Genomic DNA, 46,380 nt, shown 5'->3' on the forward strand with positions numbered 1-46,380 from the left:
TCTCCTTGGCCTTGGGGGCCTCGGCGGCGGCCTGCGGCGGCTCGGGGCGGACCGGCGCGGGCTCCGGCTCCGGCTCCGGCACCGGGGCGGGGGCGGGCCGCTCCGGCTCGGCCGGGACGGCGACGGCGTCCGCGTCCGCGACGGGCGTGCGGACCACGACGGGCGGGATCGGCCGCGAACCCGGAATGTTGATGCGGATCCGGGTCGTCAGGGTGGTCTCGGTCTTCGGCTCCTCCGGCGGCGCGGGCGCGGCGGAGGGGTCCTCCGGCGCGTCCTGCGTCGGGTGGAGCGACGGATACTGGCGGGATCCGTAAGGCTGGGTTCCCGACGGGTAGGCGGCCCCGCCGCGCCCCTGGGCGCCGGAGGACGAACTGTCGGTCTCTCGACCAGTTTCACGACTCAAAGCAGGATCTCCCGGTTGGCTCCGCCGCCCGCTCTTGCTGATGCTCGTTCTGTCCCGGGCGGTTCGGCGGCGCGCACCACCATACTGTCCGGCGCCGCAGGTTATCCGCTCGGTGCGAAGTCCGGCTGCTCACGGGTGGTGCGGGCCACCTGCTACGGGGTGTTCTGCGGCAGCCTGCTGACGGTGGCGCAGATCACAGCGGCCCCCATGCCCCCGAAGAGGAAGAGCAGCTCACCGAGGCCGCCGCCGAACAGCCCGTCGCCCTCGGGGCGGCCGAGGCTGAGCAGGATGACGGCGAGGAGCCAGCCGCCGCCCGCGGCGGCGAGGCCGACCTGGTTGCCGGTGGCGCGCATGCCGCCGTAGAAGAGGGCGGCGGTGGCGAGGAGGGCGAGGAGCAGCCCGAGGGGGAACCAGGCGGCCTGGACGAGGGCGCCCGCGGTGCCGACGACGGCGCCGAGGACGAGGAGGCCGGCGTAGGCGGCGTAGCGGGCGGCGGGGGCGGTCATCGGCCGGTCCCCTCGGTGTCCGTCGCGAGGCCCGCGAAGAGGTCGGTCTCGCGCTCGCCGGCCGGGGCGCCGGAGGTGCCGCGGACGAGTTCGTAGTACTCGGTGGTGAAGAGGGGCTGGCCGAGGTCGTTGGAGAGGGCGAACCAGGGGCCGTCGACGGCGACCTGGGTGGCGTGGGCGGCCATGGCGGCGCTCTTGCGGGCCGCGTACGAGGTCTCCTCGGCGAGGTCCCCGCCGTCGATCTCGGCGGTGACGCGCTCCTCGTCGACGACGCCGGGCACGTCCTCGATGACGGCGTCCTTCGGGAAGGCGGAGCCCTCGGCGGCCAGGCGGGCGAAGCCGGCCTCGGCGACGGGGCGGGGCACCCGGTTCCAGTAGATCTTGTCGATCGTGTGGGCGGGGCCGAGGTCGGGGCGGTGGCCGGGGTCGGCGGCGAGGTCGGCGGCGCGCATGGCGACGCGGTGGGCCTGGATGTGGTCCGGGTGGCCGTAGCCGCCGTCCGGGTCGTAGGTGACGAGGACCTGCGGGCGGGTCTCGCGGATCACCTCGACGAGGCCGGCGGCGGCGGTGTCCACGTCGGTGTTCCAGAAGGCGTTCGCGCGCTCGTTCTGGGCGACGCCCATCATGCCGGAGTCGCGGAAGCGGCCCTCGCCGCCGAGGAAGCGGTGGTCCGTGACGCCGAGGGCGGCCATCGCGGCGGCGAGTTCGCCGACGCGGTGCGGGCCGAGGCGGTCCTCGCGGTCGGGGGCCAGGTGGGCGAGTCCGGGCGGGATGACCTCGCCCTCCTCGCCCAGGGTGCAGGTGACCAGGGTGACAAGGGCGCCTTCGGCCGCGTACCTGGCCATGGTGGCGCCGTTGTTGATCGACTCGTCGTCGGGGTGCGCGTGCACGAGGAGCAGACGACGGGCGGGGAGATCGGTCATGGCCCCACCCTACGAGGCGGGGCCGCCCTCGACCGCCCGGGTCAGAACTTGAGCCCGGCGATCATGCTCGCCACGTTGGTGGTGAGGGTGGTGATGGAGTCGGAGAGCGAGGAGCTCGCGAGGTAGAACCCCAGGAGCGCGCAGATCACCGCGTGACCGGCTTTGAGTCCGGATTTCCGGATCAGCAGGAAGACGACGATCGCCAGCAGCACCACCACCGAGATCGAGAGCGAGAGTGCCACGGCGGTTCACCTCCACCTTCGGTCGGATGGTTCGGTCACGAGGTCGAACGGTTGGTCGAGCTATGGGTCCGGCAGTGCGGTCCTCGGGCATGTGCCCGACGACCCCTCCCGGGTGCATACCCACGGAGGGGCACCCACCAAGCGCTACGGATCATAACTATCCGTGGCCTCGCATTGATCGGCGTACGGGCGCACGAAGGGGGCGTACAACGCTACTTTCGGCCGTATGACCAAGTCTCAGCAGCACGCTTCCGCCCCATCCGTGGGGCTTTCCTTCCCGCGCCTGCACGCCCGGACCCAGCGGTTCGGCCTGGGGGTGCCGCGCGGCTTCACGGTCTCCCCGGACGGGGAGCGGGTCGTCTTCGTCCGCTCCGGCTCGGGCACGGACCGGACGCACAAGCTGTGGGTGCTCGACCTGCCGGCGGACGGCGGGGAGGCGGCGGAGCGGGTCGTCGCGGAGCCGTCCGCGCTGCTCGCGGGGGCCGAGGAGGAGCTGTCCGCCGAGGAGCGGGCCCGGCGCGAGCGCAGCCGGGAGGGGTCGGCGGGGATCGTCGGCTACGCGGTGGACGCGGCGGCCGAGATCGCGGCGTTCGCCCTGTCCGGGCGGTTGTTCACGGCGGAACTGCGGTCCGGGACGGCGCGGGAGCTGCCGGTGCCGGGCCCGGTGCTCGACCCGCGCCCCTCGCCGGACGGGCGCCGGGTGGCGTACGTGTCGGGCGGCGCGCTCCGGGTGATCGGAACGGACGGCTCCGGAGACATGGAACTGGCGGTTCCGGAGGACGCGGGCACCACCTACGGATTGGCCGAATTCATCGCATCGGAGGAGATGGGACGGGACCGCGGATTCTGGTGGTCACCGGACTCGGACGGACTCCTGGTGGCCCGGGCGGACGACCGCGCGGTGCGCCGGTGGTACATCGCGGACCCGGCGCACCCGGACCGGGAGCCGCAGAAGGTGGGCTACCCGGCGGCGGGGACGCCCAACGCGGAGGTGCGGCTCTTCCGCTACGGCCTCGACGGGTCCCGCACGGAGGTGGTCTGGGACCGGGAGCGCTTCCCCTACCTCGCGCGCGTGCACTGGTCGTCGGCGGGCGCGCCGCTCCTGCTGGTGCAGGCACGCGACCAGCGGAGCCAGCGGGTGCTCGCGGTGGACCCGGCGGCCGGCACCACGGCGACCGTGCGGGAGGACACGGACCCGGCCTGGCTGGAGCTGCTGCCGGGGGTGCCGTGCTGGTCGCCGGACGGACGGCTGGTGCGGGTCGGCGACGAGAGCGGGGCGCGGGCGCTGTCCGTCGGCGAGGACCGGCTGACCGACGCGGCGCTGCACGTGCGGGCGGTGCTCGACGTGGGCCCGGACGACGTGCTGGTGTCGGCGTCGGCGGGCGCGGCGGCCGCGGCCCCGGAGACCGGCGAGACCCATGTGTACCGGGTGTCGGCGACGGGTGCGGAGCGGGTCTCGGAGGGCGTGGGCTGGCACGGGGCGGTGCGCTCCGGCGCGGTGACCGTGCTGGTGTCCTCGCGCCCGGACGCGCCGGGCGCGGTGGCGCGGGTGCTGCGCGACGGGAAGCCGGTGGCGGTGGTCGGCTCGTCCGGGGCCGAACCGCCGCTGCGGGCCCGGCCGGTCCTCACCGAGGCCGGTGAGCGGCGGATCCCCTGCGCGGTGCTGCTGCCGTCCTGGTACGAGGAGGGGCAGGGGCCGCTGCCGGTGCTGATGGATCCGTACGGCGGCCCGCACGGGCCCCGGGCGGTGGCCGCGCACAACGCGCACCTGACCTCGCAGTGGTTCGCCGAGCAGGGCTTCGCGGTCGTGGTGGCGGACGGGCGGGGCACCCCGTGGCGCTCGCCGGCCTGGGAGAAGGCGGTGCTGCGGGACTTCTCGGTGACGCTGGAGGACCAGGTGGCGGCGGTGCGGGCGCTGGCGGAGCGGTTCCCGCTGGACCTGGAGCGGGTGGCGGTGCGGGGCTGGTCGTTCGGCGGCTATCTGGCGGGGCTCGCGGTGCTGCGGCGGCCCGACGTCTTCCACGCGGCGGTGGTGGGCGCGCCGGTGACGGACTGGCGGCTCTACGACACCCACTACACCGAGCGGTACCTGGGCACCCCGGAGGCGGATCCGGAGGTGTACGCGGCGCAGTCGCTGCTCACCGACGACGGGCTCGCGGAGCCCGGGGAGCCGGCCCGGCCGATGATGATCGTGCACGGCCTGGCGGACGACAACGTGGTGGTGGCGCACGCGCTGCGGCTGTCGTCGGCGCTGCTGGCGGCGGGCCGGCCGCACGAGGTGCTGCCGCTGTCGGGGGTGACCCACATGACCCCGCAGGAGCAGGTGGCGGAGAACCTGCTGCTGCTCCAGGTCGACTTCCTCAAGCGGTCGCTGGGCGGCTTCCCGGGTCACCAGCCGGGCGGGCGCGGGTAGGGCGGCGGCCGGGTCGCCGCCCGGAGGCGCGGGACGGGCGCGGCCTCGGGGGCGCCGCGCCGGGCGAGCCGCGCGAGGCCGGCGGCCACGGCGAGCACGCCGTAGAGCGCGGTGGCGAGGCCGGGGAGGTCGAGTTCGGGGGCCATGACGTACCGCACGTCGTAGTGGAGGTGGAGGCGGGCCACCCGGGCCGCCTCGGCGAGGCCGACGGCGAGGAGGAAGCCGCCGGCGAGGAGGCCGAGGGGGCGGGTGTGGCGGGCGCCGACGAAGGCGGAGACGGCGGCGGTCAGGTAGAGGGCGACGAGGACGAGCGCGAGCCAGCCGGGCGGCACGCCGAGCGCGGCGCCGAGGACGGACCGGCCGCCGGTGAAGCGGTCGACGGCGAAGCGGGGGTCGAGCCGGACGGCCCGGCCGACCTCCCAGGCGACCAGGGCGAGGGCGGCGCAGGCGAGCAGGAGGCCGGGGGCGGCGGCCGGTCCGGGGCGCGTCGGGGCGGGCACCGGCTCGTCCGGGCCCGCCGGGGGCCGGCGGCCGGCCAGGGCGGTGACGAGGAGCCCGGTGCCGAGGGCGAGTTCGGCGAGGGCGGTGACGAGCGGACCGGTGCCGTGGGTCCAGAGGCCGGGGAGGCGTACGGCGAGGGTGACGGCGCCGGTGGCGGCGAGCGCGGCGGCGGCGTGCCGGGAGCGGAGGGCCGCGAGGGCGGTGCCGGCGGCGGCCACGCAGAGGACCGGGTCGAGCAGGGTGGTGGCGGCCCGGGCGCGGGAGAGCCGGAAACGGTCGCCCGCCCAGTACCAGAACAGGTCCTCGGGCGAGCCGAGCGCGGCGAGGTCGCGGAGGATCCAGACGAAGGGGACGAGGGCGAGCGCGCCGGCGAGCGCGGCGCCGGTGAGACGTGCCGGTCGTGTCACAGTCACGAGGCCGATACTCACGGTCAGGGACGGCCGGAACAAGCGGTTTCGCGCAACGGCCGGGGCCGAGGTGACGGAGTAGCGGCCGGCGGGGGCTCGGGGAGCCCCCGCCGGTCGACGGCACCCGCACGGCGCACGATCAGCAGGATCCGGTATCCGTATATCGGAGCCGCTTCCCGGGGGTTGCCGGTGCGTTACAGCGTCTTCGGGCCGCCCGGCTCCTCGGGAGGGGCGGCGTCCGGTCCCGGCTCGTCGGGAGGGGCGGCGTCCGGTCCCGGCTCCTCCGGGGGCCCCTCCGCCGCTTCCCGGGCCGCCTCCACCGGGGCCGGGCCGTCCGCCAGGGGGTCCGGGTGGGCGAGCGACTCCTCCGGCGGGACGACCTGCTTCTCCTCGGCGAAGTGACAGGCGGAGTCGTGCCTGGCCGGGGTGTCGGCGAGGCGGTAGACGGCCGGCACGGCGAGCAGCGGCACCTCCAGCTCGCACCGCTCGCGTGCCTTCCAGCAGCGGGTGCGGAAGCGGCAGCCGGAGGGCACGTTGGCCGGGGAGGGCACGTCGCCGGTGAGGATGATCCGCTCGCGGTGGGCGCGGGCCTCGGGGTCCGGGACGGGCACGGCGGAGAGCAGCGCCTGGGTGTAGGGGTGGGTGGGGTGGTCGTAGATCTGGACGTCGGTGCCGATCTCCACGATCCGGCCGAGGTACATGACGCCGACGCGGTCCGAGATGTGCCGCACGATCGACAGGTCGTGGGCGATGAAGACGTACGACAGGGAGAACTCGGACTGGAGGCGGTCGAGCAGGTTGACGACCTGCGCCTGGACGGAGACGTCGAGGGCGGAGACCGGCTCGTCGGCGACGATGACCTCCGGCTGGAGCGCGAGGCCGCGGGCGATGCCGATGCGCTGGCGCTGGCCGCCGGAGAACTGGTGCGGATAGCGGTTGATGTACTCGGGGTTGAGGCCGACGACGTCGAGGAGGTCCTGCACCTTGCGGCGCCGGTCCCCCTTCGGCGCGACCTCGGGGTGGATCTCGTACGGCTCCCCGATGATGTCGCCGACCGTCATCCGGGGGTTGAGCGAGGTGTACGGGTCCTGGAAGACCATCTGGATGTTGCGGCGGACGGCCTTGAGGGCGCGCGGGGACAGTTTGGTGAGGTCCTCGCCCTTGTACCTGATCGTGCCGGAGGTCGGCTTCTCCAGGTTGACCAGCATCTTCGCGACGGTCGACTTGCCGCAGCCGGACTCGCCGACGATGCCGAGGGTCTCGCCGGCGACCAGGTCGAAGTCGACGCCGTCGACGGCCTTGACCGCGCCGACCTGCTTCCTGAAGAGGATGCCCTGGGTCAGCGGGTAGTGCTTGTGCAGGTCCCGGACCTCGAGAATCGCCTCAGCCATGGAGGCACTCCTTCCAGAAGTGGCAGGCGCTGGAGCGCGGGGCGGGCGACTCGGTGACCTCGTACAGCGGGGGCACGTCGGTGCGGCAGACGTCCTGGGCCATCGGGCAGCGCGGGTTGAAGGCGCAGCCCGGCGGGATGGCGAGCAGGTTGGGCGGCAGTCCCTTGATCGCGTACAGCTCCTGGCCCTTCTGGTCCAGGCGCGGGATGGAGTCGAGCAGGCCGCGGGTGTAGGGGTGGGCGGGCGCCTTGTAGATCTCGTGGACGGGGGCCTTCTCCACGATCCGGCCGGCGTACATGACGGCGATGTTGTCGGCGACGTCGGCGACCACGCCGAGGTCGTGGGTGATGAGGATGAGGCCCATGTTGTACTCGCGCTGGAGCTCGGCGAGCAGGTCCATGACCTGGGCCTGGACGGTGACGTCCAGGGCGGTGGTGGGCTCGTCGGCGATGATCAGCTCGGGTTCCAGGGCGAGCGCCATGGCGATCATGATCCGCTGGCGCATGCCGCCGGAGAACTGGTGGGGGTACTGGCCGACGCGTTCCTTGGCGGCCGGGATGCGGACCCGGTCCATCAGCTCGACCGCCTGGGCGCGGGCGTCCTTCTTGCTCATCCCCTTGTGGACGACGAACATCTCGCCGAGCTGTTCGCCGACGCTGAGGACGGGGTTGAGCGAGGAGAGCGCGTCCTGGAAGATCATCGCCATCTTGGCGCCGCGGACCTTCCTGCGCTCCTCCTCCTTGAGCTTCAGCAGGTCCTGGCCCTGGAAGAGGATCTCTCCGCCGCTGATCTTCCCGGGGGGCATGTCGAGGATGCCCATGATGGCCTGGGCGGTGACGGACTTGCCGGAGCCGGACTCGCCGAGGACGGCGAGGGTCTCCCCCGAGTCGACCGAGTAGTTCACGCCGTTGACCGCCTTGGCCACCCCGTCCCGGGTGTGGAACTCCACGTGCAAGTCGCGCACTTCGAGCAGCATGGGTCCCTACCTCAGCTTCGGGTCGAGGGCGTCGCGGACGGCGTCGCCGAGCATGATGAAGGCGAGCACGGTGATCGCGAGCGCGCCGGAGGGCCAGAGCAGCATGTGCGGGGCGTTGCGGACGTACGGCGAGGCCGAGGAGATGTCGATGCCCCAGGAGACGGTGGGCGGCTTCAGGCCGACGCCGAGGAAGGAGAGCGTCGCCTCCAGGGCGATGTAGGTGCCCAGCGCGATGGTGGCGACGACGATGACCGGCGCGACGGCGTTGGGCGTGATGTGCCGGAGCAGCATCCGGGAGTTGGAGGCGCCGAGCGCGCGGGCGGCCTGCACGTAGTCGTTCTGTTTCGCGGTGATCACCGAGCCTCGGGCGATGCGCGAGATCTGCGGCCAGCCGAGCAGCACCATGAAGCCGATGACGGGCCAGACGGTGTTGTTGCTGACGACGGAGAGGAGGACGAGGCCGCCGAGGATGACGGGGATGGCGAAGAAGATGTCGGTGATGCGGGAGAGGAGGCCGTCCCAGGCGCCGCCGAAGAAGCCGGCGAGGCCGCCGAGGACGGAGCCGAGGAGCGTCACGCCGAGGGTGGCGAAGACGCCGACCTGGATGGAGGCCCTGGCGCCGTAGACGGTACGGGTGTAGACGTCGCAGCCCTGTCCGTTGAAGCCGAAGGGATGGCCCGGCTGGGAGCCCTCCTGCGCCTTGGAGAGGTCGCAGTCGAGGGGGTCGCCGGAGGCGATCAGGGACGGCCAGATGGCGATGATCACCAGGAAGACGATGATCAGCCCGGAGATGATGAAGATCGGGTTGCGGCGCAGGTCGTGCCAGGCGTCGGACCACAGGGACCGGGCCTTGCTCTCGGGGCCGGTGCCCTTCGGGCCGCCCGGTGTCTTCTCCAGGGTCTCGCCCTCCTCCATGGCAAGGTCGGTCGCTCCCCCGGCACCGGTCGCGGCGATGGCGCGGCCTTCTTCGACGGGCTCAAGCGGCTCAGGCATAGCGAATCCTCGGGTCAAGGACGGCGTACAGGAGGTCCACCAGGAGGTTGGCCAGCAGGAAGATCAGGACGAGGATCGTCACGAAGCCGACCACGGTCTGGGTGTTCTGCCGGACGATGCCCTGGTAGAGCTGGTAGCCCACGCCGTGGATGTTGAAGATCCGTTCGGTCACGATGGCGCCGCCCATGAGCGCGCCGATGTCGGCGCCGATGAAGGTCACCACCGGGATGAGGCTGTTGCGCAGCAGGTGGCGGCTGATCACCCGGCGGCGCGGGAGTCCCTTGGCGACGGCGGTGCGGACGTAGTCGGCGCGCTTGTTCTCGGCGATCGAGGTGCGGGTGAGCCGGGTGACGTACGCGAGGGAGACGGAGGCGAGGACGAGGCCGGGGACGATGAGCTCGTCGAAGTTGGCCTCGGGCGAGACGGCCGGGTTGATCCAGCCCCACTTCACGCCGAGCAGCAGCTGGGCGAGGAGGGCGGTGACGAAGGTGGGGACGGAGAGGACGACCAGGGTCAGCAGCAGGACGGTGGTGTCGACGGGGCGGCCGCGCTTGAGGCCGGTGAGGACGCCGAGGCTGATGCCGATGACGATCTCGAAGAGGATGGCGACGATGGTGAGCCGGATGGTGACCGGGAAGGCGTTGGCCATCAGTTCGGTGACGGGCTGGCCGTTGAAGGCGGTGCCGAAGTCGCCGGTGAAGACGTTGCCCATGTAGGTCAGGTATTGCTGCCAGACCGGTTTGTCGAGGCCGAACTCCTTCCTCAGCTGGGCGGCGGTCGCCGGGTCGCAGGCGCGGTCGCCGCACAGTCCGGCGATGGGATCGCCCATCACGTTCACCATCAGGAAGATCAACAGCGTGGCGCCGAAGAAGACCGGGATCATCTGCAGCAGCCGCCGGATCACGTATCGACCCATGGGAGGCTCCGGGGGTTGGCTCCGGGAAAGAGCGGGGGAAGGCATACGGCCCGGCGCGGGGGAGGTCCGCGGGCCGGGCCGTACGACGCCGATCTGCTACGGCCTGCTAGGTCACTTGACCGTGATCTGGTTGTAGACCGGGACGCTGAAGGGGTTCAGGGTGACGTTGCCGACCCGCTCGGAGTAGCCGGCGCTGCCGTTCTGGTACCAGAGCGGGATGGCGCCCATGTCGTCGCGGAGGACCTCCTCCGCCTGCTGGAAGAGTCCGACGGCCTTCGGGATGTCGGACTCGGCGTTGGCCTGGTCCACCAGCTTGTCGAACTCCTCGCTGCTGTACTTGCCGTCGTTGGACGAGGCGTTGGTGTAGTACAGCGGCTGGAGGAAGTTCTGGATCAGCGGGTAGTCCATCTGCCAGCCGGCCCGGAACGGTCCGTCGAACTTCTGGGTGGTGACCTGGTTGCGGAAGTCGGCGAAGGTGCCGATGGGGTTGCCGACGCAGGCCGTGTTGTTGCCGAGGGCCCGGTTGATGGAGTTGCAGACGGCGTCCACCCACTCCTTGTGGGAGCCGGTGTCGGCGTTGTACGAGATCTTCATCGTGCCGCCGGGGATGCCGCCGCCCTCGGCGACGAGCTTCTTCGCCTCCGCGGCGTCGTACTTGCAGAAGTCGCCGCAGATGTCCTTGAAGCCGCCCTCCTCGCCGAGGACCGGGGAGGTCCAGTCGACGGCCGGGGTGCGGGTCTTCTGGAAGATCGTCTGGGTGATCTGGTCGCGGTCGATCGCCATCGACAGGCCCTGGCGGAGCTTCTCCTGGCCGGGCTTGTTCCACGCGGGGTCGTAGAAGGGGAAGGAGAGGGTCTGGATGATGCCGGCCGGGGTGTTGATGTAGCGGTCGCCGAGGTCGGCGGAGACGTTCTTGAGCTGGGCGGCCGGGACGTCGTCGACGAGGTCGAGGTTGCCGGCGATCAGGTCGGTGTACGCGGTGTTGTTGTCCGTGTAGACCTTGAGGGTGATGCCGCCGTTCTGGGCCTTGTCGTCGCCGGGGTAGTCGTCCCAGCGCTTGAGCTCCATCTGGGAGCCCTTGGAGTACGAGTCGATGACGTACGGACCGTTGCCGACGGGCTTCGCCAGCCAGCCGGCGTGGTCGTCGAAGAACGCCTTCGGCAGCGGGGCGTAGGCCGCGTAGCCGAGGGTGTCGGGGAAGGTCGAGAACTTCTGGGTGAGCTTCACCGTGAAGGTCTGCGGACCGGTGACCTTGAGGCCGGACAGGGTGTCGGCGGTGGCCTCGCCCTTCTCGGGGTGGACCTTGTCGTAGCCCTCGATGTAGCCGAAGAAATAGGCGTTCTTCTGGTTGTTCTTCAGGGCGGCGCCGTAGTTCCAGGCGTCGACGAAGGACTGGGCGGTCACCTTCTCGCCGTTGGAGAAGGTCCAGCCGTCCTTGACGGTGACGGTGAAGTTGATCGAGTCGGTGGTCTCGATCTTCTCGGCGAGCATGTCCTTGGCCTCGCCGGTCTTCGGGTCGTACTCCTTGAGACCGCGGAAGATCATCGACAGGACCTTGCCGCCCTGCACCTCGTTGGTGTTCGCCGGTTCCAGCGGGTTCTGCGGATCGCCCCAGGAAGAGCTCACGATGCCGTCGGCCCCCCCGCCGCCGCCGCTGTCGTCACCGCCGCCGCAGGCGGTCGCCGCGAGGGCGACGGCGGTGGCCAGTGCGGCCCACTTGGCGTGCGTGGCTCCGCGCATGGAGTGCCTCCCGATTGTCCTAAGCGTGACTTAGGGCCCAATATCACCCGATATTGACGGGGGTGCACTTTTACGGCGTCCAAGGGAGTACGGGAGGGGTCCCGGCGGCACGGAAAGGGCCCCTCGCACCCGGCGGGGGTGCGAGGGGCCCTGGTCCGTCAAGCCGTCACGGTCGGTCAGCTCGCGTGGACGACGTCCCGCTCCTCGGCGAAGTGGCACGCCGACTCGTGGGCCGCCAGGGTGTCCTGGCCGCGGAAGCGCTCCGGGATCGCCAGGACCGGCATCTCCGTGGAGCACTTCTCCTGGGCCTTCCAGCACCGGGTCCGGAAGCGGCAGCCCGACGGCGGGTTCGCCGGCGAGGGCACGTCGCCCGTGAGGATGATCCGGTCGCGGTTGGCCCGCGCCTGCGGGTCCGGCACCGGCACCGCGGAGAGCAGCGCCTGGGTGTACGGGTGCGTGGGGTGGTCGTAGATCTCCGAGTCCGTACCGATCTCGGCGAGCTTGCCGAGGTACATGACGCCCACGCGGTCCGAGATGTGCCGGACGATCGACAGGTCGTGCGCGATGAAGATGTAGGACAGGTTGAACTCGTCCTGGAGCTTCTCCATCAGGTTGATCACCTGCGCCTGGACGGAGACGTCCAGGGCCGAGACCGGCTCGTCGCAGATGATGATCTCCGGGTTGAGCGCGAGGCCGCGGGCGATGCCGATGCGCTGGCGCTGGCCGCCGGAGAACTGGTGCGGGTACCGGTTGATGTACTCCGGGTTCAGACCGACGACGTCGAGGAGCTCCTGCACCTTGCGGCGCCGCTCGCCCTTCGGGGCCACCTCGGGGTGGATGTCGAAGGTCTCGCCGATGATGTCGCCGACCGTCATGCGCGGGTTCAGCGAGGTGTACGGGTCCTGGAACACCATCTGGATGTTCCGGCGGACGGCCTTCAGCGCGCGGCCGGACAGCTTGGTGATGTCCTGGCCCTTGTAGAAGACCTCGCCCGCGGTGGCCCGCTCCAGGTTCATCAGGAGCTTGGCGACCGTGGACTTGCCACAGCCGGACTCGCCCACGATGCCGAGGGTCTCGCCCTGGTAGAGGTCGAAGGAGACCCCGTCCACGGCCTTGACCGCGCCGACCTGCTTCTTGAAGAGGATGCCCTGCGTCAGCGGGAAGTGCTTCTGCAGGTTGCGCACCTGGAGGATCGGCTCGCCGCGCTGGACGGGGACGTCGAGAGCGGCGGCCACGGCCTCGTCGTTCTTGCTGAGGTCAGCCATGGATCGTCTCCTTCCAGAAGTGGCAGGCGCTCTTGCGGCCCGGCAGATCCGCGCCGTCCTGCTCGGTGACCGGCACCAGGGCCGGGATCTCCGTACGGCAGAGGTCGGTGGCCTTGGGGCAGCGCGGGTTGAAGGCGCAGCCCGACGGAACCTTGAGCAGGTTCGGCGGGAGACCCTTGATCGCGTACAGCTCCTGGCCCTTCTGGTCCAGGCGCGGGATCGAGTCGAGCAGACCCCGGGTGTACGGGTGGGCCGGGCGGGCGTACAGCTCGTGCACGGGCGCCTGCTCGACGATCCGGCCGGCGTACATGACGGCGATCTTGTCCGCGACGTCGGCGACGACGCCGAGGTCGTGGGTGATCAGGATCAGGCCCATGTTGTACTCGCGCTGGAGCTCCGCGAGGAGGTCCATGACCTGGGCCTGGACCGTCACGTCGAGGGCCGTGGTCGGCTCGTCGGCGATGATCAGGTCGGGCTCCAGGGCGAGCGCCATGGCGATCATGATGCGCTGGCGCATGCCGCCGGAGAACTGGTGGGGGTAGTCGGAGACCCGCGCCTTGGCGGCGGGGATCTTGACCTTGTCCATCAGCTCGATGGCCTTGCGCTGGGCGTCCTTCTTGGACATGCCCTGGTGGACGCGGAACATCTCGCCGAGCTGGTAGCCGACGGTCAGGACCGGGTTCAGCGAGGAGAGCGCGTCCTGGAAGATCATCGCGATCTTGCGGCCGCGGATCTTCCGGCGGTCCTCGTCCGCCATCTTGAGCATGTCCTCGCCGCGGAACAGGATCTCGCCCTGCGGGATCTTGCCGGGCGGCATGTCGAGGATGCCCATGATGGCCTGGGCGGTGACGGACTTGCCGGAGCCGGACTCGCCGAGGACGGCGAGGGTCTCGCCGGCGTCGACCGAGTAGTTGACGCCGTTGACCGCCTTGGCCACACCGTCACGGGTGTGGAACTCGACGTGCAGGTCCTTGACTTCGAGGAGCGGTCCGTTGTGCTCGCCGCTCGCGCGCGGCGCCGGGACGCTCGCGGTCTTGTCGATAGTGCTCACGATGTACGCCCTCCTCAGCGCAGCTTGGGGTCGAGGGCGTTGCGAACGGCTTCGCCGAGCATGATGAACGCCAGGACGGTGAGGCTCAGCATGATCGACGGGTACAGCAGGATGTGCTGCGACGTACGGATCGCCTGAACACCGGCGGAGATGTCGAGGCCCCACGAGACGGTCGGGGCGGCGAAGCCCAGACCGAGGTAGGACAGGGTCGCCTCGGCGGAGATGTAACCGCCGAGCGCGATGGTGGCGACGACGATCACGGGAGCCATGGCGTTCGGCAGGATGTGCCGGAACAGGATCCGCGTGGTGCCGGCGCCGAGCGCCTTGGCCGCGTGCACGTAGTCGGCCTGCTTGACCGTGATCACGGCGCCGCGCATGACGCGGGCCATCTGCGTCCAGCCGAGGAAGGCGAGGGCGAAGACGACGACCATGACGGTGCGCTCGGTGAAGGCCTGGAGGACGACCATGGCGCCGAGCAGGAACGGGATGCCGAAGAAGATGTCGGTGATCCGGGAGAGCAGCGCGTCGACCCAGCCGCCGAAGTAGCCGGCGATCATGCCCACGATGCCGCCGAGGACGGTGACGATCGCGGTGACGCAGATGCCGACGATGATCGAGGCACGGGTGCCGTAGATCAGGCGGGCGTAGACGGAACGGCCCTGGATGTCGTAGCCGAGCCAGCCCTCCGAGCCGATCTTGCTCAGCTCCGGCTTGCCTATGTAGTGCTTCACCAGGTCGCCCGCGGTGGGCGAGGCGCTGGTGAACATCCCCGGGAACGCCGCGATGAGCAGCAGGAAGAAGATGAGCACCGACGACACGATGAAGTACGGGTTGCGGCGCAGGTCGCGCCAGGCGTCGCCCCACAGCGAGCGGGGCTTCTCCGGCTTGGCCTGAGGCGCGGGAGCGTCCACCGAGGGGGTGGCGACGACGGCCGCGTCAGCGGTCTTGGTCACGTCAGGCATACCGGATCCTCGGGTCCAGGACCGCGTACAGCAGGTCGATGAGCAGGCTGGTGACGAGGTAGACGACCACCAGGACGGTGACGAGACCGACCAGGGTGGAGCCCTCGCGGCGGGTGATCGACTCGTAGATCAGGCCACCGACGCCCTTGACGTTGAAGAGGCCCTCGGTCACGACCGCGCCGCCCATGAGGGCGCCGATGTCGGTGCCGAGGAAGGTGATCACCGGGATCATCGAGTTGCGCATGAGGTGGACGCCGATGATCCGGCGCTTCGGCAGACCCTTGGCGACGGCCGTGCGCATGTAGTCGGCGCGCAGGTTCTCGGCCATCGAGGTACGGGTGAGCCGCGCCACATAGGCAAGCGACAGACCACCGAGGACGATGGCCGGGGCGATCATCTCCGAGAGGAGCTGGTCGTTGCTCACGTTCGGCTGGATCCAGCCGAGCTGGAAGGCGAACACCATCTTGATGATGAAGCCGAGCACGAAGACCGGGATCGAGATGATCAGCAGGGTGAAGATCAGGATCGCGTTGTCGGCGAGGCGTCCGGCACGGAGGCCGGCGATGATGCCGAGGCCGATGCCGAAGACGAGCTCGAACGCGAAGGCCAGGGCCGCCAGCTGGATGGTGACGGGGAACGCGTCGCCCAGGACCTCGGTCACGGGACGGTCGTTCCGGAACTGCGTACCGAAATCGAAGTGCAGCACGATTCCGGTGATGTAGTCCCAGTACTGCTTCAGGATGTGCTGATCGAGTCCGTACTTGTGTCTGAGTTCCGCGAGGGTCGAGGGGGAAGCCCCCTTGTCCCCGAACAGTCCGGCCACGGGATCGCCGGGCAGGCTGTAGACCATGAGGAAGATCAGCAGGGTTGTCCCGAAGAAGACCGGGATCATCTGGAGCAGTCGTCGTGCGACATAGCGCCCCATCATGCCTCCGTTGAGATGTGACGGCCGCAGCCGACGGGCCCTCCCACGACATGGCTGCCCGGATTCGGACAGCGTGATGCCGCGGAAGGGCCCCCCAGCCGCTGCGTAAGGCACCGTGCACGGGACTGACGATCCGTCAGTCCCGTGACGGCATGCGGACTACGCTCGGGTGATTACTTCTGCTTGACCTCGACGCCGGTCAGGATCGGGTCGCCGTCCTGGCCGTACGCCACACCGGAGACGTTCTCCGAGTAGCCCGCGTTGACCTTGTAGTACCAGAGCGGGATGGACGGCATGTAGTTCACCAGGTCCTTCTCCACGGCCTGGTACGCCTTGACGGACTCCTCGAGCGTCTTCGCGCTGTCGGCGGCCGCGATCTTCGCGTCCAGCTCCTTGTTGGAGAAGTCACCCTGGTTGCCGCCCGCACCGGTGCGGAACAGGTCCGAGATGAAGTTGGCGTTCACCGGGTAGTCGAGCACCCAGCCGGAGCGGTACAGGGACTTGACCTGCTTCTCCTTGCGGGCCGTCAGGTCCGCCTGGAAGTCCGGCTTGCCGTCGCCGACGCACTCGACGGACGTGGCCTGGGTGATGGAGTTGCAGACAGCCTCCACCCACTCCTTGTGGCCGCCGTCGGCGTTGTACTGGATCGAGATCTTGTTGTTCGGGACGCCGCCGCCGGCCTTGATGAGCTCCTTGGCCTTGGCGGGGTCGAACTTGGTGACCTCGACGGCGTTCGGCTGGTAGCCGAGGACGCCCTTGGCGACCCAGCCGGTGGCGGGCTCGCGGGTGCCGTTGAGCACCGTCTTGGTGATGGTGGCGCGGTCGATCGCCATCGACAGACCCTGGACGACGCGCGGGTCGACGGTCTTCGGCTTCTTCCACTGGTCGGCGTAGAAGGCGACGGCGATGGTCTGGATCGCGGAGTACGCCTGGTCCACGGCGCGGTCGCCGAGGTCCTGACGGTAGACCGGGAGGTCCTTCGGGGCGATCTGACGCAGGACGTCGACGTTGCCCGACTTCAGGTCCTCGTACGCGGCCTCGAGGGTGGTGTAGTTCTTGAAGATCACACCACCGTTCTTCGCCTTGTTCGGGCCCTTGTAGTCGTCGTAACGGACGACCTCGATCTGCTTCTTGTGGTCCCAGCTCTTGAACTTGTAGGGACCGTTGCCGACCGGCTTCTGGCCACCGGCGGCGGGGTCCTTGTAGAAGGACTCCGGCAGCGGCGCGAAGACGATGTAGGCGAGCTTGTGCGCGAAGTACGGAACGGCCTTCGAGAGCTCGATGGTGAGGGTGCTCTCGTCGACGACCTTCAGGCCCTCGAGGGTCTTGGCGGTGGGCTTGGCGCCCTCCTCCTCGGGGTGGACCTTCTCGAAGCCCTTGATGTCCGCGAACCAGGACGCGAGGCCCTGGGCGTTCTCGATGTTGGCGTTCCAGTTCCACGCGTCCACGTAGGACTTGGCGGTCACCGGGGTGCCGTCGTGGAACGTCCAGCCCTTCTTGAGCTTGACGGTCCACAGCTTCGAGTCGGTGCTGGTGACCGACTCGGCGTTGATCATCTCGAGCGAGCCGTCGGCCTTGTAGTCGACCAGGGTCGAGAACAGGCCGGCCATGACGGCGGAGCCGTTCGACTCCATCGTGTCGCCGGTGAGCAGCGGCTTCTCCGGCTCACCCAGCTCGACGGAGAAGATGCCGTTCGGGTCGACCTTGCCGCCGGCGCTGTCGCCCTTGCCGTCGTTGCCGCCGCCACAGGCGGTCGCAGCCAGGGCGACGATGATCGCGCCCGCTACCCACTTGGCGCTCTTGGCACCGCGCATGGGTTTCCTCCTCATGAGTCCACTTGTCATCAAGAAGGGCACTTCGAGACCTGCCGACACCCCTGACGGCGCTGATCCCCCGGTACCCCGAGTGTGCTCGTGAGTCGGCACTCCCCACAGTGCGTGACCCATTGACCCGAGCTCAATGGAGCCAACTATTAAGTACGTCCGGGCTGTAAACCACACTTAAGTGGTCTCGTTTTGACAACATCACCTAGGGCCCAGATACCGAAATCCGGACAAAGTGAGCACAGACAGACACCCGCGAAACGGACCGTTAACACACGTACCGGAGAGCGATGACCGGAATCCGGACGCACCGGCGTGTCAATGCGTTTGACGAAAATGGCCTGGCCACTCGCACATGATGCGGGTGGCCAGGCCCTTCGTGTGAGATGCGGCTCAGCCTTTTCGGGCCGGAACGGCGTCGCCCGCCGCACCGGGACGGTGCGGCGGGCGACGGAGCGTCAGACGGACGCGGCGCGTCAGGCGTTCTTGGCGCGCGAGGCGGAGCGGCTGCGCTCCTTCTGGTCCAGGACGACCTTGCGGATGCGGACGGCCTCCGGGGTCACCTCGACGCACTCGTCGTCGCGGCAGAACTCCAGGGACTGCTCCAGGGAGAGCTTGCGCGGCGGGACGATCGCCTCGAACGAGTCGGCCGACGAGGACCGCATGTTCGTCAGCTTCTTCTCCTTGGTGATGTTCACGTCCATGTCGTCGGAGCGCGAGTTCTCGCCGACGATCATGCCCTCGTACACCTCGGTGCCGGGGTCGGTGAACAGGACGCCGCGCTCCTGGAGGTTGGTCATCGCGAAGGCGGTGACCGCGCCGGCGCGGTCGGCGACCAGGGAGCCGTTGTTACGGGTCTGGAGCTGGCCGAACCACGGCTCGTGGCCCTCGTGGATCGAGTGGGCGATGCCGGTGCCGCGGGTGTTGGTGAGGAACTCCGTGCGGAAGCCGATCAGGCCGCGGGACGGGACGACGAACTCCATGCGGACCCAGCCGGAGCCGTGGTTCGACATGTTGTCCATGCGGCCCTTGCGGACGCCCATGAGCTGGGTGACGGCGCCCATGTGCTCCTCGGGCACGTCGACCGTGAGGCGCTCGACGGGCTCGTGGACCTTGCCGTCGACCTCCTTGGTGACGACCTGGGGCTTGCCGATGGTGAGCTCGAAGCCCTCGCGGCGCATCTGCTCGACCAGGATGGCGAGCGCGAGCTCACCGCGGCCCTGGACCTCCCAGGCGTCGGGACGCTCGGTCTCCAGGACGCGGAGCGAGACGTTGCCGATGAGCTCGCGGTCGAGGCGGTCCTTGACCTGACGGGCGGTGACCTTGCGGTCCTTGACCGCGGACTTGGCCTCCGCGCCCTTGCCGGTGCCGCCGCGGCCGACGAGCGGCGAGGTGTTGGTGCCGATGGTCATGGAGATGGCCGGCTGGTCGACCGTGATCAGCGGCAGCGCGATCGGGTTCTCCGGGTCGGCCAGGGTCTCGCCGATCATGATGTCGGGGATGCCGGCGACGGCGCAGATGTCACCGGGGCCGGCGACCTCGGCGGGCTTGCGGGTGAGCGCCTCGGTCATCATCAGCTCGGTGATGCGGACGTTGGAGACGGAGCCGTCCCGCTTGATCCACGCGACCGTCTGGCCCTTGCGCAGCTCGCCCTGCTCGACGCGGAGCAGCGCGATGCGGCCGAGGAAGTTGTCGGCGTCCAGGTTGGTGACGTGGGCCTGGAGCGGGGCCTCCTCGTCGTACGCCGGGGCCGGGACGTGCTCCAGGATCGTGGAGAAGAAGGGCTCCAGGTTCTCGGAGTCCTGCGGGACCGTGCCGTCCTCCGGCTTGGTCAGCGAGGCGATGCCGTCGCGGCCGCAGGCGTAGACGATCGGGAACTCGATCTGGTCCTCGTCGGCGTCCAGGTCGAGGAAGAGGTCGTAGGTCTCGTTGACGACCTCGTCGATCCGGGAGTCCGGGCGGTCCGTCTTGTTGATGCAGAGGATGACGGGCTTGCGCTGCTGGAGGGCCTTGCGCAGCACGAACCGGGTCTGCGGGAGCGGACCCTCGGAGGCGTCCACCAGGAGGACGACCGCGTCGACCATCGACAGACCGCGCTCGACCTCGCCACCGAAGTCGGCGTGGCCGGGGGTGTCGATGATGTTGATCGTGATCGGGGCCCCGCCGTCCTTGGGGTGGTACTTCACCGCCGTGTTCTTGGCGAGGATCGTGATGCCCTTCTCACGTTCCAGGTCGTTCGAGTCCATCATGCGGTCGTCGAGCTGCTGGTGGGCGGCGAAGGCACCGGCCTGCTTGAGCATGGCGTCGACGATGGTCGTCTTGCCGTGGTCGACGTGGGCGACGATGGCGACGTTACGGATGTCGTGGCGCGTGGGCATGGGTGGCTTGCGCTTCTCTCGGATCGTGGGAATCGGCGTCAGTTCCTCTTACGCCCGCCGGGCGGACGCGCCACGGCTATGTCCTATGGTACGGGGCTGCCGCGCAAGGGGCTTCCCCGGATCGATCCGAGAGGGTCTACTGGGACGTTTCGGGGTGGGTCCCAGGGTGTGGGGAAAGTCATGCGGTCCGGGTCAAGGGGCCGACGCGATCCTGCCCGCCGGGGTCACCGGCGGGCAAGGAACTTGAGCTGCTTCTGAGGTTGTGGCCCGTGTTTTCAGCGGTTCGACGGGCTACCCTTGGTCGTTTCGCTCTTCTTGAAACCGATGTCCTGGTACTGGGGGGCGGCGAAGCCCCAGGCGCCGGCGTTCACCACGTCCTGCCGGGCGGCCACCAGCTGGGGGCGCTGGTAGAGCGGGATGGAGCCGGCCGCGGCCCAGATCCGGGCGTCGGCCTGGCGGATCAGGTCGCCCGCCTCCTCCTCGTCGAGGGTGCCGGCCGCCTGGTCGAACAACTGATCGATCCGGTCCGTGCCGACGCGCGAGTAGTTCTGCTCGACCAGCAGGGAGCCGTCCGAGGCGGGCTCGGGCTTGGCGAAGATCGGCCGGGCGTCGGTCGCCGGGAAGGCGGAGGCCGGCCAGGAGTAGAGGGCCAGGTCGTAGTCGCCGGAGGCGATGTGGTCCTTGAAGAAGCTCTCGTCGGAGACCTTGGTGATCTCGGTCCGGATCCCGACCGCGTCGAGCATCCGGACGATCCGGTCCCCGACCGACCGCAGCGTCTCCGAGCCGGGGCCCGAGGGCAGGACGAAGCGGAGGCTGAGGGCCTTGCCGTCCTTGCCGAGGGCCTGGGAGGCGGCGGGGACGGCGGCCGGGGCGGCGCTGCCCAGGGGGGCGTAGGCGCCGGCGACGCCCTTGTCCGGCTTGGCGTTCCCGGGCCCGGCCGCGGCGCGGGCACCGGTGTCGAGGCCCTCGGCCCGGGCGAGGAGGGCGGCGCTCTGCCGGGCGGCGGCGGGGGCCGGGGCGAGGACCCGGGTGCCGGTCTCGGGGCCGCCGGGGCCGATCCGGGGAGCGGCGGGCAGCTCGCCGGGCTTGTCGTCGCCGACGATGTAGAGGCCGTCGTCGGAGGCGGTGTCGCCCTTCTCCGTCTTCTTCTTGGAGTCGGCCTCCTCGGCGGCCTTCTTCTTGGAGTCGGCCTCCTCGGCGGCCTTCGCCTTGGTGCCGGCCTCGGAGCCGGCCTTGGTGCCGGCGGGCTTCTTCTGGGCCCCGCCGGGGACCCAGCCGGCGTCGGCGAGGAGGGCGCGGGCCTCCTTGGTGTCCTGGTCGCCGAGGGCGTCGCTGCTGTCGGCGTAGGCGGCCTGGCCGGCCAGGGCGAGGTGGCTGCCGGGCGGGTCGGAGGGGAGGCCGAGCGGCTTGAGGACGGATTCGGCCAGTTCCCTGCGGTCGATGGCGCGGGCGACCGCGCGGCGGACCCGCTCGTCGGCCAGCGGGCCGGACTCGCCGTTGAGCGAGAGCTGGGTGTAGGCGGGCTCCAGGGACTTGCGGACGACGTAGCCGGCGAGGGTGTCCTGGGCGGCGGCGTAGCGGGCCGCGGCGGCCTTGTTCTCGGCGCGGGCGGCCTTGACCTCCGAGGCCAGCTCCTCGTCGGCGCCGTGGGCGAGCGCCCAGGAGCCGAGGGCCTTGCCGGGGGTGACGGCGGAGCCGGGGCCGTGCAGCTGGGCGGCCTGGGCGCCGCTGCGGCCGGCGTCGGCGTCCTTGAGGGCGAGGGCGATGCGCTCGGCGGTGGAGCGGTCGATCTCGGCCAGGTCGAGCTTCCCGCCGGCCAGGGCGGCCTCGCGGTCGGCGCGCGGGACGGCGCGCAGCACCAGGCTGTCGAGCTTGGCGGGCTTGCCCCACCAGCGGGGGTTGCGGGCGAGGGTCAGGTCGCCGGTCTTCCGGTCCACCGTACGCAGCAGGAACGGTCCTGCGGTGACCTTGAGGGTGGTGCGGGCCCCGTCGTTGAAGGAGTTCGGGGAGCCCATCACCTGCTTCGGGTAGAGCGGGGTGAAGAGGGAGCGCCAGTCGGCGTAGGGCTTGGCGAAGGTGACCCGCACCTCCAGGTCGTTCTTGCCCTTCTCGATCTTCTCGATCCGCTCGTAGCCGGCGTTGCGGGCCGTCCAGTAGGCGGTGTCGCGGCCGCTGAGGGCCCGCCACTGGGCGACGAAGTCGGCAGCGCCGATCTCGCGCCCGTCGCTCCAGACGGCCTGCTGGTTGAGCTTGTAGAGGACGACCTGGCGGGGCTCGGTCTCGACGACCTCGGCGGTCTCCAGGTAGTCGGGGTTGAGCCGGGGCCTGCCCCGCTCGTCCAGGGTGTGCAGGGCGGGCAGCGCGGCGCCCGCGACGCGGTTGGTGGTGGCGTCGGCGTCGGCCTGGAAGGCGTTGAAGGTGGCGGGCAGGGCGTCCACCGCCCACCGCAGGGTGCCGCCGTCGTCGACCAGGGAGCGCGCGGTGGGCGCGTTGTCCTGGGCCGCGGCCGGGGCTCCGTCGGCGTCCTCGTCGGAGCTGCATCCGGCGAGGACGGTGACGGCGAGGACCGCGCTGGTGAGGGTGGCGACGGAGCGGAGTGTTCGGGAGCGCGGGCTCCTGGACGAACCGGCCCATGTCCTCCCCTGGGGGGCGCCGACCTGGGACATGACTTTTACCCCTTCGTCCGGTTTTATGCCATTGAGAGATGATCAGATCTTCTCGGTCGTCCCACTGAACGGCACCCGGCGGACGCGCCCCCGCAGACACGGCGGCTCACCCGGCAAACCCCACTCGTGCGGCCCAACAGCCCCACGCGGCTCCCCCCTTGCGGCCCGGCGCCGCTCCCCCGGGCCGCTCCCCCCGCGCGCGACCCGCCGGTCAGCCCGTACGGGCCCAGCCGGCGCGGTAGGCGGCCCAGTCGCCCGGCTCCTCCGCGAAGTCCACGTAGAGCGCGACGCCGAAGCGCTCGCGGTCCGGGTCGGTGCGGCCGAGGCCGAGCCGCACGCCCCGGACGGCGGCCTCGACGGTCTCCGCGTTCTCGTGGTGCCCCAGGTCGTCCTCGTGGAAGAAGGGCAGCCCCATGAGCAGGTCGGTGGAGTCCGGCGTCACCTCCAGGGCCAGCGCGGTCTGCTGGGCGACGTAGCCGCCGTACACGCTCTCCAGCGGCATCCAGGTGTCGTACGACATCACGGCGATCTGGTCGACCCGCCGGGCCACTTCGCCGAAGTACTCCTGCGACCACCACTTGCCCTGGTCCGAGACGAGCCCGAGGGCCGCGTGGGCGCCCGGCAGCGGGTCGATCTGGTGGGCGGCGACGGAGAGCGGCGCGTTCCGGGAGCGGGTCAGCCGCCCCAGGTCGTCCAGGAGCGTCAGATAGTCCGCGTCGCCGGACTGGAGCGGCTCCAGGTCGAAGTGGACGCCGTCGAAGCCCGCGTCCAGGACCTGGCGGGCGGAGGCCGTGACGGCCTTCCGGGAGGCGGCGTCGGAGAGCCGCAGGCCGGTCGGCCCGTCGTTGGCCAGCACGTCGCCGAGCCACGCCTGGACCCGGACGCCGGGCAGCACCCGGTGGAGGCCGTCGGTCAGCCACTTCGCGCGCGGGTGCCGGGCGGGCGGCAGGGTGCCGTCGTGTTCGAGCGGGCCCGCGTGCACGTAGAGGTCCCTGATCCCGGTGCCCCTCAGCCGCTCGGCGAGGGCCGTCAGGTCGGCGTCCTCCTTCCTGCCGTCCACCCACGCGTGCCCGATCCAGTACGCGTCCTTCCCGCGCGTGCGGGCGTCGTCGCGCAGATCGCCGGCGTAGCTCACCCGCAGGGCGAGCGCGCCGAAGAGCGGCGGCACGACGAGCAGCAGCACCGGCACCAGGACCCACCAGCGCCCCTTGCGCCACATCCGTTTCAGTCGTCCGTCCACCCGTGCCCCCCGGAGAGCGTCGTGGGCCTCCCCGCCCGCGGGAGACCGCCGTAGAGATCGGCTCCGACAGGGACGCCGGGGGCCCCGCGGTCGGTTTCCGGGGCGGGGGCGTCCGGTCGCGGCGCCGCATAGCAGTACATAACCTCCCCTTTGTGACCCGAATAGCCACCCGAGCCCTGCTCGCGATGCTGGTGGCGGCGTGGTGGCTCGTCGCGCCCGCCGCGGCCGGCGCCCGCGCCGACGACCCCGTCGTCCTCCCCTCCGACGGGCAGATCCTCGACCGGGTGGACGCCCTCGGCGACCGGCGCCCCGAGGTCGTCGAGGCCCTCGACCGGCTCTACGAGGACCGCCGCCTCCAGCTCTTCGTGGTCTACGTCCGGGACTTCTCCGGCCGCTCCGGCCAGGACTGGGCGGACGCCACCGCCGAGCGCAACGGCCTGGGCCTCGACGACGTGCTGCTCGCCGTCGCCACCCACGACCGGCGGTACGGCTACTCCGTCGACCCCGGCTCCCGGCTCACCCAGGCCCAGCTGGACGACGTGGCCAGGACCGCGATCGAGCCCGCGCTGCGGGCGAACGACTGGGCGGGCGCCGCGATCGGCGCGGCCGACGGCTACGGCGCCGTCCTCGCCGGCCTGCCCGTGCCCGCGCCGGAGATCACCCCCGGCCCCGCCGACCCGGGCGGCGGGGCCGACGGCTCGACCTCCGGGGCCGACCTGATCCTCCCGATCGCGGTCGTCGGCGGCGCCGGAGCGGTGGCGGCGTACGCGTACACCCGCCGCAGGCGGCGGACCGCGACCCGCACCACGCCCGGCGGCGGCCGGGGCTGGGGGCAGCCCGCGCCGCCCACCCTGGAGGAGCTGGACGCCGCGGCCCGGCGGACCCTGGTCGCCACCGACGACGCCGTCCGCACCAGCCAGGAGGAACTGGGCTTCGCCACCGCCCAGTTCGGCGAGGAGGCCGCCCGGCCCTTCGAGGAGGCGGTGGCCTTCGCCAAGGAGCAGCTGACCGCCTCCTTCCGGCTGCGGCAGAAGCTCGACGACGCCTTCCCCGAGGACGAGGCCACCCGGCGCGCGATGCTCGACGAGATCCTGCGCCGCTGCGCCGAGGCCGACGCCCGGCTGGACGCCGAGACCGAGGACTTCGACCGGCTCCGGGCCCTGGAGCGGACCGCGCCCGAGGCGCTCGCCGCCGTCGAGACGGCCTTCCGGACGCGGACCGGCCGGGTCTCCGGCGCCGAGGCGGCGCTGGGGGCGATGCGCGAGCGGTACCCGGAGTCCGCGGCCGCCCCGGTCGCCGGTGCCGTCGAACAGGCCAAGGACCGGCTGGTCTTCGCCACCACCCACATCAACCAGGCCCGCCAGTCCGTCGACGACGGCGACACCGGCTCCGCGGCCGTCCACGTGCGGGCCGCCGAGGGCGCGGTCGACCAGGCGTCCCGGCTGATCGAGGCGGTGGACCGGCGGGCGCAGGAGCTGGCCGAGGCGGAGGGCCGGCTGCCCGGCGTGCTGACCGAGACGGACGCCGACCTGGCCGAGGCCCGCGGCCTCCTCGAAGGGAGTGCCGAGGGCGCCTCGACCGGCGACCTGCGCGGCCGGATCGCCCGCGCCGAGACGGTGGCGGCGGAGGTCCGGCGGGCGATCGAGGCGGGACGGTACGACCCCCTGGACGCGCAGCGCCTGGTCGAGGAGGCGGACGCGGCGGTCGACGCGGCGCTGGCCGGGGCGCGCGAGCGGGAGTCCGGCGACGCGCGGGCCCGCGCCCTGCTCGACGAGGCGCGGCTGACCGCCCGGGCGGAGCTGGGGGCGGCCTCGGACTACGTCCAGACGCACCGGGGCGCGGTGGGCAGCGAGGCCAGGACCCGGCTGGCGGAGGCGCAGCGGCGGCTGGAGAAGGCGCGGGCGCTGGCGGCGGACCGGCCGCAGGAGGCGCTGGCGGAGGCCCAGCGGGCCGACGCGCTGGCCCGGCGGGCGCAGGAGCTCGCCGAGCAGGACGTGCGCCGGTACGGGAACCCGAACGGGCTCGGCGGGGTGACGGGGACGGACGGCGGCGGGGGCGGCGGCCGCGGCGGCGCCGTGCTCGGCGGCATCGTCCTCGGCGGGCTGTTCGGCGGGGGCACCGGCAGGGGCGGCGGTCGTGGGGGCGGCTTCGGGGGCGGAGGTTTCGGCGGCGGGCCGGGCAGCTTCGGCGGCAGCGGCACGCGCGGCCGACGGGGCGGCGGCGGCCGCTTCTGAGTCCCGGGTCCACCCGGCCCCGTTCCGTACGAGCCTGCGAGGAGCAGCGCATGAGCAAGCAGACCGTCCTCGGCCGCGTCACCCAGCTGGCGAAGGCGAACATCAACGCCCTGCTGGACCAGGCGGAGGATCCGCAGAAGATGCTGGACCAGCTGATCCGCGACTACTCGGGGAACATCGCGGAGGCGGAGGAGGCGGTGGCGGCGACCATCGGCAATCTGCGGCTGATGGAGCAGGACCACGCGGAGGACGTCGCGGCGGCGGCCGAGTGGGGCGGCAAGGCGATGGCGGCCAGCCGGAAGGCGGACGAGCTGCGCACCGGCGGGCAGGAGGCGGAGGCGGACCGTTTCGACAACCTCGCCAAGGTCGCGCTGGGCCGGCAGCTCCAGTCGGAGAAGGAGGCGCGGACGGCCGAGCCGACCATCGCCGCGCAGACCGAGGTGGTACGGAAACTGACCTCGGGCCTCGACCGGATGAAGGCCAAACTGGTCGAGCTCCAGGCCAAGCGGGACGAGCTGGTCGCGCGCGCGAAGTCGGCGCGGGCGCAGAACACGATGATGGACGCGGTGAAGAACGTCGACGTGCTGGACCCGACGAGCGAGCTGAGCCGCTTCGAGGACAAGGTGCGCCGGGAGGAGGCGCGGGCGCTCGGCAAGCAGGAGCTGGCCGCCTCCTCGCTCGACGCCCAGTTCGAGCAGCTGGACGCGGTCGGCGACGAGGCGGAGATCGCGGCCCGGCTGGCCGCGCTCAAGGCGGCCTGACCGGGGCGCCGGTTCAGAACATGCTGAGCAGCTGGTCCACGGTGGGTTCCGCCGTGGGCCCGCCGTCGGGCAGGGCCAGTTCGAACCAGACGGTCTTGCCGCGCGGGGTGCGCCGCGAGCCCCAGGACGCGGAGAGCAGCCCGACGAGCTGGAGGCCGCGGCCGCCCTCGTCGGTGTCCTTCGCGCGGCGTCGGCGCGGCTGCACCAGGCCGGCGTCCCAGACCTCGCAGACCAGGGTGCGGTCGCGCAGCAGCCGGAGCCGTATCTCGCCCTCGCCGTAGCGCAGCGCGTTGGTGACGAGTTCGCTGACGAGGAGTTCGACGGTGTCCACGAGGGCGTCCAGCCCCCAGGCGGAGAGCTGGGTGCGGGCCAGCTCGCGGGCGCGGCCGACGGAGCGGGGCTCGCGGGGCAGCCGCCAGTCCCCCACGGCCTCGGCGGGCAGTCCCTGGATACGGGCCATCAGGAGGGCGATGTCGTCCTCGCCGTGCCCGGTGTCGAGGGTGGTGAGCACCCGGTCGCAGACGTCCTCCAGGGGTCGGGCCCGGTCGGCGAGGGCCCGCTTGAAGGCGCTGAGTCCCTCGTCGAGGGGGTGGTCGCGGGATTCGACGAGGCCGTCGGTGTAGAGGGCGAGGAGGGAGCCCTCGGGGAGTTCGACCTCGACCTCCTCGAAGGGTTCGCCGCCGACGCCCAGCGGCATCCCGGGGGGCACGTCGAGGAGCAGGGCCTCCTCGCCGGGCTCGACGAGGACGGGCGGGAGGTGGCCCGCGTTGGCGAAGGTGCAGCGTCTGGTCACCGGGTCGTAGACGGCGTAGACGCAGGTGGCGAGGTAGACCTCGGAGAGCTCGGGGCCGCGGTTCTTGTGCGCGCGGGACTGCTGGGCGCCGATCGGGGCGCCGAGGCCGCGGGCGATCTCGTCGAGGTGGGAGAGGACCTCGGCGGGTTCGAGGTCGAGCTGGGCGAGGGTGCGGACGGCGGTGCGCAGTTCGCCCATGGCGACGGCGGCGCGCAGGCCGCGGCCCATGACGTCGCCGATGACGAGGGCGGTGCGGTGGCCGGGGAGTTCGATGACGTCGAACCAGTCGCCGCCGACCTCGGTGGCGTCGGTGCCGGGGAGGTAGCGACACGCGATGTCGAGTCCGGCGGCCTCGGGGTCGCCGGGCGGGAGCAGGCTGCGCTGGAGGATGAGGGCCCGCTCGTGCTCGCGCCGGTAGAGGCGGGCGTTGTCGATGCAGACGGCGGCACGGGCGGCGAGTTCCACCGCGAGGGCCCGGTCGCGGTCTCCGAAGGGCTCGCTGCCCTTGGTGCGGGAGAACTGCACGAGGCCGACGACGGTGTCGTGGGCGACCATCGGGACGGCGAGCGTGGACCGGACGAGGTCGCCCTCGCCGCCGGGCACGGTGCGGACCCGGCCGGTGCGCAGGGCGCCGGCGGTGGGCGAGTTGAAGGGGTAGCGGTGGACGGCGCCGACCTCGATGGGGACGGGTCCGCCGCCGTCGCCGGCCGGGCCGTGGCCCTCGTCGGTCCTGAGGGGGGTGTCGGAGACGGCGCTGGCGAAGGCGACCCGGCGCAGTTCGGCGCTGCCCGCGCCGTAGCCGACGTCGTGGGAGCTGCCCCAGCGGCCGGGCGGGGCCTCGTCGCCGGTGAGCAGGCCCTGGTAGAGGTCGACGGAGGCGAGGTCGCAGAAGCCGGGGACGGCGACGTCGAGGAGTTCGCGGGCGGTGGCCTCCAGGTCGAGGGAGTTCCCTATGCGGGCTCCGGCCTCGTTGAGGAGGGCGAGGTTGCGGCGGGCGCTGGCGGCCTCGCGGGCGGCGCTCTGCCGACGGGTGACGTCGATGCCGAGGCCGGCCACGCCGATCGGGCGGCCGGAGCCGCTGTGCACCCGGTAGAGGTTGATGGACCAGTGGCGGCGGATCCGGGCGCCGGGGGCGGCGCCGGTGATCCGGAGGTCGTTGACGGACTCCCCGGTGTCCAGCACCCGGCGCAGGGCGGTGGTCATCCGGTCGGCCTCGGGCTTGGCGAGGTAGTCGTGGACGCTCCGGCCGCGGTGGTCGTCGGCGTCGCCGCCGAAGACGGCCGCGAAGCGCTGGTTGGCGCGCTTGACCGTGAGGTCGGTGCCGAAGAGGAGGAACCCGAAGGGTGATTGGCCGAAAATCGCCTGGGAGGCGGCGAGGTCGGTCTCGATCCGGCGCAGCGCCCTGACGTCGACCACGATGCACAGCGCGGCCCGCTCGCCGGTCTCGGTCTCGCTCGGCATCACGTACATCTCGGCGATGCCGTGCGGCTGTTCCAGGCCGGGGGCCCCGGCCTGGCCGGGGATGCGGAACGGGACGAGGCCGGTCCATTCGCGCCCGTCGAGGACCTCCTTGACCTGCCGGTGGCCGCGATCTCGCAGCTCGGCGGGCATGAACGCCTCGACGGGGTCCTTGCCCCTGGCCTCCTGGGCGTCCACGCCGAAGAGCTCCGCCGCCCGACGGCTCCACTGGTCGACGCGTCCGTCGGGCCCGAGGGAGAAGGAGGCTACCCGGATGTAGTCGTAGATCGAACCGGGCGGGCTGCTCTGCCACACGACGCCGCCCGTCGTCTCGGATATCTCGCTCACGCGACCGTCCCCTCCAGCTCACCGCACCGGACCGGCCATACCCGCAGTATTCAGCACGGCGGGCACCGGCGGCACGACGTCCACGATCACAGGGTGGTCTCGGTCGGCTCGTGACCCGCTCCGGTGATCGTCGTCCCTCTCTCTTTACTCACCAGGGAGAGCCAGCTCGAACCATACGGTTTTCCCGGTGCTGCCCTGGCGGGTCCCCCAGCGGCGTGCGGAACAGGCCACGAGACCGAGCCCGCGGCCCCCTTCGTCGTCGGGTCCCGCGGGCCGCTCGGTGGGCGGATCCGGAAGCGGATCGGAGACCTCCACCAGGAGCGCGGAGTGCCGGGGCGGGTCGGTGGCGGCGCCCTCGGCCCGCACGAGGCGCACGCCGATGGGCCCGGAGGCGTACCGCAGGGAGTTGGTGACCAGCTCGCTGACCAGCAGGACGGCGATGTCCCCCACGGCCGCGTCGATCTCCCAGGAGCGGAGCGTCTCGCGCACGGCGTGGCGAGCGGTGCGCACCGCGTCGGCCTCCGCCGGGAAGTTCCACTCGGCGCGGGCGCCGTCGGTGCCGATCACACGCGATCACTTCCCCAAGCACGGTTCAGCAGGAAGAGGATCACCCTCTCCCGAGGGACCAATGGGGACATACCCGGAATACGCCGCGAAATATCCACCCAGGGGGCGGCTACGGGCGCACGGTGGCACGAACGGCGTAGGGAGCCGGGTGCGCGCCGGGGTCAGGGGCGCGCGACGGGAAGCCTGCGCGCCGCCTCCGCGACCGCCGGGCGGTCCTGGTCGAGCCAGTCCACGGTGTCCAGTTCGTGGCGGGCGAGCCAGCGGAGCGCGTCGTGGTCCTCCAGCGGGCGGGGCTCGCCGGAGAGCAGCCGGGCGGTCCACACCTTCAGGACGTACCCGGGTTTGAGGGGCCATTCGCCGGGGATCCGCTCGCCGGGTTCGGCCTCGACGCCGAGCTCCTCGCGCAGTTCGCGGACGAGGGCGTCCTCGGGGCGCTCGCCGGGCTCGACCTTGCCGCCGGGCAGTTCCCAGCGGCCGGCGAGCTCCTCGGGGGCGCTGCGGCGGGCGGCGAGCAGTCGGCCGCCGTCGAGCAGGGCGGCCGCGACGACGACCACGGCACCGGTCCCGTGGCCGGGTCCGGTGCCGTGGTGCGGGGTGCTGTCGGTCATGCCCGTGAGGGTAGCCGGGGCGTCAGGGGGTGGCGGCGACGCGCTCCACCCAGTAGAGCTGCTTGTGACCGCGCGCGTCGAGCGTGTCCGCGATCCGCTGGGCTTCGTCCTGGGTCGCGTACCGGCCCACCCGGTAGCGGTTGCCGTTGTCGTCCTGCCGTATGACGAGCCACGGATGGACGGGGCCGCTGTCGGTCATCAGGCTTCTCCCTCCGCCGTGCCAGGCGTCACCAAGGATCTCCGGGAAACCGCAATCCGCATATGCCGGAGCTTACGCCTGACCTTCACACAGCGGATACGGGTTTTCACCAAGAGATACGGATCGGCCGGGAACCGACGCAAGGAGGCCGAAGGTCACATGCCGGGCGCCCTCCCGGGGACCGTCGGCACCGGCATGAGGACGGGTCCCGCGCCGAGGGCCGGCTCCTTGCGGCAGGCGTCGCCGCAGTCCGCGTCGAGCGAGCAGCACAGCGAGCAGACCGGGCCGGAGCGGACCGGGCAGTCGGCGATGTCGGGCAGTTCGTACGCGGTCTCGCACTCGGCGCAGGTGTGGGTGGCCCGCTCGTCGGCGGGGGCGGCGCCGGGGCCGTTCACGGGGTTGGGGCGGGCCAGGTAGTAGCGGCCCTTCGTCGCCCAGGCGATCAGCGGGCAGAGCACCAGGGCCAGACCGGCGGCGATGAAGGTGGAGAACGCCTCGGCGTAGGCGCCGAAGAGGCCGAAGAAGGCGAGGATCGAGACGACGGAGGCGACGACCATGGCGCCGAAGCCGGCCGGGTTCACCGCGTACAGGTAGGCCCGCTTGAACTCGATATACGGCGGGGACCAGCCGGCCCGCTTGTTGATGACGAGGTCGGCGGCGACGGCGGTGATCCAGGCGATGCCGACGTTCGAGTAGAAGCCGAGCAGCTTGCCGAGCGCGGCGAACATGTTCATCTCCATCAGCGTCAGCGCGATGGCGAGGTTGAGGAAGATGTACCAGACCCGGCCGGGGTGCCGGTGGGTCATGCGGGAGAAGAAGTTCGACCAGGACAGCGAGCCGCTGTAGGCGTTGGTGACGTTGATCTTGATCTGGGAGACGATCACGAAGAGCGCGGCGGCGGGCAGCGCGAGACCGCCGAGCCAGGGCTTGAGCGCCTCGATCTGCGGGGCGATCGGCTCCAGGGCGTGGGTCTTGCCGACCGCCTCCAGGGCGACGAAGGCGAGGAAGGCGCCGCCGAGCTGCTTGGCCGCGCCGATGATCACCCAGCCGGGTCCGGCGGCGAGCACGGCGAGGTTCCAGCGGCGCCGGTTGGCCTCGGTCTTCGCCGGCATGAAGCGCAGGTAGTCGGCCTGCTCGCCGATCTGGGCGATGAGCGAGAGCGCCACGCCGGTGCCGAGCCCGAAGCCGATCCAGTCGAAGCCGGAGCCGGCGCCCTCGGTGCCGCCGAAGGAGGCGAAGGCGCCCCAGGCGTCCGGCGCCTCGAAGGCGAGGACCAGGAACGGCAGGACCATGCCGACGATCCATACGGGCTGGGTCCACGCCTGCACCTTGGCGAGCGCGCCCATCCCGCGGAAGACGATCGGGATGACGATGAGGGTGGTGACGAGGTAGCCCAGCTCGACCGGGAGGCCGACGGCCTGGTGCATGGCCTGCGCCATGATCGAGCCTTCGAGCGCGAAGAAGATGAAGGTGAAGGAGGCGTAGATGAGCGAGGTGAGGGTGGAGCCGAAGTAGCCGAAGCCGGCGCCCCGGGTGATGAGGTCCATGTCCAGGCCGTACTTCGCGCAGGCCCGGGCGATGGGGATGCCGGTGAGGAAGATGATCGTGGCGGCGGTGAGGATCGAGGCGAATCCGCTGGTGAAGCCGTACGCGAAGACGATCGAGGCGCCGATGGCGAAGTCGGCGAGGTAGGCGATGCCGCCGAGCGCGGTGCCGGCGACGGTCCCGGGCGACCAGCGCCGGAAGGAGTGCGGGGCGTAGCGCAGCGAGTAGTCCTCGCGGCTCTCGTCGGCGGCGAGCTTCGCGTAGCTGCGGCGGGGGGCGCGGGCGGGCGGCGCCCCCTCCGGCGCCGGGGCGGGCGGCTCCGGTTCCGTGGTGGGCGTGGTGACGGTCTCCGCCATGGGGGCTCCTGTCGTCCGGCCGGGTCGCGGGTACGGAGCAGGAAGCTAGGAGCGGCGTGTGACGGGCCCCCGCCGCCCGGCATTGCCACCCGGTAACACCATCTGACGCCCCGTTAACTCCACGTCACGGCCTCCGGACAACAGGTCCCGGACCCCGGACGGCCGGACGCCGCCCCGGGGCCCGCACGGGCCTCGGCGTCGGACACGGCGGGCCGTCCGGTGCGTGCGCCCGGCGCGCGGCCGGGGCACCCTCGGGCGGGGCCTCCCCTGCCCGAGCGAAGCCGAGAGCTCGGGGAAGGAACTACTCGGGCGTTTCGGCCGTGCGGCGAGCGTCCGTGCCGGGCGGGCCGGACCCGGCGGGAACGGCCGGACAGGCGCTAGCGGACCGGCAGGTGGTAGGAGAGGCGGTAGCGGTCGGCGGGGACCACGACGTCGGCGGTCTCGACGGGGAGGCCGGAGGCGTAGAAGGTGCGCTCGACGACCATGACGACGTGGCCGGGGACGCCGCCGAGGACGAGCAGTTCCTCGGCGAGGCCGGGGCGGGCGCCGACCTCCTCCACCACGTTGTCCACGACGACGTCGATCGCGGCCATCCGCTCGACCACGCCGCAGCCGCCGAGCGGGCCCTCCTCGGGGAGCATCACGGGGGTGCGGCCGGTGACCGCGAGCGGTTCCCAGGAGGTGGCGACCATCATGGCCTCGCCGCCGTCCCGGTAGACGTACCGCGTGCGCATCACGCGGTCGCCGGGCTCGATGCCCAGGCGCGCGGCGATCTCCAGGCCCGCCTCCTCCTGCTCGCTGCGCGCGTCCCAGGTGCCGCGCGCGCCCTCGACGGCCTGCTCCTGCCGGAAGGGGGTGGCGCCGGTGGCGGGACGGTAGCCGGAGCGCGCGACGCGGCGGGGCACCGGCCGCTCCCGCACGTACGTCCCCGAGCCGGAGCGGCCCTCGACGAGCCCCTCGGCCATGAGCACCTTGCGGGCCTCCAGCGCGACGGTGTCCGACACCCCGTACTCCTCGCGGATGCGTGCCTGCGAGGGGAGACGGGTATGCGGCGGGAGCGAGCCGTTCGCGATCTTCTCGCGCAGATCGCTCGCCACGCGCAAATAGGCGGGCTGCTCACCGAACGTCACTGGACACTCCCCTCAGGTTGACGGACAGCTACAGACTGACAACCGAATGTGGCCATCCGCAAGCATGGGCCAGAGTTTCACCCGAAGTGATGAAGAGCGATCGACCCCGTCCGACCCCTTGACCCCTATTGGTCTGGACCAATAACTTCCTGCTGCGCACGCCCTCGCACGCTCCATCCCGCCTCGCACAGGAACGAGCCCATGCGTCCCAGAGTCCTGACCAAGCTGACCCTCGGCACGGCGGCCGCGGCCGCCCTCGGCCTCCTCGCCACCCTGGCCCCCGCCGCCGACGCCCACCCCCGCCCCACCCCCCGGCCGCCCGCCGCGGAGCACGCCCTCAAGCGGGTCGGCTACTTCACCCAATGGGGCATCTACGGACGGAACTTCCAGGTCAAGGACCTGGACACGAGCGGCACCGCCGGCAAGCTCAGCCACATCAACTACGCCTTCGGCATCGTCGACAAGGCCGGCAAGTGCGTCATCGGGCCCGTGCCGGGCTCCGACCCCTGGGCCGACTACGTCCGCCCCGTCGACGCCGCCACCTCCGTGGACGGCACGGCCGACACCGACACGCAGCCGCTGGCCGGCAACTTCAACCAGCTGCGCGACCTGAAGGCGAAGCACCCGAACCTCAAGGTCATGATCTCGCTGGGCGGCTGGAGCGGCTCGGCGTACTTCTCCGACGCCGTGCGCACCCCCGAGTCCCGCCGCGCCCTGGTCTCCTCCTGCATCGACCTCTACATCAAGGGCAACCTCCCCCAGGACGGCGCCCGGGGCGGCGCCGGAGCGGCCGCCGGCCTCTTCGACGGCATCGACCTCGACTGGGAGTGGCCCGGATCCGAGGGCAACCCGGGCAACGTCATCCGCCCGGAGGACAAGGTCAACTTCACCGCGCTGGTACGGGAGTTCCGCAACCAGCTGGACGCGTACGGACGTTCGCTGCCGAAGCGCAAGCACTACGAGCTGAGCGCGTACGTGCCCACCGCCCCGGCCAAGATCGACGCGGGCTTCGAAGTCGCCAAGATCATGCGGGACTTCGACTTCGTGAACCTCCAGGGCTACGACTTCCACGTCTCCGGCGAGACCACCGCGAACCAGCAGTCCGCGCTCTTCGCCAAGAACGACTGGAGCGTCGAGGGCACCGTGAAGTCCTGGCTCCGGCGCGGCGCCCCCGCCCACAAGCTCGTGGTCGGCATGCCCTTCTACGGCCAGGGCTGGACCGGCGTGACCGGCGGCGGCGACGGCCTCGGCCAGCCCGCCGCGGGCCCCGCCCCGGCGACCTGGGCGCCCGGCTCCGAGGACTACAAGAACCTCAAGAAGCTCGCGGACTCGGGGACGTACAAGCTCTACCGGGGCCACCGGAACGGGCACGCCTGGCTCTTCGACGGCACCACCCTGTGGACCTACGACGACCCGGCCGTGCTGCGCACCAAGGCGAACTGGGTCCGCACCCACGGGCTCGCCGGCGCGATGGTCTGGTCGCTGGACGGCGACACCGTCGACGGCGAGCTGATCGGCGCCATCGACCGCGGCCTCACCCGCCGCTGAGCCCTCGCCGCACCCCCCGCTCCCCCGGGGCCGCCCCGCCGGCGGCTCCCGAGGGGCGCGGACCGGACCGCGGGCGGCGGCAGCGGGGCACGGGACGGCGGCTGGTCACGGGCCGCCGTCCCCCACCCCCCGAAGCCGCCTCCCGGCACCGGTGCCGGTCCGCACACGACGGGGCCGGGTCTCTCGCGCGGAGACCCGGCCCCGTCCGCGCGCGTCAGACGGAGCCGTGGTCGCCCGCGGCCTCCGGCGGCGTGTGCGTGAGGCCGAGGGCCTGGCGGACGTCCACCTCCGCGTCGGCCGACAGCAGCTCGAAGGCGCGGTCGTAGGCGTCCCAGAAGGCGTCCGCGTCCTCGGCCCGGGCCAGCTTCGCCCACTGCTTCGAGGCGGCGTCCAGGCTCGTCGCGTACGCCTCCACCGGGGCCCGCTCGGACGGCTCCCAGGTGTGGCGGCGCAGCCCGGAGCGCGCCGAGTCGACCGCCGCGCGCACCTCGGCGGCCCACTCGCGATTGCTCTCCAGGTCCTCCTCCGGGTCGGCCTCCGGCTCCTCGTAGGCGGCGTCCTCGATGGGGTTCACGAGGGCGAGGTAGGCCAGCTGGCCCCGGTCGAGCGTGGTCGAGTCGGAGCGCAGCGAGCCGGTGGTCCGCTCCTCGCCGCCGACGCCGCAGGCGATCCGGCGCTCGCCCTGGCGCCACGCCTGGCGGTCCGGGTAGTAGTACAGGCTCAGGGTGTCGGCGGTGAGGGTCCAGGTGTCGCGCACGTAGGTGCCGACCATGGCGTCGCAGCGCGACTCGCCGAGCTTCTCCAGCGCCTCCTCGCCGGGCCAGGAGCCGAAGCCGGTGGCCTCGAAGCGGCCGGTGATCTCGCCGTCGTGCGGCTCGGCGCAGTCGACGACCCGCACGCCGAGGGTGTACTCCCCCTGCCCCGCGTCGTCGAGGAAGCACTCCCCGGCACGCAGCTCCATCGGCATCCGGGAGCTGGCCGCTTCCCGGATGCCTTCCCTGAACTCCCTTATCCCGTCCTGGATCTGACCGGTGATCAGTCCGAGGACGACGAGCAGGGTGCTGATCGTGGAGAGCACGATGCCGGCGACCGCCAGCCCCTTGCCGCCCTGTCCCCTCCGCTTGATCTGCCGCAGCGAGAAGATCCCGAGGACGAGCCCGAGCGGCGGCAGGCAGCAGACGATCCCGCTGACGAGCGAGCCGATGGCGAGCCCGTTGGTGGTGGCCGCCGGACGCCCGTAGGGCCCGTACGGCCCCGGGACGCCCGCGTAGGGCATGCCGGGCGAGGTGTACGGCCCCGGCGCCGCGTACGGGCCGGACTGCGGGTACGGACCCGGCGTCGGGTACGGACCGGTCGCCGGAGGAGCGGCGGGCGCGTCCGGCACGGGGGGTGTCCCCGGCTCGGGCGGCTGGGGCTGCGGGGTCGGCTCCACGGGTACGGTGCTCCTGTTGGGGCGGGGACGAACAGACGATCGGGCGCGCGCATCGTACGCGGTCCGGCACCGGGGGCTGCCATGCGGGGTACGGAACGGACAATCGGGGCACAGACCGGCTGGACGCCGTCGGTCCCGGCCGGGACCTGATCGGGCTGTGCCGCTCGACCGGTCTCCTCGACCGGGTCGGTGTCGCGCCGACGCCCGTCGGACCGCTGACGGTGCCGCGGGCGCTGGGCGACACCGGGGTCGACGTGCATCTGCCGCTCGGCGAGGACGGCGTGGCGCCGGGAGCGGTGCTCGCCGCGGGGCTCGGGGTGCTGGACGGCTCGTACCGGCCCGCGTCCGGGGACGCGCTGCCGCTCGGGAGGCTGGGGCCTGGGCTCCGGGTGGAGTACGCGCGGAGCACGACGCGCGAGTCCCGGCTGTGGGTCCCGGGCGGGTGCGCGCCCCGCGCGCCGTACCGGATCCGGCGGGTGTCCCTGGAGGTGGACCGGCCCTTCGGCTTCCTCGCCGTGCACCGCACCTCGCGGCTGGTGCTGTCGGCGGGCTGGGTCGCGGACCCGGTGGAGTACCCCCGGGACGCCGCGTACTGAGGCACGGCGAAGGGGCGGCCACCGGGTGGTGGCCGCCCCTCCGGCCGGTCAGGGCCTCGGGCTCGGGTCGGGGTTCGGCGCCGGGGGCCGGCGTTCAGAACCGGTGGCCCGGGTTCAGAACTGCAGGGCCCAGGAGTCGATCTTGCCGGTGTCGGCGCTGGCGTTGTCCGTCACGCGGAGCTTCCACGTGCCGTTGGCGACCTCGGAGGAGGCGTTCACGGTGTAGGTGGTGTTGATGTTGTCCGCGCTGCCGCCGGTGCCGAAGCCCTTGAGCGTGTACGCACTGCCGTCGGGGGCGATCAGCTGGACCTGGAGGTCGCCGATGTAGGTGTGGACGATGTTCACCGGGACCTGGAGGGCCGAGGGGGCGTTGCCGGTGACGCCGCTGACGGTGACCGGGGACTCGACGGTCGCGTTGTCGGCGATGGCGTGGTCGGCGGTGTTCTCGAACTTCGGGCCGGGGGGCGGGGTGGTGCCGCCCCCGCCGACGAAGAGGAGCTTGTTCGGGGAGCCGGTGCCGGGGCTGGTGACGACGTTCGGCGTGGCGGCGGTGGTGAGGGCCGTGGAGACCTGCGCCGGGGTGGCGGTCGGGTTGGCCCCGAGCCAGACGGCGGCGGCGCCGGCCACGTGCGGGGTGGCCATCGAGGTGCCGGAGATGGTGTTGGTGGCGGTGTCGCTGGAGTTCCAGGAGGACGTGATGGAGGAGCCGGGGGCGAAGATGTCCAGCACGGTGCCGTAGTTGGAGAAGCTGGAGCGGGCGTCGGAGCTCGTGGTGGAGCCGACGGTGATGGCCTCGGTGACCCGCGCGGGCGAGTAGTTGGAGGCGTTGGAGCTGTCGTTGCCGGCCGCGACCGCGTAGGTGATGCCGGCCGCGATGGAGTTGCGGACCGCCTGGTCGAGGACGGTGTCGACGCCGCCGCCGAGGCTCATGTTGGCGACGGCCGGCTTGACCGCGTTCCGCGTCACCCAGTCGATGCCGGCGACGACCTGGTCGGTGGTGCCGGAGCCGCTGTTGTCGAGGACCCGGACTCCGACGATCTTCGCCTTCTTGGCGACGCCGTAGGAGGAGCCCGCGACGGTGCCGGCGACGTGGGTGCCGTGGCCGTGGCCGTCCTGGGCGGTGTTGTCGTTGTCGATGGCGTCGTAGCCGTTGGAGGCGCGGCCGCCGAAGTCGCTGTGGCTGATGCGGACGCCGGTGTCGATGATGTACGCCGTCACGCCCTGGCCCGCGCTGTCCGGGTAGGTGTAGCTCTGGTTCAGCGGGAGGGCCTTCTGGTCGATCCGGTCGAGGCCCCAGGAGGGCGGGGAGGGCTGGGTGCCGTCGATGGTGAAGACCCGGTTCTGGACCACGGACTTCACGGCGGGGTCGGCGGCGAGCTTTCTGGCCTGCGCCTCGGAGAGCTCGATCGCGTAGCCGTTCACCGCCGAGGTGTACGTCCGCTTGATCGTGGCGCCGAACTTGCCGGGGACCGCCCGGCCCTTGGCGGTCTCGGCCGGGGCGGACTCGTCGAGGGTGACGATGTAGCTGCCCGGGACGGTGCCTTCGGCGCCGGCGTTCTCGATCACGCCCTCCGCGGCCGACGGCGCGGCGGTGGCGGGGAGGGCGGAGAGCGATCCGAGGGCGAGCGCCGTGACGGCTATGGCCGCGGCGGCGGAGATCCGGCGACGCGATGCGCGCATCACTGCCATGTGAGGTGTCCTCCTCGTGGGGGGTGCTCCCGTGGGGGTGGAGCCCGAGTGACCTTCACTCACGACAGGGACATGACAAGAACGTGAACGGTCCGACGCGGACCTCGCGACTCCCGGCCGCCCTGTCGTCGCCGAAAGATTGACTGATCCATAGGAATCCCGCAAGAGGATCCGCAGCCCCGCAACTCCCGTGCAACAAGGCCGACATGACCGAGCGGTAGCTTCGGGCGGACCGCTCCGGAACCCCTCACCTGCGAAGGTCCGCACTCCGGACACCGGGACCGACCGCCGTGACGGGGCCGGGAATTCACAGGCCCGTCACACGGAGAACGGGCCCGTCCCCGATCCCCCGGGAGACGGACCCGTCGTCACGACGCGGCGCGTGCGGCTCAGAACTCGTCGGCGCCGTTGCGGAGTTCGGGCGTCCAGTAGCCCGTCTTCGCGACCGCCTCGTCGACCGCGAGGCCGCCCGCCGGGGCGGCGACCACGACACTGCCCTCGGCCGGGCCGTCGGCGGCGAAGAGGTTCACGTTGAACTCCTTCACCACCTTGTTGTCCTCGTGGACCCCGCCGTTGGAGACCCGCACGTTGGCGTACGCGGGAGCGCCCGGGTTCAGGACCACGGGGGCGGCCGGCTTGCTCTTGGCGACCGGCGGGACGTCCTTGGCCGTCTGGATCTCGTCGAAGGCGATGAGCGGGTGGCCGAGCAGGCGGCAGGCGCGGCCCGAGGTGTTGGTGGCGGTCAGGACGATGTGCTCGGTCGGCACCTCGTCGGCCTTCGCCGCGGTGATCTTCACGTCGCCGTGGGCGCAGACGGGCGCCGTGGCGTCGGAGGCGCCCTGGCCGGACTCCGTACCGCCGGAGGCCGTCCCTCCCGTGGTCCCGCCGGTCGAGCCCTTGGCGGCGGCGGGAGCGGCGGAGGCGGTCCCGTCCCCCGACGCCCCGGTGCCGCCCGTGGTGCCGGTGTCGCCCGTGGTGCCGGTGGTGCCGGTGGCGCCGGTCGTGGCCGAGGTCGCCGGGGCGCCGGCCGACTGCGAGGCACTGCCGGCGTCCTTGGCGCCGTCGTCCCCGCCGCAGGCGGTCAGGCCGAGCGAGGCGGCCGCGACGGCGGCGACGAGCAGGGCGGTGCGGGTGGCGCGGGCGGTCCTGAGGTGTGACGTACGCATGGTGGTTTTCCCCCGTGAAGCGTGGAGCGAGCGGTGGTCGGTCGTTACCGGATACAGACTCCGCCCCGGCACTGCCGTACCGCTTGCGTATCGCTAACGCCCCGCCGCCAGCCGCGCGAGCTGCTCCGTCGCCCGCACCGATCCCTCCGTGAAACCGGCCGCCTGGGCGTCGGCGGCGGCGCGTTCCAGCTGGTGGGCGGCCTCCTCCAGGCGTCCGATGCCGGCCAGCGCCTCACCCCGCACGATCCGCAGCTGGGCTTGGACGACGACGGCGTCGGGCGCGACGAGTTCCCCGGCGCGAAGCACGTGCGCCAGCGCCTCCTCGTACTCCCCCGCCCGCAGGCAGTGCCCGGCCAGGTGCTGGAGGGTCAGCACCTGCGTGGACGGGTGCCCGGTCCGGTCCGCGAGCGCGACCGCCTCGGCCATCAGCGCGCGGGCCCGGCCGCACTCGCCGGTGGCGTCGAGGACGGCCGCGTGGTTGACGACCGCGATGGCCTCGCTGACGGGATCCCCGGCCAGGGCGGCGAGCGCGGGCGCCTTCTCCAGGTGGACGAGCGCCTCGTCGTGCCGCCCCTCCTCGTGCAGGATCCAGCCGAGCAGCGCCCGCGTCCGGGACTGCGCGTCGGGGTCGCCGACCGCGTCGGCCGAGGCGAGCCCCGCCTCCAGGAGCGGGGTCCAGCCGTCCTGGAGCCGCATCAGCATCAGCGGCCAGGCCATCAGGGCCAGCCGCCAGGCCCGATCGTGCAGCCCGAGCGCGGCGGCGGCAGCCACCGCCCCCTCCAGGGCGGGGCGTTCGGCCGCGTACCAGTCGAGGGCGGCGGTACGCCCCTCGAACTCCGGGATCGCGGCGGGCCGGCGCGCGTCGGCGGGCAGCGCGTAGCAGGGCTGCGAGCCCGGTTCCGCCGCTGCGTCGGCCGCGAGGCCCGTGTACAGGTAGTGGTCGAGGAGCCGGCGCAGCCCCTCCGGATCGGCCTGCGCCGCGAGTCCGCGCGCGTAGAGGCGGACGAGGTCGTGCGGGGTCCAGCGGCCGGGCACCGCCTCCGTGAGGAGGTGGGCGGCGGCCAGCCGCTCCAGGTCGGCCGAGGCCCGCGCGTGGGTGGTGCCGGTGAGCGCGGCGGCGGCGAAGTGGTCCAGGTCGGAGCCGGTGTGCAGGCCGAGGGCGCGGAAGGCGCGGGCGGCGGAGTCGGGGAGCTGCTGCACGGTGAGCCGCAGCGCGGCGGAGACGCCGATGTCCTCGACGTCGAGGAGGGCCAGCCGGCCTTGCTCGCAGGCGAGTTCGCCGACCATCGCGCCGAGCGAGCGCCCCGGGCGCTCGGCGAGCCGGGCGGCCGTCACCCGCAGCGCCAGCGGCAGCCCGTCGCAGAGTCCGGCGAGCCGGGCCGCGGCGTCGGGTTCGGCGGCGACCCGGGCCTCGCCGAGGACGGTCGCGAGCAGCGCGGTCGCGTCGTCCGGCGGCAGCTGGCCGAGCGGCACCGGGCGGGCGGCGTCGGAGGCGATCAGGCCGCCGAGCCGGTCCCGGCTGGTCACCACCGTCACGCAGTGCTCGCCGCCGGGGAGCAGCGGCCTGACCTGCTCGGAGGAGCGGGCGTTGTCGAGGACGACGAGGATCCGGCGTGCCGCGGTGAGGCTGCGGAAGAGCGCCCCGCGCCCCACGGCGGTCTCCGGCACCCGCTGCTGCGGCACGCCGAGCGCCAGCAGGAACTCGCGCAGCACGACGCCCGTCTCCGGTGCCGGGGTGTCGCTGAAGCCGCGCAGGTCGGCGAAGAGCCGCCCGTCGGGGAAGTCCGCCCGCCGCCGGTGCGCCCACTGCACGGCGAACGCCGTCTTGCCGACCCCGGCGGCCCCGGTGACCAGGCACACGGCCCCGTCCCCGCCGCCGGCCGCCCGGTCGAGCACCGCGGTCTCGGCGTCCCGTCCGGTGAATCCGCGCGGCGCCCGCGGCAGCAGCTCGGGCCCGGCGACCTCGACGGCGGCGGGCGCGGGCGCGGGTGCCGGTGCCGGTGCGGGGACGAGCACCGCGCCCGCGTCCCGCAGCAGCCCCGCGTACGTCTCGCTCAGCGCCGCGCCGGGATCCACGCCCAGCTCCTCGGCGAGCAGCCGGCGGGTGCGGTGGTACCAGTCGAGGGCGTCCGAGCGGCGTCCGGCCCGGGCCAGCGCGGTCATGAGCGCGGCGGCCAGCGACTCGCGCAGCGGGTGCGCGACGGCCTCGGTGCGCAGCACGGCGGCGGCCCTGCCGTGCTCGCCGAGCTTCCCGTACGCCTCCGCCAGCGCCTCCACCGAGGTGAGCCGCAGCTCCTCCAGGGCGGTGGCGGCGGCCTCCAGCGGCCCGCTCGGCACGGTGCCGGTGAGCGCGGGCCCCTGCCAGTAGGACAGCGCCTCGCGCAGCATCCGTACGCTGTCGGCCGCGTGCCGCTGCGTGCCGGCGAGCCCCACCAGCTCCTCGAACCGGTGCGCGTCCACCAGCGATTCGGGCATCCGCAGGAGGTACGCCGAGCCCTGCGTGGTGAGCTCCACGCCGTACGCCTCGGCGCCGTGCGCGGCGAGCAGCGCCCGCAGCCGCGACACGTGCCCCTGGAGCACCGTCTTCGCGTGTGTGGGGGGTTCGTCCTCCCACAGCGCGTCCATCAGCCCCGTCACGTTCACGGCCGTGTTCGGGCGCAGCAGCAGGACCGCCAGCAGACTCGTCCGCTTGGCCGGCCCCGCGGCGATGTCGCCGCCCTCCGTCACGATCGCGACGGACCCGAGCAGCCGGAACTCCACCCGTACCTCCGCGTCAGTCTCCCCCGCTGCCCCCGGCAGGAGAGAATACGCGGCGCTCCTCGCCCCACCTGCACCGATCCCGCCGCTCGCCCCCGATTCGTCCGAAACCGGCGTCCCCACCCCCCGCGCAGGCCCCGAACCGGCCGCCCCGCGGTGCGGGCGGACGCCGCGGCGCGGGCTCGGCTTCCCGGGCGCTCACCGCAGCGCCGACCGCCCGGTGGGCGCCAGCCGCAGCTGTTGCGGGCTCCTGGCCGACCGTTCCGACAGGGTCGGCTCCACCTCGTCCCGCCAGCGTTCCGACCGCCGCACGTGCTCCAGGTGCCGGTCGAGGTGGCCTTCGTCGGCGAAGCGCGCGAACCAGACGAAGACCTCCTCGTGGAGCCGCACCGGCAGGGCGGGGAAGGTGTTCGGGGCGTGTTCCGACCACAGGTGCGCCAGGGGCTCGCCGCCGGTCTCCGCCACTACGGGGAGCACGTGCCGGCGGAAGAACGCGGCGAACGCCTCGTCGAACGGCTCGCGCCCGTACCAGAGCGTGGCCAGGACGACCGACGCGGGCGACGGCGCCGGGGCGCCGGGTGCGGGCCGGTCGGCGGTCCCCGCGGGGAAGCCGCCGTGCGCCGAGGCGGGCCGCAGGAGCAGCACGTCGTCCGAGTCGATCATCGTCGCGTTCGCCGCGTCGCGGTGTGCGCGCCAGACCGGCCCGCCGTAGAAGCCCTCCAGGGCCCTCGCACGCCCCGGCATGTCGTCGAAGCCGCGGAGCCAGACGAACCGGTCGGGGTCGTCCAGGTCGCGGAACTGTCCCAGGACGGTGATGCCCTCGGCCTCCTGGGACTCGACGAACTCCCGGTCGAACAGCTCGATCAGCACGTCCCGCCGTCCCGGGCGCAGCGTGTACTGCCGCAGTTCGAGGACGGGGCACCGTAAGGCACGCATCGGTCTGACTCCTCGCTCACTGAAACAATTTCGGTTACGACAAGGGGCATGGCGAACGGCCCACCGCCGACCCACCGGGGCCGGCCGCTCTAGCTCGTCAGCGTCTCGCGCAGGACGTCGGCGACCGTCGCGCCCGCCAACTCCCGCCGCATGGCCCCCTCGACCCGGCCGTAGACCCCGCTCAGGGCGGGCCGGATGCCACGGCCGACGGGGCACTCCAGATTGGGCTCGCTGTGGTGCAGGGCGAACGGCGGCCGCGCGTCGACGGCGTCGTGCACCTGGAGCAAGGTGATCTCCTCCGGCGCGCGAGCCAGCCTCCAGCCCGCGCCCGCGCCGTGGCGCACCTCCACCAGACCCGCGCGCCGCAGGTCACCCAGGCTGCGCCTGATGATCACGGCATTGCTCTTCACACTGGCCGCGACCTGCTCCGACGTGAGCACCTCGTGCCCCCGCCGATGCGCCAGCGCCAGCCAGGCCAGCGCGTGCGTCGCGACGGTCAACCGACTGTTCGCCGCCATCACCCCTCCTCGCTGCAACAGTTTCTGTTACACCCTGACCGGCCGTCAACCCACCGCACGACCTCCGCCGGCCGACCACCCCGCACAGCCCGACGGCCCGACCCGCGGAAGCGCGGGCCGGGCCGTCGGGCTGCGGGTCGGGTCAGACGTTGAAGCGGAACTCCACCACGTCGCCGTCCTGCATGACGTACTCCTTGCCCTCCATGCGGGCCTTGCCCTTGGCGCGGGCCTCGGCGACGGAGCCGGTCTCGACCAGGTCGGCGAAGGAGATGACCTCGGCCTTGATGAAGCCCTTCTGGAAGTCGGTGTGGATGACACCGGCCGCCTCGGGGGCCGTGGCGCCCTTCTTGATCGTCCAGGCGCGGGACTCCTTGGGGCCTGCCGTGAGGTAGGTCTGGAGGCCGAGGGTGTCGAAGCCGACGCGGGCGAGGGTGGCGAGGCCGGGCTCCTCGGCGCCGACGGACTGGAGGAGCTCCATGGCGTCCTCCTCGTCCAGCTCGGCGAGGTCCTGCTCCAGCTTGGCGTTGAGGAAGATCGCCTCGGCCGGGGCGACGAGGGCGCTCTGCTCGGCCTTGAAGGCGTCGTCGGTCAGCTCGTCCTCGTCGACGTTGAAGACGTAGAGGAAGGGCTTGGTGGTGAGGAGGTGGAGGTCGTGGAGGAGCTCCGCCTTCTCCGAGCCCTGGACGATGCCCTGGGAGAAGAGGGTGTCGCCCTTCTCCAGGATGGCCTGGGCGGCCTCGACGGCGGCGACCTTCGGCGCCGTGTCCTTCTTGATCCGCATCTCCTTCTGGAGGCGCGGCAGGACCTTCTCGATCGTCTGGAGGTCGGCGAGGATCAGCTCGGTGTTGATCGTCTCGATGTCGTCCTTGGGCGAGACCTTGCCGTCGACGTGCACGACGTTCTCGTCCTTGAAGGCGCGGATGACCTGGCAGATCGCGTCCGACTCGCGGATGTTCGCGAGGAACTTGTTGCCCAGGCCCTCGCCCTCGCTCGCGCCGCGCACGATGCCGGCGATGTCGACGAAGTCGACGGTGGCCGGGAGGACGCGCTGCGAGCCGAAGATCTCGGCGAGCTTGGTCAGGCGGGCGTCGGGGACGCCGACGACGCCGACGTTGGGCTCGATCGTGGCGAACGGGTAGTTGGCCGCCAGCACGTCGTTCTTGGTCAGGGCGTTGAACAGGGTCGACTTGCCGACATTCGGCAGGCCGACGATTCCGATCGTGAGCGACACGGTGGCGACTTCCCTAGATACGGATGATGGGTCGATCCCCCAGTTTACGGGGGGTCCGGCGCGGGCCTCACCGACCGCCGGGGACGGGCTCCGGCCCCTTTCGGTCGACTTCGGTCGAACTACGCCCCCAAGGTCACCCAAAGGGCGTGTCCCGGGCCCCTCCCGGCGCGTCGCGACCTACGTTGGTGAGGTGGAGCAGCACAGGACAAGTCAGCCGCAAGGCCGCCGACGGCCCCAGACCCCTCTCACGCCGCCCGGCGCGCTCGTGGAGGTGGAGGGAGCCGGAACGGGGGCGGCCACCGTCTACCGGGTCGGCGCCCCGGCGACCGCGCGGCGGCCCGCGCCCCCCGTGGTGCAGGCCCTGCGGCGGCTGCCCTCGCCCCGGCTGACCGGGCTCGGCGCGGGGCTCTTCGCCGCGGCCGCGATGCTCGTCGTCGGCTTCCTGGACTGGCTGGTCCTGGACGGTTCGCCGCTGGCGTTCGGCCTGCTGTTCCTGCCGGTGAGCGCGCTCACCGCGCTCTGGGTGCGCACCGCCGACCTGGTCACCGCGCCGATCGCGGTCCCGATCGCCTTCGCCGTCGGCGTCGTGCCGATCGCGGGCGGCACGGGCGGCTTCGGCGGCCAGGCCATGGCCGTGGTCACCGCCCTCGCGGTGCACGCCGGCTGGCTGTACGGCGGGACCCTGATCGCCGGGGTCATCGCGAGCGTGCGGAAGGCGCGGGACATGGGGCGGCGCCGTCGCCGGCCCGCGGGCCCGGGCGGCCCGGCCGGCGAGGCACGCGGCCCC

Annotated in this window: 36 protein-coding genes and 1 pseudogene; 6 read left to right on the forward strand and 31 right to left on the reverse strand. The window is 72.4% G+C overall.

All coding sequences use genetic code 11. The features are described 5' to 3' along the window. The 4 genes and pseudogenes from IE321_RS25185 to IE321_RS25200 all read right to left on the reverse strand — a co-directional run. Positions 1 to 403, reverse strand: a pseudogene (locus IE321_RS25185) (hypothetical protein); the annotation flags it as partial. Positions 404 to 555: 152 nt separating this feature from the next. Beyond that, positions 556 to 909 (reverse strand): DUF6113 family protein, encoded by a 354-nt coding sequence (locus IE321_RS25190; protein WP_043228453.1) that lies wholly within the window; start codon positions 907 to 909, stop codon positions 556 to 558. Beyond that, positions 906 to 1,832: an N-acetyl-1-D-myo-inositol-2-amino-2-deoxy-alpha-D-glucopyranoside deacetylase gene (gene mshB / locus IE321_RS25195; RefSeq protein ID WP_190224630.1), complete on the reverse strand. Its 927-nt coding sequence runs from the start codon at positions 1,830 to 1,832 to the stop codon at positions 906 to 908. The genes IE321_RS25190 and mshB overlap by 4 nt, the downstream gene beginning before the upstream one ends. A 41-nt stretch (positions 1,833 to 1,873) precedes the next feature. Continuing rightward, complete coding sequence (locus IE321_RS25200; RefSeq protein ID WP_043228449.1) at positions 1,874 to 2,074, reverse strand: hypothetical protein; 201 nt, start codon at positions 2,072 to 2,074, stop codon at positions 1,874 to 1,876. Between the two features lie 226 nt (positions 2,075 to 2,300). Here IE321_RS25200 and IE321_RS25205 point away from each other — a divergent pair, with 226 nt between their 5' ends. Further along, positions 2,301 to 4,487 (forward strand): S9 family peptidase, encoded by a 2,187-nt coding sequence (locus tag IE321_RS25205; protein ID WP_190224631.1) that lies wholly within the window; start codon positions 2,301 to 2,303, stop codon positions 4,485 to 4,487. Here the strand turns inward: IE321_RS25205 and IE321_RS25210 are convergent. From IE321_RS25210 to IE321_RS25275, 14 genes are all read right to left on the reverse strand, one after another. Then, positions 4,463 to 5,401, reverse strand: coding sequence for a hypothetical protein (locus IE321_RS25210; protein WP_190224632.1), 939 nt, complete (start codon positions 5,399 to 5,401; stop codon positions 4,463 to 4,465). The two genes, IE321_RS25205 and IE321_RS25210, sit on opposite strands and share 25 nt — an antisense overlap. A gap of 188 nt (positions 5,402 to 5,589) precedes the next feature. After that, positions 5,590 to 6,786 (reverse strand): dipeptide ABC transporter ATP-binding protein, encoded by a 1,197-nt coding sequence (locus tag IE321_RS25215; protein ID WP_226651336.1) that lies wholly within the window; start codon positions 6,784 to 6,786, stop codon positions 5,590 to 5,592. Next, positions 6,779 to 7,762, reverse strand: a complete 984-nt coding sequence (locus IE321_RS25220; protein WP_043228445.1) for an ABC transporter ATP-binding protein — start codon at positions 7,760 to 7,762, stop codon at positions 6,779 to 6,781. Before IE321_RS25220 ends, IE321_RS25215 begins: the two co-directional genes overlap by 8 nt. A 6-nt stretch (positions 7,763 to 7,768) precedes the next feature. Further along, positions 7,769 to 8,755 carry an ABC transporter permease gene (locus IE321_RS25225; RefSeq protein ID WP_190224633.1) on the reverse strand — a complete coding sequence of 329 codons (987 nt, stop codon included), beginning with the start codon at positions 8,753 to 8,755 and terminating at the stop codon, positions 7,769 to 7,771. Further along, the gene (locus IE321_RS25230) at positions 8,748 to 9,671 is read right to left on the reverse strand and encodes an ABC transporter permease (protein ID WP_190224634.1); all 924 of its coding nucleotides are present in this window, start codon (positions 9,669 to 9,671) and stop codon (positions 8,748 to 8,750) included. The genes IE321_RS25225 and IE321_RS25230 overlap by 8 nt, the downstream gene beginning before the upstream one ends. Before the next feature lie 111 nt (positions 9,672 to 9,782). Further along, a complete protein-coding gene (locus IE321_RS25235; protein WP_190224635.1) occupies positions 9,783 to 11,411 on the reverse strand; it encodes a peptide ABC transporter substrate-binding protein in 1,629 nt (542 codons plus the stop codon). 176 nt (positions 11,412 to 11,587) lie between these two features. Continuing rightward, positions 11,588 to 12,676, reverse strand: a complete 1,089-nt coding sequence (locus IE321_RS25240) for an ABC transporter ATP-binding protein (RefSeq protein ID WP_190224636.1) — start codon at positions 12,674 to 12,676, stop codon at positions 11,588 to 11,590. Beyond that, entirely contained in the window at positions 12,669 to 13,727 is a 1,059-nt protein-coding gene (locus IE321_RS25245) for an ABC transporter ATP-binding protein (RefSeq protein WP_043228437.1), read from the reverse strand. Before IE321_RS25245 ends, IE321_RS25240 begins: the two co-directional genes overlap by 8 nt. Positions 13,728 to 13,741: 14 nt before the next feature. After that, positions 13,742 to 14,689, reverse strand: a complete 948-nt coding sequence (locus tag IE321_RS25250; protein WP_190224637.1) for an ABC transporter permease — start codon at positions 14,687 to 14,689, stop codon at positions 13,742 to 13,744. After that, a complete protein-coding gene (locus IE321_RS25255; RefSeq protein WP_043228435.1) occupies positions 14,682 to 15,614 on the reverse strand; it encodes an ABC transporter permease in 933 nt (310 codons plus the stop codon). Before IE321_RS25255 ends, IE321_RS25250 begins: the two co-directional genes overlap by 8 nt. A 173-nt stretch (positions 15,615 to 15,787) precedes the next feature. Further along, positions 15,788 to 17,428: a peptide ABC transporter substrate-binding protein gene (locus IE321_RS25260; RefSeq protein WP_190224638.1), complete on the reverse strand. Its 1,641-nt coding sequence runs from the start codon at positions 17,426 to 17,428 to the stop codon at positions 15,788 to 15,790. 485 nt (positions 17,429 to 17,913) lie between these two features. Beyond that, the gene (gene typA, locus IE321_RS25265; RefSeq protein ID WP_043228431.1) at positions 17,914 to 19,815 is read right to left on the reverse strand and encodes a translational GTPase TypA; all 1,902 of its coding nucleotides are present in this window, start codon (positions 19,813 to 19,815) and stop codon (positions 17,914 to 17,916) included. A gap of 275 nt (positions 19,816 to 20,090) precedes the next feature. Further along, positions 20,091 to 22,481 carry an ABC transporter family substrate-binding protein gene (locus IE321_RS25270; protein WP_190224639.1) on the reverse strand — a complete coding sequence of 797 codons (2,391 nt, stop codon included), beginning with the start codon at positions 22,479 to 22,481 and terminating at the stop codon, positions 20,091 to 20,093. A 211-nt stretch (positions 22,482 to 22,692) separates the two neighbouring features. Beyond that, the gene (locus IE321_RS25275) at positions 22,693 to 23,721 is read right to left on the reverse strand and encodes a glycoside hydrolase family 18 protein (protein ID WP_372470194.1); all 1,029 of its coding nucleotides are present in this window, start codon (positions 23,719 to 23,721) and stop codon (positions 22,693 to 22,695) included. Between the two features lie 185 nt (positions 23,722 to 23,906). On the opposite strand from IE321_RS25275, the gene IE321_RS25280 reads away from it, so the two are divergent. Together IE321_RS25280 and IE321_RS25285 are read left to right on the forward strand one after the other, a co-directional pair. Further along, positions 23,907 to 25,955 (forward strand): TPM domain-containing protein, encoded by a 2,049-nt coding sequence (locus tag IE321_RS25280; RefSeq protein WP_190224653.1) that lies wholly within the window; start codon positions 23,907 to 23,909, stop codon positions 25,953 to 25,955. Between the two features lie 50 nt (positions 25,956 to 26,005). Continuing rightward, complete coding sequence (locus IE321_RS25285; protein ID WP_043228422.1) at positions 26,006 to 26,716, forward strand: PspA/IM30 family protein; 711 nt, start codon at positions 26,006 to 26,008, stop codon at positions 26,714 to 26,716. A 13-nt stretch (positions 26,717 to 26,729) separates the two neighbouring features. On the opposite strand, the gene IE321_RS25290 is transcribed toward IE321_RS25285, so the two are convergent. The 6 genes from IE321_RS25290 to IE321_RS25315 form a co-directional block, all read right to left on the reverse strand. Beyond that, positions 26,730 to 29,315 (reverse strand): SpoIIE family protein phosphatase, encoded by a 2,586-nt coding sequence (locus IE321_RS25290; protein ID WP_043228420.1) that lies wholly within the window; start codon positions 29,313 to 29,315, stop codon positions 26,730 to 26,732. Positions 29,316 to 29,459: 144 nt separating this feature from the next. Continuing rightward, positions 29,460 to 29,882, reverse strand: a complete 423-nt coding sequence (locus tag IE321_RS25295; RefSeq protein ID WP_190224640.1) for an ATP-binding protein — start codon at positions 29,880 to 29,882, stop codon at positions 29,460 to 29,462. Between the two features lie 161 nt (positions 29,883 to 30,043). Further along, the gene (locus IE321_RS25300; RefSeq protein ID WP_051842560.1) at positions 30,044 to 30,490 is read right to left on the reverse strand and encodes a (deoxy)nucleoside triphosphate pyrophosphohydrolase; all 447 of its coding nucleotides are present in this window, start codon (positions 30,488 to 30,490) and stop codon (positions 30,044 to 30,046) included. 22 nt (positions 30,491 to 30,512) lie between these two features. Continuing rightward, positions 30,513 to 30,689 carry an SPOR domain-containing protein gene (locus tag IE321_RS25305; protein ID WP_190224641.1) on the reverse strand — a complete coding sequence of 59 codons (177 nt, stop codon included), beginning with the start codon at positions 30,687 to 30,689 and terminating at the stop codon, positions 30,513 to 30,515. A gap of 155 nt (positions 30,690 to 30,844) precedes the next feature. Next, a complete protein-coding gene (locus IE321_RS25310; protein WP_190224642.1) occupies positions 30,845 to 32,590 on the reverse strand; it encodes a purine-cytosine permease family protein in 1,746 nt (581 codons plus the stop codon). A 377-nt stretch (positions 32,591 to 32,967) separates the two neighbouring features. Beyond that, a complete protein-coding gene (locus IE321_RS25315) occupies positions 32,968 to 33,720 on the reverse strand; it encodes a GntR family transcriptional regulator (protein WP_043228415.1) in 753 nt (250 codons plus the stop codon). Between the two features lie 201 nt (positions 33,721 to 33,921). Between IE321_RS25315 and IE321_RS25320 the strand changes: the two genes are divergently transcribed. Next, positions 33,922 to 35,268 carry a glycoside hydrolase family 18 protein gene (locus IE321_RS25320; protein ID WP_190224643.1) on the forward strand — a complete coding sequence of 449 codons (1,347 nt, stop codon included), beginning with the start codon at positions 33,922 to 33,924 and terminating at the stop codon, positions 35,266 to 35,268. 214 nt (positions 35,269 to 35,482) lie between these two features. On the opposite strand, the gene IE321_RS25325 is transcribed toward IE321_RS25320, so the two are convergent. Then, on the reverse strand, positions 35,483 to 36,700 hold the full coding sequence (locus IE321_RS25325; RefSeq protein WP_190224644.1) for a DUF4190 domain-containing protein: 1,218 nt from the start codon (positions 36,698 to 36,700) through the stop codon (positions 35,483 to 35,485). 221 nt (positions 36,701 to 36,921) lie between these two features. On the opposite strand from IE321_RS25325, the gene IE321_RS25330 reads away from it, so the two are divergent. After that, positions 36,922 to 37,296 (forward strand): hypothetical protein, encoded by a 375-nt coding sequence (locus IE321_RS25330; RefSeq protein ID WP_190224645.1) that lies wholly within the window; start codon positions 36,922 to 36,924, stop codon positions 37,294 to 37,296. A gap of 114 nt (positions 37,297 to 37,410) precedes the next feature. Here IE321_RS25330 and IE321_RS25335 read toward each other — a convergent pair whose 3' ends face one another. The 6 genes from IE321_RS25335 to ychF form a co-directional block, all read right to left on the reverse strand. Next, positions 37,411 to 38,985 (reverse strand): S8 family peptidase, encoded by a 1,575-nt coding sequence (locus IE321_RS25335; RefSeq protein WP_190224646.1) that lies wholly within the window; start codon positions 38,983 to 38,985, stop codon positions 37,411 to 37,413. Between the two features lie 389 nt (positions 38,986 to 39,374). Continuing rightward, the gene (locus IE321_RS25340) at positions 39,375 to 40,151 is read right to left on the reverse strand and encodes a DUF4232 domain-containing protein (RefSeq protein WP_190224647.1); all 777 of its coding nucleotides are present in this window, start codon (positions 40,149 to 40,151) and stop codon (positions 39,375 to 39,377) included. Between the two features lie 93 nt (positions 40,152 to 40,244). Next, positions 40,245 to 42,911 (reverse strand): AfsR/SARP family transcriptional regulator, encoded by a 2,667-nt coding sequence (locus IE321_RS25345; RefSeq protein WP_190224648.1) that lies wholly within the window; start codon positions 42,909 to 42,911, stop codon positions 40,245 to 40,247. Between the two features lie 195 nt (positions 42,912 to 43,106). Beyond that, complete coding sequence (locus IE321_RS25350; RefSeq protein WP_190224649.1) at positions 43,107 to 43,844, reverse strand: NIPSNAP family protein; 738 nt, start codon at positions 43,842 to 43,844, stop codon at positions 43,107 to 43,109. Between the two features lie 89 nt (positions 43,845 to 43,933). Further along, positions 43,934 to 44,362 carry an Rrf2 family transcriptional regulator gene (locus tag IE321_RS25355; RefSeq protein WP_190224650.1) on the reverse strand — a complete coding sequence of 143 codons (429 nt, stop codon included), beginning with the start codon at positions 44,360 to 44,362 and terminating at the stop codon, positions 43,934 to 43,936. A 142-nt stretch (positions 44,363 to 44,504) separates the two neighbouring features. Beyond that, positions 44,505 to 45,593, reverse strand: coding sequence for a redox-regulated ATPase YchF (ychF, locus tag IE321_RS25360; RefSeq protein ID WP_043228406.1), 1,089 nt, complete (start codon positions 45,591 to 45,593; stop codon positions 44,505 to 44,507). A gap of 271 nt (positions 45,594 to 45,864) precedes the next feature. Here ychF and IE321_RS25365 point away from each other — a divergent pair. Beyond that, the coding region (locus IE321_RS25365; protein WP_229916534.1) for a DUF6542 domain-containing protein at positions 45,865 to 46,380 on the forward strand (516 nt) is incomplete at its 3' end.

This window comes from Streptomyces hydrogenans, assembly GCF_014656075.1.
GTDB classification, from domain to species: domain Bacteria; phylum Actinomycetota; class Actinomycetes; order Streptomycetales; family Streptomycetaceae; genus Streptomyces; species Streptomyces hydrogenans.

Coding starts and splice junctions, on each gene's coding strand:
- IE321_RS25190 (WP_043228453.1), bottom strand. CDS start 909: ATGACCGCCCCCGCCGCCCGCTACGCCGCCTACGCCGGCCTCCTCGTC.
- mshB (WP_190224630.1), bottom strand. CDS start 1,832: ATGACCGATCTCCCCGCCCGTCGTCTGCTCCTCGTGCACGCGCACCCC.
- IE321_RS25205 (WP_190224631.1), top strand. CDS start 2,301: ATGACCAAGTCTCAGCAGCACGCTTCCGCCCCATCCGTGGGGCTTTCC.
- IE321_RS25215 (WP_226651336.1), bottom strand. CDS start 6,786: ATGGCTGAGGCGATTCTCGAGGTCCGGGACCTGCACAAGCACTACCCG.
- IE321_RS25220 (WP_043228445.1), bottom strand. CDS start 7,762: ATGCTGCTCGAAGTGCGCGACTTGCACGTGGAGTTCCACACCCGGGAC.
- IE321_RS25225 (WP_190224633.1), bottom strand. CDS start 8,755: ATGCCTGAGCCGCTTGAGCCCGTCGAAGAAGGCCGCGCCATCGCCGCG.
- IE321_RS25230 (WP_190224634.1), bottom strand. CDS start 9,671: ATGGGTCGATACGTGATCCGGCGGCTGCTGCAGATGATCCCGGTCTTC.
- IE321_RS25235 (WP_190224635.1), bottom strand. CDS start 11,411: ATGCGCGGAGCCACGCACGCCAAGTGGGCCGCACTGGCCACCGCCGTC.
- IE321_RS25240 (WP_190224636.1), bottom strand. CDS start 12,676: ATGGCTGACCTCAGCAAGAACGACGAGGCCGTGGCCGCCGCTCTCGAC.
- IE321_RS25250 (WP_190224637.1), bottom strand. CDS start 14,689: ATGCCTGACGTGACCAAGACCGCTGACGCGGCCGTCGTCGCCACCCCC.
- IE321_RS25255 (WP_043228435.1), bottom strand. CDS start 15,614: ATGGGGCGCTATGTCGCACGACGACTGCTCCAGATGATCCCGGTCTTC.
- IE321_RS25260 (WP_190224638.1), bottom strand. CDS start 17,428: ATGCGCGGTGCCAAGAGCGCCAAGTGGGTAGCGGGCGCGATCATCGTC.
- typA (WP_043228431.1), bottom strand. CDS start 19,815: ATGCCCACGCGCCACGACATCCGTAACGTCGCCATCGTCGCCCACGTC.
- IE321_RS25270 (WP_190224639.1), bottom strand. CDS start 22,481: ATGTCCCAGGTCGGCGCCCCCCAGGGGAGGACATGGGCCGGTTCGTCC.
- IE321_RS25280 (WP_190224653.1), top strand. CDS start 23,907: ATGCTGGTGGCGGCGTGGTGGCTCGTCGCGCCCGCCGCGGCCGGCGCC.
- IE321_RS25285 (WP_043228422.1), top strand. CDS start 26,006: ATGAGCAAGCAGACCGTCCTCGGCCGCGTCACCCAGCTGGCGAAGGCG.
- IE321_RS25300 (WP_051842560.1), bottom strand. CDS start 30,490: ATGACCGACAGCACCCCGCACCACGGCACCGGACCCGGCCACGGGACC.
- IE321_RS25305 (WP_190224641.1), bottom strand. CDS start 30,689: ATGACCGACAGCGGCCCCGTCCATCCGTGGCTCGTCATACGGCAGGAC.
- IE321_RS25310 (WP_190224642.1), bottom strand. CDS start 32,590: ATGGCGGAGACCGTCACCACGCCCACCACGGAACCGGAGCCGCCCGCC.
- IE321_RS25320 (WP_190224643.1), top strand. CDS start 33,922: ATGCGTCCCAGAGTCCTGACCAAGCTGACCCTCGGCACGGCGGCCGCG.
- IE321_RS25335 (WP_190224646.1), bottom strand. CDS start 38,985: ATGGCAGTGATGCGCGCATCGCGTCGCCGGATCTCCGCCGCCGCGGCC.
- IE321_RS25340 (WP_190224647.1), bottom strand. CDS start 40,151: ATGCGTACGTCACACCTCAGGACCGCCCGCGCCACCCGCACCGCCCTG.
- IE321_RS25350 (WP_190224649.1), bottom strand. CDS start 43,844: ATGCGTGCCTTACGGTGCCCCGTCCTCGAACTGCGGCAGTACACGCTG.
- IE321_RS25355 (WP_190224650.1), bottom strand. CDS start 44,362: ATGGCGGCGAACAGTCGGTTGACCGTCGCGACGCACGCGCTGGCCTGG.